The sequence below is a fragment of the Mesorhizobium sp. P2_D6 genome (assembly GCF_056404315.1).
This window is the reverse complement of the sequence record NZ_JBFUEG010000010.1, coordinates 167658-223525: the sequence shown is the minus strand read 5'-3', so window position 1 is coordinate 223525 and position 55868 is coordinate 167658. Positions and strand designations below refer to the sequence as shown.

Annotated in this window: 54 protein-coding genes and 1 tRNA gene (2 of these 55 cut by a window edge); 27 read left to right on the top strand and 28 right to left on the bottom strand. The window is 64.0% G+C overall.

Features of this window, described 5'->3' with window-relative positions:
• On the top strand, positions 1 to 540 hold the final stretch of the coding sequence (locus AC1D1L_RS22125; RefSeq protein ID WP_477343569.1) for a M23 family metallopeptidase. Its footprint begins 1431 nt before the window's first position; only the last 540 of its 1971 coding nucleotides appear in the window; its start codon lies beyond the left edge, outside the window; its stop codon occupies positions 538 to 540.
• Positions 541 to 587: 47 nt separating this feature from the next.
• Here AC1D1L_RS22125 and AC1D1L_RS22120 read toward each other — a convergent pair whose 3' ends face one another.
• Positions 588 to 2147, bottom strand: a complete 1560-nt coding sequence (locus tag AC1D1L_RS22120) for an MFS transporter (RefSeq protein ID WP_477343567.1) — start codon at positions 2145 to 2147, stop codon at positions 588 to 590.
• A 102-nt stretch (positions 2148 to 2249) separates the two neighbouring features.
• On the opposite strand from AC1D1L_RS22120, the gene AC1D1L_RS22115 reads away from it, so the two are divergent.
• Entirely contained in the window at positions 2250 to 2945 is a 696-nt protein-coding gene (locus tag AC1D1L_RS22115) for a TMEM175 family protein (RefSeq protein WP_477343565.1), read from the top strand.
• Here the strand turns inward: AC1D1L_RS22115 and AC1D1L_RS22110 are convergent.
• The 8 genes from AC1D1L_RS22110 to AC1D1L_RS22075 form a co-directional block, all read right to left on the bottom strand.
• Positions 2919 to 4445 (bottom strand): L,D-transpeptidase family protein, encoded by a 1527-nt coding sequence (locus AC1D1L_RS22110; protein WP_477343563.1) that lies wholly within the window; start codon positions 4443 to 4445, stop codon positions 2919 to 2921. The two genes, AC1D1L_RS22115 and AC1D1L_RS22110, sit on opposite strands and share 27 nt — an antisense overlap.
• Positions 4446 to 4635: 190 nt before the next feature.
• Positions 4636 to 4992 carry an MmcQ/YjbR family DNA-binding protein gene (locus AC1D1L_RS22105; RefSeq protein ID WP_112562297.1) on the bottom strand — a complete coding sequence of 119 codons (357 nt, stop codon included), beginning with the start codon at positions 4990 to 4992 and terminating at the stop codon, positions 4636 to 4638.
• A 65-nt stretch (positions 4993 to 5057) separates the two neighbouring features.
• Positions 5058 to 7664, bottom strand: a complete 2607-nt coding sequence (gene clpB / locus AC1D1L_RS22100) for an ATP-dependent chaperone ClpB (RefSeq protein ID WP_477343560.1) — start codon at positions 7662 to 7664, stop codon at positions 5058 to 5060.
• A 209-nt stretch (positions 7665 to 7873) separates the two neighbouring features.
• The gene (locus tag AC1D1L_RS22095; protein ID WP_477343558.1) at positions 7874 to 8866 is read right to left on the bottom strand and encodes a DUF4167 domain-containing protein; all 993 of its coding nucleotides are present in this window, start codon (positions 8864 to 8866) and stop codon (positions 7874 to 7876) included.
• A gap of 303 nt (positions 8867 to 9169) precedes the next feature.
• The gene (prmC, locus tag AC1D1L_RS22090) at positions 9170 to 10048 is read right to left on the bottom strand and encodes a peptide chain release factor N(5)-glutamine methyltransferase (RefSeq protein ID WP_477343557.1); all 879 of its coding nucleotides are present in this window, start codon (positions 10046 to 10048) and stop codon (positions 9170 to 9172) included.
• Positions 10041 to 11120, bottom strand: a complete 1080-nt coding sequence (gene prfA / locus AC1D1L_RS22085) for a peptide chain release factor 1 (protein WP_477343556.1) — start codon at positions 11118 to 11120, stop codon at positions 10041 to 10043. Before prfA ends, prmC begins: the two co-directional genes overlap by 8 nt.
• Positions 11121 to 11128: 8 nt before the next feature.
• A complete protein-coding gene (gene ptsP, locus AC1D1L_RS22080) occupies positions 11129 to 13399 on the bottom strand; it encodes a phosphoenolpyruvate--protein phosphotransferase (protein ID WP_477343554.1) in 2271 nt (756 codons plus the stop codon).
• Between the two features lie 83 nt (positions 13400 to 13482).
• Entirely contained in the window at positions 13483 to 14736 is a 1254-nt protein-coding gene (locus AC1D1L_RS22075; protein ID WP_023685777.1) for an aspartate kinase, read from the bottom strand.
• 246 nt (positions 14737 to 14982) lie between these two features.
• Between AC1D1L_RS22075 and AC1D1L_RS22070 the strand changes: the two genes are divergently transcribed.
• Together AC1D1L_RS22070 and AC1D1L_RS22065 are read left to right on the top strand one after the other, a co-directional pair.
• Positions 14983 to 16824, top strand: coding sequence for a CHASE3 domain-containing protein (locus tag AC1D1L_RS22070; RefSeq protein ID WP_477343552.1), 1842 nt, complete (start codon positions 14983 to 14985; stop codon positions 16822 to 16824).
• The gene (locus tag AC1D1L_RS22065) at positions 16821 to 17117 is read left to right on the top strand and encodes an antibiotic biosynthesis monooxygenase family protein (protein WP_477343550.1); all 297 of its coding nucleotides are present in this window, start codon (positions 16821 to 16823) and stop codon (positions 17115 to 17117) included. The genes AC1D1L_RS22070 and AC1D1L_RS22065 overlap by 4 nt, the downstream gene beginning before the upstream one ends.
• Here the strand turns inward: AC1D1L_RS22065 and AC1D1L_RS22060 are convergent.
• Positions 17114 to 19342: a diguanylate cyclase gene (locus AC1D1L_RS22060; protein WP_477343548.1), complete on the bottom strand. Its 2229-nt coding sequence runs from the start codon at positions 19340 to 19342 to the stop codon at positions 17114 to 17116. The genes AC1D1L_RS22065 and AC1D1L_RS22060 overlap by 4 nt on opposite strands.
• 373 nt (positions 19343 to 19715) lie before the next feature.
• On the opposite strand from AC1D1L_RS22060, the gene ubiG reads away from it, so the two are divergent.
• Positions 19716 to 20465, top strand: coding sequence for a bifunctional 2-polyprenyl-6-hydroxyphenol methylase/3-demethylubiquinol 3-O-methyltransferase UbiG (ubiG, locus tag AC1D1L_RS22055; RefSeq protein ID WP_477343546.1), 750 nt, complete (start codon positions 19716 to 19718; stop codon positions 20463 to 20465).
• A gap of 5 nt (positions 20466 to 20470) precedes the next feature.
• Here ubiG and AC1D1L_RS22050 read toward each other — a convergent pair whose 3' ends face one another.
• Positions 20471 to 21361 (bottom strand): DMT family transporter, encoded by an 891-nt coding sequence (locus tag AC1D1L_RS22050; protein WP_477343544.1) that lies wholly within the window; start codon positions 21359 to 21361, stop codon positions 20471 to 20473.
• A 117-nt stretch (positions 21362 to 21478) separates the two neighbouring features.
• On the opposite strand from AC1D1L_RS22050, the gene AC1D1L_RS22045 reads away from it, so the two are divergent.
• Positions 21479 to 21982 carry a MarR family winged helix-turn-helix transcriptional regulator gene (locus AC1D1L_RS22045; protein WP_477343543.1) on the top strand — a complete coding sequence of 168 codons (504 nt, stop codon included), beginning with the start codon at positions 21479 to 21481 and terminating at the stop codon, positions 21980 to 21982.
• A 126-nt stretch (positions 21983 to 22108) separates the two neighbouring features.
• Here AC1D1L_RS22045 and AC1D1L_RS22040 read toward each other — a convergent pair whose 3' ends face one another.
• The 4 genes from AC1D1L_RS22040 to AC1D1L_RS22025 are packed head-to-tail and all read right to left on the bottom strand — an operon-like array spanning position 22109 to position 24492.
• Entirely contained in the window at positions 22109 to 22534 is a 426-nt protein-coding gene (locus AC1D1L_RS22040; RefSeq protein WP_477343541.1) for a DUF1178 family protein, read from the bottom strand.
• Positions 22531 to 23397 (bottom strand): carbon-nitrogen hydrolase family protein, encoded by an 867-nt coding sequence (locus tag AC1D1L_RS22035; RefSeq protein WP_477343588.1) that lies wholly within the window; start codon positions 23395 to 23397, stop codon positions 22531 to 22533. The genes AC1D1L_RS22040 and AC1D1L_RS22035 overlap by 4 nt, the downstream gene beginning before the upstream one ends.
• A 2-nt stretch (positions 23398 to 23399) precedes the next feature.
• On the bottom strand, positions 23400 to 23678 hold the full coding sequence (gene grxC / locus AC1D1L_RS22030) for a glutaredoxin 3 (protein WP_112562285.1): 279 nt from the start codon (positions 23676 to 23678) through the stop codon (positions 23400 to 23402).
• 28 nt (positions 23679 to 23706) lie between these two features.
• Positions 23707 to 24492 carry a ComF family protein gene (locus AC1D1L_RS22025; protein WP_477343587.1) on the bottom strand — a complete coding sequence of 262 codons (786 nt, stop codon included), beginning with the start codon at positions 24490 to 24492 and terminating at the stop codon, positions 23707 to 23709.
• Positions 24493 to 24548: 56 nt separating this feature from the next.
• On the opposite strand from AC1D1L_RS22025, the gene AC1D1L_RS22020 reads away from it, so the two are divergent.
• Positions 24549 to 25421, top strand: a complete 873-nt coding sequence (locus tag AC1D1L_RS22020; RefSeq protein WP_477343540.1) for a class I SAM-dependent methyltransferase — start codon at positions 24549 to 24551, stop codon at positions 25419 to 25421.
• Between the two features lie 12 nt (positions 25422 to 25433).
• Here the strand turns inward: AC1D1L_RS22020 and AC1D1L_RS22015 are convergent, their stop codons facing one another.
• The 5 genes from AC1D1L_RS22015 to argJ all read right to left on the bottom strand — a co-directional run bounded on the left by AC1D1L_RS22015 (position 25434) and on the right by argJ (position 28593).
• Positions 25434 to 25616, bottom strand: a complete 183-nt coding sequence (locus AC1D1L_RS22015) for a Flp family type IVb pilin (protein ID WP_112562283.1) — start codon at positions 25614 to 25616, stop codon at positions 25434 to 25436.
• A gap of 127 nt (positions 25617 to 25743) precedes the next feature.
• Positions 25744 to 26058 carry a hypothetical protein gene (locus tag AC1D1L_RS22010; RefSeq protein WP_477343539.1) on the bottom strand — a complete coding sequence of 105 codons (315 nt, stop codon included), beginning with the start codon at positions 26056 to 26058 and terminating at the stop codon, positions 25744 to 25746.
• A 98-nt stretch (positions 26059 to 26156) separates the two neighbouring features.
• Positions 26157 to 26576, bottom strand: coding sequence for an 8-oxo-dGTP diphosphatase MutT (gene mutT / locus AC1D1L_RS22005; RefSeq protein ID WP_112562281.1), 420 nt, complete (start codon positions 26574 to 26576; stop codon positions 26157 to 26159).
• On the bottom strand, positions 26573 to 27322 hold the full coding sequence (locus AC1D1L_RS22000) for a GNAT family N-acetyltransferase (protein WP_477343586.1): 750 nt from the start codon (positions 27320 to 27322) through the stop codon (positions 26573 to 26575). The genes mutT and AC1D1L_RS22000 overlap by 4 nt, the downstream gene beginning before the upstream one ends.
• 29 nt (positions 27323 to 27351) lie before the next feature.
• Complete coding sequence (argJ, locus tag AC1D1L_RS21995) at positions 27352 to 28593, bottom strand: bifunctional glutamate N-acetyltransferase/amino-acid acetyltransferase ArgJ (protein ID WP_112562280.1); 1242 nt, start codon at positions 28591 to 28593, stop codon at positions 27352 to 27354.
• A 168-nt stretch (positions 28594 to 28761) separates the two neighbouring features.
• Between argJ and AC1D1L_RS21990 the strand changes: the two genes are divergently transcribed.
• The 3 genes from AC1D1L_RS21990 to AC1D1L_RS21980 all read left to right on the top strand — a co-directional run bounded on the left by AC1D1L_RS21990 (position 28762) and on the right by AC1D1L_RS21980 (position 30662).
• The gene (locus AC1D1L_RS21990) at positions 28762 to 28965 is read left to right on the top strand and encodes a hypothetical protein (protein ID WP_477343538.1); all 204 of its coding nucleotides are present in this window, start codon (positions 28762 to 28764) and stop codon (positions 28963 to 28965) included.
• 142 nt (positions 28966 to 29107) lie between these two features.
• On the top strand, positions 29108 to 29692 hold the full coding sequence (locus AC1D1L_RS21985; protein WP_477343537.1) for a TetR/AcrR family transcriptional regulator: 585 nt from the start codon (positions 29108 to 29110) through the stop codon (positions 29690 to 29692).
• Between the two features lie 25 nt (positions 29693 to 29717).
• Entirely contained in the window at positions 29718 to 30662 is a 945-nt protein-coding gene (locus AC1D1L_RS21980) for a glycosyltransferase (RefSeq protein WP_477343536.1), read from the top strand.
• A gap of 74 nt (positions 30663 to 30736) precedes the next feature.
• Here AC1D1L_RS21980 and AC1D1L_RS21975 read toward each other — a convergent pair whose 3' ends face one another.
• On the bottom strand, positions 30737 to 31654 hold the full coding sequence (locus AC1D1L_RS21975) for a peptidylprolyl isomerase (protein ID WP_477343535.1): 918 nt from the start codon (positions 31652 to 31654) through the stop codon (positions 30737 to 30739).
• A 243-nt stretch (positions 31655 to 31897) separates the two neighbouring features.
• Here AC1D1L_RS21975 and secA point away from each other — a divergent pair, with 243 nt between their 5' ends.
• Positions 31898 to 34630, top strand: coding sequence for a preprotein translocase subunit SecA (gene secA / locus AC1D1L_RS21970; protein ID WP_477343534.1), 2733 nt, complete (start codon positions 31898 to 31900; stop codon positions 34628 to 34630).
• Positions 34631 to 34728: 98 nt separating this feature from the next.
• On the opposite strand, the gene AC1D1L_RS21965 is transcribed toward secA, so the two are convergent.
• On the bottom strand, positions 34729 to 37350 hold the full coding sequence (locus AC1D1L_RS21965) for an ATP-binding protein (RefSeq protein WP_477343533.1): 2622 nt from the start codon (positions 37348 to 37350) through the stop codon (positions 34729 to 34731).
• 207 nt (positions 37351 to 37557) lie between these two features.
• Here AC1D1L_RS21965 and AC1D1L_RS21960 point away from each other — a divergent pair, with 207 nt between their 5' ends.
• From AC1D1L_RS21960 to AC1D1L_RS21935, 6 genes are all read left to right on the top strand, one after another.
• Positions 37558 to 37830 (top strand): DUF4242 domain-containing protein, encoded by a 273-nt coding sequence (locus tag AC1D1L_RS21960; protein ID WP_352557606.1) that lies wholly within the window; start codon positions 37558 to 37560, stop codon positions 37828 to 37830.
• Positions 37808 to 38113 carry a hypothetical protein gene (locus AC1D1L_RS21955; RefSeq protein ID WP_477343532.1) on the top strand — a complete coding sequence of 102 codons (306 nt, stop codon included), beginning with the start codon at positions 37808 to 37810 and terminating at the stop codon, positions 38111 to 38113. Before AC1D1L_RS21960 ends, AC1D1L_RS21955 begins: the two co-directional genes overlap by 23 nt.
• A 167-nt stretch (positions 38114 to 38280) precedes the next feature.
• On the top strand, positions 38281 to 38784 hold the full coding sequence (locus AC1D1L_RS21950) for a hypothetical protein (RefSeq protein WP_477343531.1): 504 nt from the start codon (positions 38281 to 38283) through the stop codon (positions 38782 to 38784).
• Between the two features lie 269 nt (positions 38785 to 39053).
• A complete protein-coding gene (locus tag AC1D1L_RS21945; RefSeq protein ID WP_477343584.1) occupies positions 39054 to 40457 on the top strand; it encodes a lipopolysaccharide biosynthesis protein in 1404 nt (467 codons plus the stop codon).
• Positions 40457 to 41737 carry a GNAT family N-acetyltransferase gene (locus AC1D1L_RS21940; RefSeq protein WP_477343530.1) on the top strand — a complete coding sequence of 427 codons (1281 nt, stop codon included), beginning with the start codon at positions 40457 to 40459 and terminating at the stop codon, positions 41735 to 41737. The genes AC1D1L_RS21945 and AC1D1L_RS21940 overlap by 1 nt, the downstream gene beginning before the upstream one ends.
• A 107-nt stretch (positions 41738 to 41844) precedes the next feature.
• Positions 41845 to 43002, top strand: a complete 1158-nt coding sequence (locus tag AC1D1L_RS21935; protein ID WP_477343529.1) for a YncE family protein — start codon at positions 41845 to 41847, stop codon at positions 43000 to 43002.
• Positions 43003 to 43118: 116 nt separating this feature from the next.
• Here the strand turns inward: AC1D1L_RS21935 and AC1D1L_RS21930 are convergent, their stop codons facing one another.
• Positions 43119 to 44951 carry an adenylate/guanylate cyclase domain-containing protein gene (locus AC1D1L_RS21930; protein ID WP_477343528.1) on the bottom strand — a complete coding sequence of 611 codons (1833 nt, stop codon included), beginning with the start codon at positions 44949 to 44951 and terminating at the stop codon, positions 43119 to 43121.
• A 440-nt stretch (positions 44952 to 45391) separates the two neighbouring features.
• Positions 45392 to 45476 (bottom strand) — tRNA-Leu (locus AC1D1L_RS21925).
• Between the two features lie 275 nt (positions 45477 to 45751).
• Here AC1D1L_RS21925 and AC1D1L_RS21920 point away from each other — a divergent pair.
• Together AC1D1L_RS21920 and AC1D1L_RS21915 are read left to right on the top strand one after the other, a co-directional pair.
• On the top strand, positions 45752 to 46336 hold the full coding sequence (locus AC1D1L_RS21920) for a YqaA family protein (RefSeq protein WP_203279172.1): 585 nt from the start codon (positions 45752 to 45754) through the stop codon (positions 46334 to 46336).
• Positions 46337 to 46401: 65 nt separating this feature from the next.
• Positions 46402 to 46920, top strand: coding sequence for a disulfide bond formation protein B (locus AC1D1L_RS21915; protein WP_436261508.1), 519 nt, complete (start codon positions 46402 to 46404; stop codon positions 46918 to 46920).
• Positions 46921 to 47072: 152 nt separating this feature from the next.
• Here AC1D1L_RS21915 and AC1D1L_RS21910 read toward each other — a convergent pair whose 3' ends face one another.
• Both AC1D1L_RS21910 and AC1D1L_RS21905 read right to left on the bottom strand, forming a co-directional pair.
• Positions 47073 to 47630: an HNH endonuclease gene (locus AC1D1L_RS21910; protein ID WP_008874122.1), complete on the bottom strand. Its 558-nt coding sequence runs from the start codon at positions 47628 to 47630 to the stop codon at positions 47073 to 47075.
• A gap of 128 nt (positions 47631 to 47758) precedes the next feature.
• Positions 47759 to 48400, bottom strand: a complete 642-nt coding sequence (locus tag AC1D1L_RS21905; protein WP_477343527.1) for a DNA-3-methyladenine glycosylase family protein — start codon at positions 48398 to 48400, stop codon at positions 47759 to 47761.
• Positions 48401 to 48475: 75 nt separating this feature from the next.
• Between AC1D1L_RS21905 and gluQRS the strand changes: the two genes are divergently transcribed.
• Positions 48476 to 49351, top strand: coding sequence for a tRNA glutamyl-Q(34) synthetase GluQRS (gluQRS, locus tag AC1D1L_RS21900; RefSeq protein ID WP_477343526.1), 876 nt, complete (start codon positions 48476 to 48478; stop codon positions 49349 to 49351).
• Here gluQRS and AC1D1L_RS21895 read toward each other — a convergent pair whose 3' ends face one another.
• Entirely contained in the window at positions 49352 to 49729 is a 378-nt protein-coding gene (locus tag AC1D1L_RS21895) for a hypothetical protein (RefSeq protein WP_477305615.1), read from the bottom strand.
• Positions 49730 to 49864: 135 nt separating this feature from the next.
• Here AC1D1L_RS21895 and AC1D1L_RS21890 point away from each other — a divergent pair, with 135 nt between their 5' ends.
• Positions 49865 to 50761 carry a DMT family transporter gene (locus AC1D1L_RS21890; protein ID WP_477343525.1) on the top strand — a complete coding sequence of 299 codons (897 nt, stop codon included), beginning with the start codon at positions 49865 to 49867 and terminating at the stop codon, positions 50759 to 50761.
• 127 nt (positions 50762 to 50888) lie between these two features.
• Here the strand turns inward: AC1D1L_RS21890 and AC1D1L_RS21885 are convergent, their stop codons facing one another.
• Positions 50889 to 51737, bottom strand: a complete 849-nt coding sequence (locus AC1D1L_RS21885) for a YihY/virulence factor BrkB family protein (protein ID WP_477343523.1) — start codon at positions 51735 to 51737, stop codon at positions 50889 to 50891.
• Between the two features lie 60 nt (positions 51738 to 51797).
• On the opposite strand from AC1D1L_RS21885, the gene AC1D1L_RS21880 reads away from it, so the two are divergent.
• From AC1D1L_RS21880 to AC1D1L_RS21855, 6 genes are all read left to right on the top strand, one after another.
• Positions 51798 to 52664 carry an SDR family oxidoreductase gene (locus tag AC1D1L_RS21880; RefSeq protein ID WP_477343522.1) on the top strand — a complete coding sequence of 289 codons (867 nt, stop codon included), beginning with the start codon at positions 51798 to 51800 and terminating at the stop codon, positions 52662 to 52664.
• Positions 52665 to 52687: 23 nt separating this feature from the next.
• Positions 52688 to 52879 (top strand): twin transmembrane helix small protein, encoded by a 192-nt coding sequence (locus AC1D1L_RS21875; protein ID WP_112562259.1) that lies wholly within the window; start codon positions 52688 to 52690, stop codon positions 52877 to 52879.
• A gap of 19 nt (positions 52880 to 52898) precedes the next feature.
• A complete protein-coding gene (locus AC1D1L_RS21870; RefSeq protein ID WP_477343521.1) occupies positions 52899 to 53480 on the top strand; it encodes a cob(I)yrinic acid a,c-diamide adenosyltransferase in 582 nt (193 codons plus the stop codon).
• 31 nt (positions 53481 to 53511) lie between these two features.
• Entirely contained in the window at positions 53512 to 54312 is an 801-nt protein-coding gene (locus AC1D1L_RS21865) for a rhomboid family intramembrane serine protease (RefSeq protein ID WP_477343520.1), read from the top strand.
• Positions 54313 to 54528: 216 nt separating this feature from the next.
• Positions 54529 to 55278, top strand: coding sequence for an electron transfer flavoprotein subunit beta/FixA family protein (locus AC1D1L_RS21860; protein WP_454586180.1), 750 nt, complete (start codon positions 54529 to 54531; stop codon positions 55276 to 55278).
• 23 nt (positions 55279 to 55301) lie between these two features.
• Positions 55302 to 55868: the 5' portion of an electron transfer flavoprotein subunit alpha/FixB family protein gene (locus AC1D1L_RS21855; protein WP_477343519.1), read on the top strand. 363 nt of this gene lie beyond the right edge of the window; only the first 567 of its 930 coding nucleotides appear in the window; its start codon is at positions 55302 to 55304; its stop codon lies beyond the right edge, outside the window.

The window sequence follows — 55868 nt, the reverse complement described above, 5'->3', positions numbered from 1 at the left end:
GATGGTTCGAGCGCCGAGCAGTTCCTGCTGCGCAATCCCCTGCCCGCCGGAAAATTCCGCTCCGGCTTCGGGGCCCGCCGGCATCCGATCCTCGGCTATGTCCGCATGCATACCGGCGTCGACTGGGCAGCGCCGATCGGAACGCCGATCATCGCCGCCGGCAACGGCGTCGTCGAGAAGGCCGGCTGGGCCGGCGGCTACGGCAAGCAGATCATCATCCGCCATGCCAATGGCTACGAAACGTCCTACAATCACCAGAGCGCCTTTGCCAAAGGCATCGAGCCGGGCGTACATGTCCGCCAGGGCCAGACCATCGGCTTCCTCGGCCAGACCGGCCTCTCCACCGGTCCGCATCTTCACTACGAGCTGATCGTCAACGGCACCAAGGTCGACCCGATGCGCGTGCGCCTGCCGGTCGGCAAGGTTCTGAAAGGCGACGACCTCGTCGCCTTCAAGCGCGAACGCGAACGCATCGACGACCTGCTCAAGCAGGAAGACAGCAATTCGCTGAAGGTCGCCAGCGCCAAGATCGAAGGCTGAGCCTTCGTGCTGCGAATGAGTTAGTCGCCGAATCAGATTGCCCCGAATCAGGTCGACTGATTCTCTTCGGCTCGTGACCAGGGCAGCTTTTGCCCCGAAACGGTCGCCCAGGCGATAATGGCAGCAAGCAGGCAAAGCAGCGCCGTCACCGTCGACACGGCCGCAAACGCCGCATCGCTGGCGGCGAGCCGTGTTGCATCAAGTTCGGGCGCCAAGCCGGCCAATGCCGGTTCGCCGAACCCCGGAATGCCAGGTCTGACGCTGGTGTCGAGCGTCGTCGAATAGACCCAGGCCGCGAGCGACCCCATCGCCGCCACCGCGATCAGTCCGCCAATGCGCGAGACAGCATTGTTGATGCCCGACGCAGCACCGGTATCCTTGTCCTCGACCGCTGTCATGATCGCCGTTGACAGCGGCGACACCACCAGCGCCATGCCAAGCCCCATCACAGCCATCAGTGGAAACGTGCCGGTCCAAAAATTGTGCATGCCGGCATGGGTGAGCAAAGCAAGCCCGGCAAAGGCAAAGGCCACGACCAGGCAGCCGCTGGCGATCGGAAAGCGCGGACCGATCCGATCGGACCATTGGCCAACTGGACCCGACAGCAGCGCGATCGACGCCGACAGCGGCAGGAAGATAAAGCCGACCTCTTTGGTGCTCAGCCCCCACCCGGCAATCAAGAGCATCGGCAGGTAGAACAAATTGGCCGACAGCGCGAAATAGAGGAAGAACGTGGCAACGTTGGCGCCGGCAAAGGCGCCGATCCGAAACAGCTTGAGATCGATCATCGGCTCGCGCTGCCGAAGCTCGAAGACGATGAAGACGACGAGCAGCAGCGCGCCGGCGGCGATGCTCGGCCCCGACATCAGTCCACCGCCTTCGGCGCTCATCGCGGTCAGTCCGTAGGCAAGCGCCCCGAAGGCAAGCGTGGCAAGAGCGGCGCCGCCGAGATCGAGGCTTCGCTTCTCCGTCGGCGCGTCGGCGGGAATCTTGGCCAGCAGCAGATAGATCGAGATCAGCCCAAGCGGCAGGTTGACGGCAAAGATCGCTCGCCAGATGCCGCCACCAAAGGCCGCCAGGACAAAGCCGCCCAGCACCGGACCGAGTGCCGTCGTCAGCGCCGAAGCAGCGGCCCAGATGCCGATCGCCCGGCCGCGCTCGTTCTTCGGATAGGACTTGGCGATGATGGCGAGGCTGCCCGGCACCATGATCGCCGCGCCGATGCCCTGAACCGCGCGAAAGGCGATGAGCACCAGCGCATTCGGCGCTATCGCGCAAGCGAGCGAGGCGACAATGAACAGGGCGATGCCGGCGACGAATGCCCGCCGCAAGCCGAATCGATCGCCCGCTGCGCCCCCGGCGAGGATCAGCGCCGATAGCGTCAGCGCATAGGCATTGGAAATCCACTGCGCCTCGGCCAGGCTGGCGCCGAGGTCGACACGCATGGCCGGCATGGCGATGGCCAGGATCGAACCGTCGATGAAGCCGAGCGCGGATGCCAGGATCGCCGCGACCAGCACGAATTTGCGCTGCGCTGGCGGACAAAACGAACCATTGGAAAGAGAGCTGGTCAGGGGAACGGCTGCGGCTTCGCTGGGAGACTTCATGAGCGCCTGCTTAGACCTCCGATGCCCTGGCAACAACCAGCCAGAGCTTCGCAGTCCTTGAAACCAGATCGACCTGACCGCATGGGCAGGAACCACGCCTCAATGGATGCAACCGGCACATGGCGTGTTAAGTTTCTTGCAACGCGCAAAGCAGGGGGAAGCCGCATGAAACGACCACTCGAACCATCGGTAGAGGCGCGCGGGCGCGTTGTCGGCATCACCGATGGCGTCTTTGCCATCGCGCTTACCCTGATTGTGCTTGAGATTCGCGTGCCGACGCACGAAATGGTCCACTCCGAGGGCGAGCTGCTTTCGGCGATCGCAGCACTGGCGCCGCGCTTCCTGACCTATGCGCTGAGCTTCCTGACGCTGACCATCTTCTGGTTCGGCCAGCAGGCGCAGCACGGGCTGATCGCCAGGTCAGATCGGCGGCTGGCGACGCTGAACCTGTGTTTTCTCGCCTTCATCGCCTTGCTGCCGTTCTCGACCGACCTGCTGGCTGACTTCCTCGAGTTCCGAACCGCGGTGATCGTCTACTGGCTGAACCTGTTGATGCTGGGCGTGACGCTGTTCGCAAGCTGGTGGTATGCCGACGGGAACGGCATGATCGCCGAGGATGTGGACGCTGAAGCGCGGCGCACGGTCTACAATCGTATCGTCAAGGCACAGGCGCTGTGGGCGGCCGGCGCGGCGCTGTGCCTGATTACGCCGCTGCTCAGCATCGGTTTCATCCTGCTGGTACAGCTCATCTATGCCGCCGCGCCGCGCGCCTCACTGCTGCGTAAACTCGTCGGTTGAGGTCCCGCCGACATCCGCGATTGTTGGTCCGCCGACGAATTCCACCGTGACGCCCGGCGAGACGAGCTTGGCCAGTTCTCGCGCATCCCAGTTGGTTAAGCGCACGCAGCCATGGCTTTCGGTCTTGCCGATCTTGGAGGGATCGGGCGTGCCGTGAATGCCGTAGGTCGGCTTGTCCAGCGCAATCCACACAGAGCCGACCGGCCCGTTCGGCCCCGGCGGAATGGTGAGGATCTTGTCGTTCTGGCCCTGCTTGAAATTGATGCTGGGGTTGTAGGTGTAGTTCGGATCGAGCGCGACCCGCGACACGGTATGTGTGCCGGTCGGCGAAGGCGTGTCGGCCGAGCCGATGGTGGCGGGATAGGCGGCAACCAGCTTGCCGGCGGCGTCATAAGCGAACACCTGCTTTTTGTCCTTGTCGGCGACGATGCGGGCAACCGGAGTGGAGACCAGCCTGCCGAAATTGGCGACTTTGATGATGGTGCCGGGACGGTTGAAGTCGGCCTCGGGATTGAGTCCCTTCAGATAATTCTCGTCCATGTGGAAGCGCTCAGCCAAGGCCTCGGTGACAGAGGTGTAGGCCATGCGATCGAGCTGCGCTTTCTGGCTGTAGTCTTCCGGTATCGAGGCGACATAGGGGCCGGCCGCGTCCTCGGGGGTGATCGTGTAATTGGCGAAAGCGTCGCCGCCGGTTTGCGCCAGCGCTGCCTGGATGCCGACCGCGTCGGTCGAGCGCAGATTGCTGCCGGTGATCTGGTTGTAGGCGGCCAGCGCCTTGTCGACATTGGAGCCAAACCGTCCATCGATGACGCCGGGCGAGGCGCCGGCGCGGTCGAGCAGCACCTGCAAGGCAGCCACATCCTGGCGCGCACCGAGTGAAAGCGAGGGATCAACGACAGTCTTGCCGCCCTCGGTCTTGGGTGGCAGAGCGGCCTGGTCGCCGGGTGCCGCCGGGTCGATCGAAGCCTCGTTCAGCGGCTGGCGCTTGACGGGCCGCGGCTCGGCAGACTTCGGTGCTTCCGGATAAATGTCGCCATCATTGGCGTCATCCTGTGGCGCCGCCGGATAGGCGTCCACCGAATTGTCACTGTCAGGATCGTAGTCGTCGGCCGGTGGGATGATGACCCTGCCCTGCTCTTCCAATTGCCTGCGGCGGAAACGCGCCATGTCCTCGGGATCATCGAGATAATAACGGTCGTCATCCTCGGCCGGTGCGCGTCCGAGTTCGCGCGCCCGCATCTGGCGGCGCAGCGCACGGCGGTCGAGCCTGGTCTGCGGCGGCTGGATGGCGATGACCTTGCCGGTGTCGGCATCGACGATGACGCGGTTGCCCCTGGCGTCGTAATAGATGTCGAGATTGCCGTCCTGGGCAAGCAGGATGCCGCCGCTATCGGCAGCGCGAACAACCGGTAGTGCGTTATCCACCGTCGGCGATGCCATGGCGCTCGACGCAAGCAGCCCGGCGGCGAGCACCGAAAAGGCAAAGATCGTGCGGAACATGGTGGTCAAACTCTCCGGTCCGTAATTGCCGCCGCCCCGGCAGTATCCCTTCAGAACGCTCTCGCCACCGTTTAGATGCGCAAGCAACGCCCTGACCGTCAAAAGCCTGCAGGCAAACCCCTTCGCCAGCAAACCAGAACATAAGCTTTCCAACATGAACCGGGCATGAAGATGGCGGATTTCAAGGTCGCTACAGGCCCAATTCCTTGCGCGTCTGTTTCGTCAGCTTGAGGACAACGAGGCGATGGCTTTCGCCGAGATAGTCCTTCAGCGCATCATCATCCATGCTCTGGCTTGTCTGACGCTGGATCCATTTCATGCCGCGCGAAGCGAGGTACGGCGCCGGCCGGCAGCCGGGCTGGTCCTTCAGAATGTCATAGGCCATTTCGGAACATTTGAAGGTGACGAAAAGCTGGCCGCCATCATTCCAGCCGCCAATGGCAAAGACCTTGCCGCCGACTTTCCAGACATGCGCGCCACCCCATTGCACGACATGAGTCGTTTGCGGCAGCGAGGCGCAGAGGCTGTTGTAGTCGTCCAGCGTCATATGCGCCCCCCCGGCGAATTCACAAGAAAACGCCGCGCGTCCGTTCGGGACGCGCGGCGTATTGATCAGGCTGCGGCTTCAGTCGCCACCACAGTGGGCTTCGAGCGGAAATTCAGCCTGTCGGACCCAGCGGTGACTTTGACGGTCGAACCGTCGAGGATCTCGCCGAGCAGAATCTTCTCCGCCAGCGGATCCTGCAGGTCCTTCTGCATCACCCGCTTCAGCGGCCGCGCGCCATAGGCCGGATCGTAGCCCTTGGCCGCCAGCCAGTCGATCGATTCCTGGTCGAGCGACAGCGTGATCTTGCGGTCGACAAGCAGGCTTTCCAGCCGCTTGAGCTGGATCTCGACAATGCGGCCCATATCCTGCCGGCGCAGCCGGTGGAACAGGATCACCTCGTCGACGCGGTTGAGGAACTCCGGCCGGAACGAGGCTCTCACCACGCTCATCACCTCGTCACGCACGGCATCGACATCCTGGTCTTCGTCGAGATTGACCAGATATTCGGCGCCGAGGTTCGACGTCATGATGATCAGCGTGTTGCGGAAGTCGACCGTACGGCCTTGGCCATCGGTCAGCCGCCCGTCGTCGAGCACTTGCAGCAGCACGTTGAAGACATCGGGATGCGCCTTCTCGATCTCGTCAAACAGCACGACCTGATAGGGCCGGCGCCGCACCGCTTCGGTCAGCGCGCCGCCTTCCTCATAGCCGACATAGCCAGGAGGTGCGCCGATCAGCCGGGCGACCGAGTGCTTCTCCATGAACTCCGACATATCGATGCGCACCATCGCGCTCTCATCGTCAAACAGGAAGCTCGCCAGCGCCTTGGTCAGCTCCGTCTTGCCGACGCCGGTCGGCCCGAGGAACATGAACGAGCCGATCGGCCGGTTCGGATCTTGCAGGCCAGCACGGGCGCGCCGTACAGCTTTCGACACCGCCTGCACCGCCTCGCCCTGGCCGACGACACGCTTGCCGATCTCGTCTTCCATGCGCAGCAGCTTGTCGCGTTCGCCCTGCAGCATCTTGTCGACCGGAATACCGGTCCAGCGCGACACGATATGGGCAACGTGATCGGGTGTGACCACCTCTTCGACCATGCCGGCCTTGCCGTCCTGGGCTTCGGCTTCCCGGAGCTTCTTTTCCAGCTCCGGGATCTTGCCATAGGCAAGCTCGCCGGCGCGCTGGAATTCACCCTTGCGCTGGGCAATGGCAAGCTCGTTGCGGGCTTCGTCGAGCTGTTTCTTCAGGTCGGCGGCAAGCCCGAGCTTCTGCTTTTCCGACTGCCATCTGGCGGTGATCTCGGTCGATTCCTCCTCGAGGCCGGCAAGCTCCTTTTCAAGCCGGGCGAGCCGATCCTTCGACGCCTCGTCCTTCTCGACCTTCAGCGCCTCGCGCTCGATCTTGAGCTGCATGATGCGGCGGTCGATCTCGTCCAGCGCCTCCGGCTTGGAATCCACCTGCATGCGGAGCCGCGACGCGGCCTCGTCGACGAGGTCGATCGCCTTGTCCGGCAGGAAGCGGTCGGCAATGTAGCGGTTGGACAAGGTTGCCGCCGCGACCAGCGCCGAATCCGAGATGCGCACCTTGTGGTGCTGTTCGTATTTCTCCTTCAGGCCCCGCAAGATCGAGACGGTGTCTTCGACCGACGGCTCGTCGACGAAAACCGGCTGGAAGCGGCGGGCAAGGGCCGCGTCCTTCTCGACGTGCTTGCGGTACTCGTCGAGCGTGGTCGCGCCGACGCAATGCAGTTCGCCGCGCGCCAGAGCCGGCTTCAACAGGTTCGAGGCATCCATGGCGCCATCGGCCTTGCCGGCGCCGACCAGCGTGTGCATCTCGTCGATGAACAGGATGATGCCGCCAGCGGCAGCGGTGACTTCATTGAGCACGGCCTTCAGCCGCTCTTCGAATTCGCCGCGATATTTGGCGCCGGCAATCAGCGCGCCCATGTCGAGCGCCATCAATTGCTTGTCCTTCAGCGATTCCGGCACGTCGCCATTGACGATGCGCAGCGCCAGGCCTTCGGCGATAGCCGTCTTGCCGACGCCGGGTTCGCCGATCAGCACAGGGTTGTTCTTGGTGCGCCGCGACAGCACCTGGATGGTGCGGCGGATCTCGTCGTCCCGGCCGATCACAGGGTCCAGCCTGCCGGCGCGGGCATCGGCGGTCAGGTCGCGCGCGTATTTTTTCAGCGCATCATAGGCCTGTTCGGCGCTCGCCGAATCGGCGGTGCGGCCCTTGCGGACATCGTTGATCACCTGGTTCAGCGCCTGTGCTGTGACGCCGGCCTTGGCCAGGATATCGGCCGTCTTGGCCGACTTCTCCATCGCCAGCGCCTGCAGCAGCCGCTCGACGGTGACAAAGCTGTCGCCGGCCTTCTTGGCCAATTCCTCGGCCGTCGAAAACACCTTGGCCAACGGCTGCGCCAGGTAGAGCTGGCCATTGCCGCCTTCCACCTTGGGCATGGCTTCGAGTGCGGTCTCGACGCCGAGCTTGACGTCGCGGACATTGCCGCCGGCGCGCTCGATCAGCGAGGCGGCCAGACCCTCATCGTCATCGACGAGGACTTTCAGCATGTGTTCGGGAGTGAATTGCTGGTGGTTGCGCGAGAGCGCCATGGTCTGGGCGGATTGGATGAATCCGCGGACGCGCTCGGAGTATTTCTCGAGGTTCATATCTGTCTCCTTCCATCACCGGCCCGCTTTGCGGCACCGGATCAGATTGCGGTGACGGACCCGCTCATCGGAGCCGGATCCAGTTCCCGCCAGATATGGGGCGCAAACCATTGCCGCTCAAGACGTCCGGCACAGGATATTGCATACCTAAGCAAACGAAAACGGCGGAGATTTCTCTCCGCCGTTTCAAGGATTGCCGTCTTGTCCGGTCAGTTGTTGGCGTCGACGACGAACGGGTCGACGGCAGGGCTTTCAGCCGGCGCCGCATCCACCACCTCGGTGGTAGCAGCGGCGTCGCTGGCGCTGTTCGGCTGCTCGGCACCAACCAAGTCACCAGCAGGCTGGTCGTCACCGACAAGATCGGTACTGGTGCGCGGGCGGCGCGGACGCCGCGGGCGGCGGGCAGCGCCGTTCTCGGCAGCGGCCTCATTGAGTTCGGCACGGGCGGCAAGAGCCGCCGGCGACAAGTTTTCGTACAGCGGCGCCGGCTCGGAGAAACCGGTCTCGGCTTCGGGTTCAACCGCGGAAACGGCCTCCGCCTGCACCGGGGTTTCGGTGAAGCGCTGCTGGTCGCCGCGCTGGCCATTCTGCTCGCCGCGTTGGGCATAGTCGCCACGCTGGTCGTTCTGGCCATAACCGCCATTGGGGCGGCGGTCACGGTTGCGGCCGTTGTTGTCGCGCCCGTTATTGTTGCGGCCATTATTGTCACGGCCATTGTTGTTCTCGCGGCTGTTTTCCTGGCCATATGCCAGTTCGGCCGGCGTGCCTTCGATCGTCGGCTGCGGACCGTTTCCGTGGTTGGCCTGCGGAGCTTGCGTCTCGCCGCCATTGCCGTTGCCGGCATTGTCGAAATCGTCGCGATCTTCGTCGTCGTCGAAATCGTCGCGGTTTTGCTGGGCATTCTGGATCGGCAACTGCGCCTGAGCGGCGGCAATGATGCGGTTGTAGTGCTCGGCGTGCTGAAGGTAGTTCTCCGCCATCACCCGGTCGCCGGAGCTGTGCGCGTCACGGGCCAGAGTGGCGTATTTCTCGGCGATCTGCTGAGCCGATCCACGGATCTTCACGTCCGGGCCGTTGCTCTCATAGTTGCGCGTCAGGGGGTTTGGGCCCTTGCGGTTGTTATTGTTGTTATTGTTGTTGCCGCCGCCGCCGCCATTGTTGTTGCGACCGCGCATGCGCCTGTTCTGCTGTTGTGGCCTCATTAGACTCTCTTCATTTTGAAATTTTCGAAAAACTTTCACGAACGGAGGCGCTCATGCAGCCAGCCGTTTCGTCTCTTCACCGGCGTTCGCCCGCATCAATTGCGTTGGCGCCACGTGTCATCCTGTTCCGGTTACATCACTTGCCGGACGATTCCCGCTCGAAGCTTGGGCGTCGTTTGCGCAAGAAGGCAGCTATTTCCAAGGAAAACCGAATCGCTAAGAGCACTGCCTGCTTCGTCTCATCCGGTTAAAGCGGACCCTAGCCGCATTCCCCGGCATTGCCAAGCGCTTTTTTGCACTGCGTCAAGGCTTTCCCTGTTCAAACATAAGAACCCTGTCGTTTCCGCCAAGATCGACAAATGCCCCGGCCAGCCTGTAGCCGGCCGTCGCGAATATGTCTTTGACCTCATTGCGCTGCGTGTGGCCGATCTCGACCGCAATCTTGCCTTGTGCTTCCAAAAACCTTGCCGCCTCGGCGGCGATGATCCTGTAGGGGCCAAGACCGTCCACACCGCCATCGAGGGCTCTGCGCGGATCGAAATCGCGGACCTCGTCCTGCAGATTTCCAATGTCTTCAGAAGGTATATAGGGAGGGTTTGCGGCAATTACATGGTAGCGGCCGCAAACTTTTGCGAACCAGTCGGAGTGCAGCGCCTCAAACCGGCCGGTCAGCCCGAGCCGCTCGGCATTGCGGGTCGCGGTCGTGAGCGCATCTTGTGAAATATCCACGCCGGTGGCGGTCGCGGCGGGAACGGCGCTGAGCAAGGCCAGCGCAATGGCGCCGGTGCCGGTGCCGAGATCGAGGATGCGGCATTCCCCCAGCCTTTCGGCCGTTTCGCTGGCAAAGGGCAGGATCGCCTCGACCAGTGTTTCGGTGTCCGGCCGCGGCTCCAGCGTTTCCGGGGACAGCGCAAGACGCAGGCCGTAGAATTCGCGATAGCCGAGGATGCGGTGCACCGGTTCGCCGGCAAGGCGCCGCCGCAAGGCGGCATCGATCGCGGCAACGGCATCGGCATCAAGCGCCCGTTGCGGCTCGGCGATGGCCTCTGTACGGGTCGTACCGCAAAAATGTTCGACGATCAGCCTGGCGTCCAGTGCCGGATCGGCGACGCCGGCCGCGGCAAGCCGCTCCCGCGCTGCCCGCAGCAGCGGCCCGAGCGTGCCGGGCAGATGATCAGCCATCGAGGCCGATATCGGCGAGCAGCTTCGACTGGTGGTCGGCGATCAGCGCGTTGATGACCTCGTCCAGCTCGCCCATCATCACCCGGTCGAGCTTGTAGAGCGTCAGGTTGATGCGGTGATCGGTAAGGCGCCCCTGCGGGAAATTGTAGGTGCGGATGCGCTCCGAGCGGTCGCCCGACCCGACCTGTGATTTGCGCGCCTCGGAACGCTCCTCGTCCGCCTTGCTGCGCTCCATGTCATAGAGCCGTGCGCGCAGGATCTGCATGGCTTTGGCCCGGTTCTGGTGCTGCGACTTTTCCGCCTGCACCACCATAATGCCGGTTGGCAAATGGGTGATGCGCACCGCAGAATCGGTGGTGTTGACGTGCTGGCCGCCCGAACCCGAGGCGCGCATCGTGTCGATGCGGATGTCTTCGGCGCGAATGTCGATATCGACCTCTTCGGCTTCCGGCAGTACGGCCACCGTCGCCGCCGAGGTATGAATGCGCCCGCTGGCCTCGGTCGCCGGCACGCGCTGCACACGGTGCACGCCGGATTCGAATTTCAGATGGGCAAAGACCCCCTTGCCGGAAATGGTGGCGATGATTTCCTTGAAGCCGCCGGCGTCGCCGTCGCTGGCCGAAACCGTCTCGAAGCGCCAGCCGCGCTCGGCGGCATAGCGCTCATACATGCGAAACAGGTCGCCGGCGAAAAGCGCTGCCTCATCGCCGCCGGTGCCGGCGCGGATTTCGAGGATGGCGTTCTTGTCGTCGGCGGCATCCCTGGGCAGCAGCAGAATCTGGATGTCCTTCTGCAGTTCCTCGATACGCTCCTCGACCCCGGGCAGATCGGCCTCGGCCAGCGCCCGCATCTCGGCATCGGTGCTTTTATCGGCAAGCATCGCCTTGAGGTCGGCCTGCTCATGCTCGACTGAGCGCAATTCCCTGACCTTGGCCACCATGTCCTGCAGCTCGGAATATTCCGAGGCCATCTTCACATAGACATCGGCCGCCGGGCCGGCCGACATCTGCGCTTCGAGCATCTCGAAACGCTTGACGACCTGATCCATACGCTCGCGGGGAAGATTTACCATGGTTGATGCTATAGCGGGATGGAGCGGTCGTCGGCAAAGGCCTGCAGCAGCGCCCGCATCGGCAGCCCATGCGCCGGCGCCATCAGATTGTCGGCAAAGAAGGCCTGCAATTCCTCCAGCGGCAGTTCGGTCAGCATCGCCTTGACCGGGCCGATCGAGGCCGGCGACATCGAGATCGAGCGGTAGCCAAGGCCGATCAGCGCCATGGCGGATATGGGTTTTCCCGCCAGTTCGCCGCACAGCGTCACCGGCGTGTGGTTGCGTTCGCCGGCGTCGGCAATCTGCTTCAGCACCCTGAGGAACGGCGCCGACAGCGTGTCGAAGCGGTTGGACAGCTGCGTGTTGCCGCGATCGACCGCCATGACGAACTGGAACAGATCGTTGGAGCCGACCGAGACGAAGTCGACCGCCTTCATCAATTCGTCGAGCTGGAAGAGCAGCGACGGCACTTCCAGCATGGCGCCGAGCTTGAGACTGGTCGGCAGATGATGGGCAAAGCGCGAGAGATGCCTGACCTCGCGGTCGATGATTTCGCGCGCCTGGGCGATTTCGCCGAGTTCCGTCACCATCGGCAGCATCAGCTTCAGTTCGCGGCCGCCGCAGGCCTTCAGCAGAGCGCGGATCTGGGTCCTGAGCAGGCCCGGCCGGTCGAGCGTCAGGCGGATCGCCCGCCAGCCCAGCGCCGGGTTTTCTTCCTGGATGGCGCCCTTGAAGTAGGGCAGCACCTTGTCGCCGCCAATGTCGATGGTGCGGAAGGTGACTGGTTTGCCGCGCGCCGCGTCGAGCACGTCGCGGTAGAGTTTCTCCTGCGCTTCGGCGCGGGGGAAGGTCGAGGCGACCATGAACTGCAATTCGGTGCGGAACAGGCCGATGCCGGCCGCACCCGCTTCGGCCAGCTGCGGCAGGTCGACGGCGAGACCTGCATTCATCAACAGATCGACTTGCACGCCGTCCTTGGTCACAGACGGCTTCTTGCGCAGTTCGCGGTAGACCTCCTGCCGGCGCGCCCGGAAGCGGACCTTTTCGGCATAGGCGGCTTCGAGGTCCGGCTGCGGCCGCAGATGAATGGCGCCTTCCTCGCCGTCGACGATGATGGCATCGCCGTTTTCCGCCATGGAAACGGCGCCCTTCATCTGGCCGGCGACCGGGATGCCCATGGCGCGCGCGACGATGACGACGTGGCTGGTGGCGGCGCCGTCCTCCAGCACCACGCCGCGCAACTTGTCCCTGGGATAGTCGAGCAGCTCTGCCGCGCCCATCGAACGCGCGACCAGGATGGCGTCCTTCGGCAGCGAGGCTGCGACATCGTCCGGCCCGCGCCCCATCAGCTGGCGCAGCAGCCGGTTGGCGAGATCGTCGAAATCGCTCATCCGCTCGCGCAGATAGGGATCGGTCATGTGCAGCATGCGGGCGCGCATGTCGCTCTGCACCTTCTCGACAGCAGCTTCCGCCGTCAGGCCGTTGCGGATCGCCTCTTCCAGCCGGCGCACCCAACCGCTGTCATTGGCGAACATGCGGTAGGCCTCGAGCACCTCACGGTGCTCGCCCTCGAAGGCGACCTCGCGCCGCTCCAGCATGTCGTCGATGGACAGCCTGAGCGAGCCGAGCGAGGACTGCAGCCGGCGGACCTCCTCCTCGCTGTCCTCGTTGAACAGATTGGTGACGACGATGCGCGGCTCGTGCAGCACGACATGGCCAAGCCCGACGCCTTCGTTGAACGACAGGCCGGTGAAGCTGACGGGACGGCGCAGGTCGAGTTCGAGGCCGGGCCGCGTCAGCCGGGCAAGATCGCCGGTGGCGATCATCTCGGCGATCACCATGGCGGTGGTTTCCAACGCCTCGACCTCGTCGTCGCGGTAGTGGCGCATGGTCTTGTTCTGCACCACGAGCACGCCCAGCGTGCGCCCTGCCCTGAGCACCGGCACGCCGAGGAAGGAATTGTAGATCTCTTCGCCCGTCTCCGGCAGGTAGGCGAAGGCCGGGTGTTCCTGCGCATTGGAAAGGTTGAGCGGCCGCGCACTGGCGGCAATAGTGCCGACCAGGCCTTGACCCAGCCGGAGCTGCGCCAGATGAACGGCGTTCGGGTTCAGACCCTCGGTGGCATAGAGTTCGAGCACCGAATCGGCGCGCAGCACATAGAGCGAGCAGACTTCGGCGACCATGTTGGAGGCGATGTCGCGCACGATCCGGTCAAGCCGCTCCTGTGGCTCCAGCGGCTCCTGCATGAGCTCGCGGAGCCGTTTGAGCAGAACGCGCGGGCCACTGGCCGTATCACGCATCGCGGCTTCTTCTCCAATGGGCATTTTGCCCGCCGCAGTTTCCACTGCGACCGGCGCACACGCAACAACTCAAATCGTTCTCGCTACTGCTTATCCAGACCGTAGACGGAATGCAAAGTGCGAACCGCGAGTTCCGTGTAGGGACCGTCGATCAGTATCGAAATCTTGATCTCGGAGGTGGTGATGGCCCGGATGTTGATGGCCTTGTCGGCCAGCGCTTTGAAGGCGGTGGCGGCCACGCCCGCATGGCTGCGCATGCCGATGCCGATGACCGAAACCTTCGACATGCCGGCCTCGGACTGCACCACATCGTAGCCGATCGAAGCCTTCAGGCGCTCGAGCACTGCCAGCGCCTTGTCGACGTCACCGGACGGCACGGTGAACGTCATGTCGGTGAACTTGCCGTCCTCGGAGATGTTCTGGACGATCATATCGACATTGATGTTGGCCTCGGCCAGCGGGCCGAAAATGCCGGCGGCAACGCCCGGGCGGTCGCCGACCCGGCGCAGCGAAATCTGCGCTTCGTCCTTGGCGTAGGCAATTCCGGTGACGACCTGCTGTTCCACGATCTCTTCCTCGTCGCAAATGAGCGTTCCCGGAGGATTGAGCAAATCCCCCATTCCGGGCGCATCGGGATCGTCGAAGGACGACCGCACGAAAGTACGCACCCTGTGCACCATGGCAAGCTCGACCGAACGCACCTGCAGCACCTTGGCGCCGAGCGAGGCCATTTCGAGCATTTCCTCGAACGAAATCTTGTTAAGCCGCCGCGCCTTGGGTTCGATGCGCGGATCGGTGGTGTAGACGCCGTCGACATCGGTGTAGATGTCGCAGCGATCGGCCTTGACCGCGGCGGCAATGGCCACCGCACTCGTATCGGAGCCGCCGCGGCCGAGCGTGGCGATGCGGTTGTCCGGACCGATGCCCTGGAAACCGGCGACGACTGCCACCTGACCCTCGCCGAAACGCTTGATCAAAAACGCGCCATCGATGTCCAAGATGCGCGCCGCGCCATGCGCGTTGTCGGTCTTGATCGGGATCTGCCAGCCCTGCCAGGAGCGGGCGTGCACGCCCATATTCTGCAGCGTGATCGCCAGAAGGCCGGCGGTGACCTGTTCGCCCGAGGCGACGACGGCGTCATATTCGCGCGCATCATGCATCGGCGAGGCTTCGCGCGTCCAGCCGACGAGCTCGTTGGTCTTGCCGGCCATCGCCGAGACCACCACGGCTACTTCATGGCCGGCATCGACCTCGCGTTTGACGTGACGCGCCACGTTGCGGATGCGGGCGATGTCGGCGACGGAGGTTCCGCCGAATTTCATCACGATGCGCGCCATGGAAGCGAAATGCCTTTGACTGAAGCCGGCCCGGGCCGAAAGGGGAAGAAAGCGCCCGACAGAAGCCGACCGCTGAATGCGCGGCCTCCTTAGCCAAATGATCACCGTTTCGCAAGGCTGGCCACGGATTGCCGGCTTCAGGACGACGGCATATTGCGTTCCGCCCCGCCGCCGCTTACCAAATGCTGCCCGCGGGGAACTCCTTTTGGTCCAGCTTATCAAATGATTGCTCGTCTTCGACGTGCCATGCGATGGCAATCGCTGCCGCTTTTCATCGGCTTCGGCGTGCTGGCGTTGATCGTCGGTACGCGCGCGGTGCTGGTCGAGGGCCAGAGGGCCAATCGCGAGGCGGCGCGCGAGGCAATCGAGTACCAGGAATCGCTGTCCGGCCTGCTTTCGCTGGCGCAGGACGCCGAAACCAGCCAGCGCGGCTATCTCCTGACCGGGGATAAATCCTACCTCCAGCCCTATCGGCAGGCGGTCGAGGCCATTCCGGGCCAGCTTGCCCGCGTCGATAGCATGACGGCGCCGGACGACGAACTCGTCCAGCAGATCAATCGCATCAAGGACGCGCTTTCGCTGAAGCAGGCTGAACTGACGCAGACGATCGCGCTTTACGATCACGGCGACGCGGCGAAAGCGCTGGAACTGGTTCGCAGCGGCCAGGGCAAGGTCGCCATGGACCAGATCAGGGCCAGCATGGACACGATTCGGCGCTTCAGCGGCGCGGCAATCGCTGCCCGCGACGAGCATACCGACCGGGTCGAAAGCTGGCTGCGTATCGGCTCATTCGCAGCTCTGCTGGCGATTTTCCTGCTCGGCGCCTACACGATCCGCCTGTCGCGCCGCCGTTTTCGCGAGGTCGCTGTCGCCCAGGAAGAGCTGATGCGCAAGAACATCGAGCTCGGAAACGAGATCCGGACGCGCGAAACGGCCGAATCGCAGATCCGCCAGATGCAGAAGATGGAAGCGGTCGGCCAGCTGACCGGCGGCATCGCCCACGATTTCAACAACATGCTGGCGGTGATCATCAGTGCCATGAACCTCGCCCAGCGCAAACTCGCGCGCGGCGAGCACGACATCGCGAAATTCATCGAGGCGGCGGTCGACGCGGCGACCCGGGCCGCCAATCTGACTGCCAGGCTGCTCGCCTTCTCGCGTCAGCAGCCGCTGGCGCCGCAGATCGTCGACACCAACCGTCTGGTCACCGGCATGTCGGACCTGCTTCGACGGGCGCTCGGCGAAACCATCCGCATCGAAACCGTTCTGGCTGGCGGCCTGTGGAGGATACATGCCGATCCGAGCCAGATCGAGAACGCCATCCTCAATTTGGCGGTCAATGCGCGCGACGCCATGGGCGAGGACGGCAAGCTGACCATCGAGACCGCCAACAGCCATCTCGACGACGGCTACGCCGCCACCCATGCCGATGTCAAAGCCGGTCAGTATGTGATGATTGCGGTCAGCGACACCGGCGCCGGCATGCCGGCAGACGTCATGGAGCGGGCTTTCGAGCCGTTTTTCACCACCAAGCCGGTCGACAAGGGCACCGGCCTTGGGCTCAGCCAAGTGTTCGGCTTCGTCAAACAGTCCGGCGGTCACGTCAAGATCTACTCGGAACCCGGCCAAGGCACCACGATCAGGATCTATCTGCCGCGCTTCTTCGGCGCGGACGATGCCGCCGTGCCTTCGGAGCGAGCCCTAAATCCCGCCGTGCCGGTCACCGAAACGATTCTTGTCGTCGAGGACGATCCACGCGTGCGGGCTTCCACCACGGATGCCATGCGCGAACTCGGCTACACTGTGATACACGCCGCAAGCGGCCAGGAAGCGCTGCAAAAGCTGGCCGACAATCCTGGTGTGGCGCTCATGTTCACCGACATCGTGATGCCGGTGATGAACGGCCGTAAGCTCGCCGAGGAGGCGCTTGCGCGCCTGCCGCGGCTGAAGGTGATCTTCACCACCGGCTTCACCAGAAATGCCGTGGTCCACAACGGCGTGCTCGACCATGACGTGCATTTCCTGGCCAAGCCCTTCACCATCGAGCAACTGGCGGCAAAACTGCGCGACGTGCTGGACGCGAAATGACCGAGACCCTGGAAATCGTCAATTTTCGGCTCAAACCCGGGACCGAAGCGGGCTTTGCCGCCAGCAGCAGCCTGGTCAGCGACTGGCTGGCGCGCCAACCGGGTTTCGTAAGCCGCTGCCTGGCCCGGCGGGATGATGGCGGTTGGGTCGACGTGGTGCGCTGGCGGAGCCGCGAGCAGGCTCTCGCCGCCGCCGGGCGGATCATGGCCGAGATCGGCGATTGCGAGGCGATGCGCGCCATCGATGCCGCCAGCGTCGACACGCGACATGCCGAGGTCGCCCTGTCGGGTTAACCAACGCTCTGGCTGTCCGTGGAAAGGTCCCAGTCGGGATCGGCCTTGCCCAGTCCGGCAACGACGCGGTCGCGTCCGTCCGCTTTTGCCTGATAGAGCGAACGATCCGCGGCGTTGACGATCTCTACCCACGACGCACCGAGCTCCGGGAAGGCGGACACGCCGAATGAGGCCGTAATGGTGCCGAGCGTGCGGCCGCGATGCGCCAGATGCAGCTGCTTGATCGCCTTGCGCAGTGCCTCGGCGCGCTCGGCGGCATCGGCGAGCGACGTCCCCGGAAGCATCAGCGCGAATTCCTCGCCGCCATAGCGAGACACCACATCGCTATCCCTGGCGTGGTCGAGCAGCGCGGCGGCGACCTGCTTGAGCACGAGGTCGCCCGCTTCATGGCCGAACGTGTCGTTGAATTGCTTGAAATGATCGACGTCGAGCATGATTACCGCCATCGGCTGCCCGGAACGCTGCAGGCGCCTCAACTCGCGACTGCTTGTCTCCTCGAGATAACGGCGGTTGTAGAGCCCGGTGTTGGGGTCGCGGATCGATTGCTGGCGCAGCGTCTCGCGCAGACGCAGATTGGCCAGCGCCAGCGCCAGCGTGTCGACGACGCCGCGCAGCACCTGTTGCCGCTCCGAGAGCCATTGCGGCCTCTCGGCGGCATCGGGTTCGCACAGATGCAGGATGCCAAGCGTTTCGCCCTGCGCCGCCAGCGGCATGCAGACATAGCCGCGACCGCCATTTTCGGTGATGTGGTTGCAGCGCGGCGTCAGCATGCCGGGACCCGCGACATGCTCCTGGCCGCGGCGCAGCGCCCAGCAGTCTTCCGGGGCAAATTGCCCGACGCTTGACCGCACATCGCCCCAATGCGCCATCTCCTCGACAAGATTGCGCGAGGCGCTGGTCAGGTGGACGGTTCCGCTCAGGCCATCGAAAAAGTCGGGCATGGCTGAGCCGACGACGGAAAATGCCTCATGGAAGGTAACGCAGGCCTGCAGCAATTCTCCAAGCTTGACCAGGCGGGTCGTGGCTTGCGACGTCTGCTTCAATTCGTGGTTGAGCGTCGCCAACTCCTCGGCGCGATCGTTCACCGCCCGCTCGGCGCTGCGCAATTCGCTGATGTCGCTGAGCGTCAGCACGATGCCGCCATCGGCGCGATTGAGCGGGTTGCAGCTCGCGACCACTGGCAGCTGCGATCCGTCCGGCTTCACCAGCCGCACCTCGCTCTGGTGTCGGCGACCCGTGGCCAGCGCCAGTTCGACCGGGGATGCTCCCGGCGTCAGCCTGTCTCCCGACAGTCCCCGCATCTCCAGCACCGAGCGCCAGTCCTGCCCCTCGATCTTGCTGGCGTGCCGCCCCGCAATGTCGGCGGCCGCCGGATTGACCGACACGATCCGCCCCTCGCCGTCGAGGACGGCGATGCCCTCGGCGACCGTGCGCACGATATCCTCGATGTAAGCCTTCTGGTCGACGAGCTGCAGGCGCGAGGATTCGAGCTGCGACGCCATGCTGTCGAAGCCTTGCGCCAACTGGCCGAACTCGTCCCTGGACGTGCCGCCGATACGAGAGCCGGCGTCGCCACGTGCCAGCGCTTCGATGCCGCGGTTGAGGCCGGAAAGGCCGGCGCCGAAACGGCTGAGCAACAGGAAAGCGGAGAGCGCGGCAACCAGCATGGCTGCGACAGTGGAAAGGCCGACAAGCCACAGCATGTCGTTGGTCCGGTGTTGGACGGCGCGCAGCAGCGGCGTGTATTCGTACAGCACGGCGCCGACGACCTTACCGGGGGTGTCCTCGATCGGAACAACGACCAGGTTGATCGGCTCGGACACGTCGCCGCTGTCTTCGACGAAGTCGCGCGGCTCGCCATCGTCGAGCGTGCGGGCGACTTCGTTGCCGCGATCGTGCTCGAACACGGTTCCGACATTCTGTTCCTCACCGGGGACGTCGGCCAGGATGACCTTGCCGCGATCGACGACGACGAGATCGCGTTTCGAACGGCCGTGCTGCGAGGTCACGAACTCGCGTAGCGCCTCGGGCCTCTCGAACACCGGCCGCGCATCGGAAGCTTTGAAGGCTATGGCTTCCGCCAGTTGCCGCCCGGCGCTTGTCGCCTCGGCCAGCGCGTGGGATCTGGTCAGCGACATCTGGGAGAATATCGCTATGCCGCCCACCAGGCCAATCAGGGCCGCAGCGCTCAGTAGTGTCGCAATGATCTGGGTCTTGATTCGCACCAAGTGATCTCGATGACCGGACGAGCAATGTACATGCCAAATCCCGATCGCGCGCTGGAAAACCGCTAGGCTCGTAAATTTGATGTTAAGAGGCGAGCAACCTCGCTGCACCAGTGGGCGATCAGGTGGCCAAGCGCTGACAGGTCGCGGCCGACAACACCGGCCGACGCGGCGTCATCGCCGGCCGGTTCTGGCAGGAGCCGCAAAAACCCGTCTTGACTTTCTTGCCCCGGCACCCGACTTCCTAGCGCTCTACAGCGCCGCGCGTCCTTTCGGACGCGCAACGGACGCTGTAGCACTTTGATTTTGCGTATGATCCTTTCCGAAAAAATCGAAGCCGATTTTCGGGGTCATGCTCTAGGAGACCCGCCCCATGCCAGAGCCCCGCCGATCGACGATCGACGCCGGAGAAGTCGAACGCTTCTCAGCCCTTGCCGCCGAATGGTGGAACCCGAACGGCAAATTCCGCCCGCTGCACAAGTTCAACCCGGTCCGGCTGGCCTATATCAGGGACCAGGTGGCGGCGCGTTTCGGCCGTGACCCGCGCGCGGCGCGGCCGTTCGAAGGCCTGCGCTTCCTGGATATAGGCTGCGGCGGCGGGCTGCTGTGCGAGCCGATGGCCAGGCTTGGCGCCGAAGTGGTCGGTGCCGACGCATCGGCAACCAACATTGAGGTGGCGAAGCTGCACGCGGCCGAAGGCGGCGTGACGGTCGATTACCGCGCAACGACCGCGGAAGACCTTGCCGATTCCGGTGAGAAATTCGACGTCATCCTCAACATGGAAGTGGTCGAGCATGTCGCCGACATCGACCTGTTCATCGGCAAGTGCGCAGAGATGGTGAAGCCCGGCGGCATTATGTTCGTGGCCACCATCAACCGAACGCTGAAGGCGCTCGGTCTGGCCATCATCGGCGCCGAATACGTGCTGCGCTGGCTGCCGCGCGGCACCCACCAGTTCGGCAAGCTGGTGCGGCCCGAAGAGCTGGAAAAGGCACTGGGCAACGCCGCCATGACCGTCATCGACCGCACCGGCGTCATCTACCACCCGCTCGCCGACCGCTGGCAGCGCTCCAGGGACATGGACGTCAACTACATGGTGCTGGCCGAGAAGGGGTCGGTCTGACCTCCTTACGCCTTCTGGTTCTGCGCCTTGGTGGTGATGATCACGCCGATGGTGATGATGACCGCACCGGCCCAGGTCAGCAGTTGATAGTGCTCACCGAGGAAGATCGTGCCGGCGAACAGGCCGACGGCCGCCGCGACATAGCCGATCTGGCTGAGATAGACCGGACCGCCCACCGCCTGCAGCCGGAAGAAGAAGGCAAACATCGCCGAAGCTGACGCAACCTGCGCCACAACGACCAGCGGCACAGCGCCGAGCGGGGCGAATGCGCCGACGCCGAACAGCGCGAGAATCCCGACCAACAGCAGCGTTGCCGAGGCCAGATGGCTGCCGACGGCAAGCTCGATCGGACCGGTGCCTTCGGGCCAGTCGACGGTGCGATAGATGTTGCCGGCGGCAAGGCTGACCGGGATTATGAGCCCGACCAGCACCCAGAAGAAGTCGGCCGGCTGGCCGGCCTCGCCGCGCGTCACTGCCACCATAACTGCGCCGATGAAGCCGACGGCAATGCCTGCGACGCCGAGCATGTTGGGCCGCCTGACGCCGAGCAGGATCGAGAACACTAGCGTGATGACCGGCGACAGCGTGAACATGATGCCGGTGTAGCCGGCGCCGAGATGCGGCATGGCCGAGAACATCAAGAGATTTGGCCCGGCATAGGACACGGCCGCGGTGATGAAGAAATAGCGCAGCCTGTGCGGGGTGAGCCGCATGCGCTGGCCGCTGGCGAGCAGCGCGCACAACAGGACACCGCCTGCGCCGAACGAGATGACGAAGGCCCAGACCATGGCCGGAACGTCGGCAGCCGTCGCCAGCTTGCCGAACGGCAGGGTCAGGCCGAGCAGGCCGCCGGTGACCACCAGCAAGCCGGGTGCCGATCCCCAGAGAAATTTCATCGAATGGTCCCGTCCACTCACTTGCGAAATTGGCACTTGCGGCACTCCGCCGATCCTGTATCTTGATGTAACATAACGCAAAGATTCTTAACGTCAAGATATTTAAAGATGAGACAAATGGATCGCGCGGCAAAGGCGATCGAGCAGTGGACCCGAGAACGGCCGGACCTAGACGTCTCGCCGATGGCGGTGCTTGGGCGATTGAACGAAGCCTCGTCGCTGATTGCCCGCGAACGCCTCGCGCCGCTGTTTGCCCGCTTCGGTCTGCAAGCCGGCGAATTCGACGTGCTGGCGACGTTGCGCCGGTCCGGCCAGCCCTATGCGCTGACGCCGACCGCGCTCTACGAGGCGACGATGGTGACATCGGGGGCCATGACCAACCGGCTCGACCGGCTGGAAAAGGCAGGATTGATCCTGCGCTGCCCCCACCCCAACGACCGGCGCGGCATTGTCGTGCAATTGACCGAACAGGGGCTCGCCTTGATCGACGAGGCCCTCACCGCTCACGTCGCCAACGAACACGAAATCCTGGCAGGCCTGACGCAAACCGAGCGAGAAACGCTGGCTCTGTTGCTTGGCAAATTGATTGGAAGCCTCGTTGACGTCAAAGGCGACACATAGGCCGTTTCGGATTGCGCCCGCCAAAGGCGCTCGCTTTGATGGCGAGCCAATTGAAAATGTCCTGGAATACACTTGAAAAAGGTCGCCGTTCAGCTTTCCTGAGCCGGCGCGACATCGTCATGGAAATCAGTTCCGGTCGTCCGGAAAGCTCGGGATCGGCATGAACTCGACGCCGTCCTCGGCCAGGCTCTTGGCTTCGTCCAGCGTCGCTTCGCCATAGATGCCGCGCGCATCGGTTTCCCCGAAATGGATCTTGCGCGCCTCCTCGGCGAATTTGTCGCCGACATAATCGGCATTCTCGCGCACCTTCTCGGCCATCGCCTTCAACTGCGCCAACGCCTGCTTCTGGGCTTCGCCCATGGCCAGCGCGATTGTTTCCTGCTTGCGTGCGGTGGATACGGCCGGCGCCATCAGAGCCTTTTGAACCTGGTGCGAACCGCAGTTCGGGCAATCGACGAAGCAACGCTTCTTCTGCGTGTCGAAATCGTCATTGCTGCGAAACCAGCCCTCGAACTCGTGCTCATGCTCGCAGATCAGGGCAAAGCGGATCACGAAGCCGCGCCCCTGAGCCGGGGCGCCTCGGCCGTGCCGGCATTGACGGCAAAGTCGCGCGCGTTCTTGAGGTTGGGGATTTTTTTGCGCGCGGCCGACGACTGCGCGGTGTCGATCTCGGCGACGATCACGCCAGGCTCGGCATGCGCCGCCTCAGCGATAATGCGACCCCACGGATCGACGATTAGCGAATGGCCGAACGTCTCACGGCCGTCCTCATGCAATCCGCCCTGGGCAGCGGCAACGACATAAGCGCCGTTCTCGATGGCGCGGGCCCGCAGCAGCACGTGCCAGTGGGCCTCGCCGGTCTGGCGGGTGAAGGCGGCGGGAACAGACAAAAGATCGGCTCCGGCCAGCGCCTCGGCGCGGAACAACTGCGGAAAGCGCAGATCGTAGCAGACGGCAAAGCCCAGCCTCGCGCCATCGATCTCGGTGACGACGGCCTCGGTGCCCGGCTCATAGGCAGCGGACTCGCGCCAGCTCTCGCCATTATCGAGGTCGACATCGAACATGTGGATCTTGTCGTAGGTGGCAAGCGTGGCGCCGTCCGGTCCAAACAGCAACGCACGGTTGGCGAGCTTGCCGTCGGCACGCAGGATGGCGGTCGAGCCGATATGCAGGAAGACGCCGAGTTCGCTGGCGAGCTTACGCGCCGTCGCCACGATGATGTCCTTGTCTTCCGAAGTGAAGGAGGCAGCCCTGGCTTCCTTGTCGCGGATCAGCGCGCCGGTCATTTCCGGGGTCTGGATGTAGGTAGCACCCAGGCTTGCCGCCTCACGCGCCAGCCGCTCCAGATCGACCGCGTTGCGCTCGGGGCTTTCGCCCGAACGCATCTGGATCGCCGCCGCCTTGAAAACACCCATCGTCATGCCCTCTGTGTCGTCGAGCCGTCGGCAAGCAACCTGTCCAGCTGTCCCCGCGCCTCCAGTTCGTGGAGTTCGTCGGAGCCGCCGACATGCGTGTCGCCAATGAAAATCTGCGGAAAGGTGGCTCGCCCGTGCGCCCGCGAAATCATTTCCTGGCGCAGTTCCGGCGAGAAGGATGCGTCATGCTCGGTGTAGGCGACACCCTTGCGGTCGAGCAGCCGCTTGGCCGCCGCGCAATAGCCGCACATCATGCGGGTATAGATCGTCACATCGAGCATCAGTCTGCAATCCTGTCTTTCCTTGATCTTATATAGTCGCGGACTCGTCTGCCCGAAAGTCCCCCGGCAGGACACGCGCGAAGGTCAGCACGTCGACCGCTCCGGCGCCACCCTTTTTCAATGCCTTGGCGACCGAGCGCACGGTGGCGCCCGTGGTGTAGACATCGTCGACCAGAAGCACGCGGCGGCCGGCGATCTCGATTTCTGCTTCCGTGGGCACACGGAAGGCGGCGCGCACATTGTCCTCGCGCTCCTGCCGCTCCAGCCCGACCTGCTGGCGCGTGAGCTTGACGCGCCGGATCGCCGAGGGCGAGAAAGACACCCCGCTGAGCTGCGAAACAGCCCTTGCCAGTTCCGCCGACTGGTTGAACTGTCGCTTGAAAAAGCGCCGCCAGTGCAGCGGCACCGGCACGACGACATCGGCATCCGCGATCAGTTCGGCGCCGGCGCGCAGCATCCAGCGCGCCATCCATGGCGCAAGATCAGTGCGGTCCTGGTATTTCAGCCCTTGCACCATCTGGCGGGCAACCCCCGAATAGGCCACGGCCGCCCGCGCCCGCTCGAAAGGCGGCGGATCGGCGATCGCTTCGGCCGACAGGAACCCCTCACCCATGTCGTGGGTGAATGGCGTGCCCATCACAGCGCACCATGGCCGCTCCAAGAGCCTGAGCTTGGGCCAGCAGGCGCCGCATAAAACACCGGGCTGAGAGACATGCCTGCGGCAGCCGGCGCAGACCGGCGGGAACAGCACCCGTGTCGGCCAGTCCAACATCGTTTGAGCGAGGCTCTTGATCTCCATCACCGGATCGGCCACGTGGTTTGTCGTCCGCGCCACGATATCACAAGGCGGACAGACAGGGATTGTTTGCCTTGCAGCCCATCATCGATACAGAGCTCTGGCTGGCACACAAGCGCAGGGCGTTGGCCCACCCCGTGGCCGGCGCCGATTTTCTGATGCGGCGGGCAGCGGAAGATCTCGCTGACCGGCTCGGCGCGGTCGAACGCCGGTTCGGCAAGGCCGCCGTGCTGTTTTGCCAGACGCCGGCCGCGGCGGATGTGGTTGCTGCAAGCGGCAAGGCAGCAGAAATTGTGCGCGTCGAAGCGGACGCAGCGTTTCTGGACGGCCGGCCAGGGCTGGTAGCACCGCTGGAGACCGTGCCGTTCCAGCCCGAAAGCCTCGACCTCGCCGTCTCGCTTCTGTCTTTGCAGGCGATGAATGACATTCCCGGCATGCTGGTGCAGATCCGCCGTGCTTTGCGGCCCGACGGGCTTTTCCTCGGCGCCTTCGCCGGCGCCGGCACACTTTCCGAACTTCGCGAAAGCCTGCTCGCTGCCGAGACCGAGCTTTATGGCGGCGCTAGCCCGCGTGTCATCCCCTTCACCGATGTCCGCGACGCCGGCGCACTGCTGCAGCGCGCTGGCCTTGCGCTGCCGGTGGCCGACGTCGAAACGGTGACCGTGCGCTACGACACGCTGTTCGACCTCACCGCCGATCTCAGGGCGATGGGCGAAACCAACGCGCTGACCGATCGCAGCCGGCGGCCGGGTGCGCGAACGCTGTTTGCCCGTGCAGCCGAAATCTATGCCGAACGCTTTTCAGACGCCGATGGCCGGATCAGGGCAAGTTTCTCTGTTGTCTGGATGTCGGGCTGGGCACCCGATGCCTCGCAGCAAAAGCCTTTGAAACCGGGCTCCGCGAAGGTCTCGCTGAAGACCATACTGGAAGATCCCGGCGGGCGGTGACGCCGCTCCGGATCAGTGCTCGGCGAAGGCGTTGGCTAGCTTGCTATTGGTGTCGCTGAATAGAAACTGGATCGCATTGCTGACCTTGCCGATGCCGCCGACGATGGCAAGCGACAGCACGGCGACAATCAGGCCATATTCAATGGCCGTAGCGCCTGTTTCATCTTCCAAAAATCGTTGCAACAATGTCTTCATGATCGTCGATCCCTCTTGTCACGACCATACCGCCGACCTGTTAAGAAAGGTTAACGGCACAAGCTTAACGGGCGATGAAACGGGGCCTGCGTTAAGGAAATCAATAAGCTTTTGTTGACCTTCTTCGTCAGCAGTCGCCGCTACGCTGGCCGTCGGTGCGGATGATGCAGACCGAACTGGGTGAGGGCTGCAGCACGCTTCTGCGCAGCGTATAGGTGGCGCGCGCGCCGACCGAGCCGGTGTTCATCGTGTCCAGGCCGCTTGTAAGGGCATCGCGGCTGGACGATCGCGTCTGTTTGTCGAGGACGGGGACCGCAATCAGGGCCAGTGCCACCGCAGCCGAGCCGAACAGCAACGTGATGCGCAATATGCTCATACCGGCATTGGCGGCGCGAAAGCTGCGATCCGGCCGGATCGAGTCCCATTCCCTGTCGAGGCTCATGCAATCGCTCCCGGCGAATCCGCTTTGCCGCAATTTTTCACGACGAGATAAATCTTCCATTAACGCTGGCTGAATCAGGCCGGCGAAATGGCTTCTGCTCACAACAGGTCGATGAGGAACTGGATCAGCGGTGCGTCGGCAGGCGGCATCGGATAGTCCCGCATTTGCTTCGGCCGCACCCATTTCAGCACCTGCCCCTCTTTCGGCTGCGCGATGCCGCGAAAGCGACGGCAGACGAAGAGCGGCATCAAGAGATGGAAATCATCGTAGGAATGGCTGGCAAAGGTCAGCGGCGCCAGGCACGGTATGTCGGTCTCGATGCCGATCTCTTCCTGCAGTTCGCGGATCAGGCATTGTTCCGGCGTCTCGCCGGGCTCGACCTTGCCGCCCGGAAACTCCCACAGGCCGGCAAGCTGCTTGCCTTCTGGCCGCTGCGCCAGAAGCACGCGGCCATCGGTATCGACCAGCGCGCAGGCGGCGACCAGGAGCAGGCGTTTACCTTTAGCAACCTCGCTCATGCGCCGGGCGGACGGCGATAGTGGTAGCGATAGACTTCCTCAAAGCCGAGCGAGCGATAGAGCGCAAGCGCCGGCGCATTGCCGGCCTCGACCTGCAGCCAGGCTTCCCGCGCCCCGCGCAGCCTGGCCCATTTCAGCGCCGACAGGATCAGGTTGCGGCCGTGACCCTTGTTGCGCGCCGATTTGTCGGTGGCGATCTCGAACAAGCCGGCGAGATCGCCGTCATGGACGCAGATCAGCACCGCCAGCGGGTCGGCCACTTCCTCAAGCGCAAACAGCCCGACCTCGGGTTGAATCGCGCCGATGATTTCCGAAAGCCCCGGCCGCAGCGATGGATCCGAGCCGCTGACCTTGAGCGACGCACCAAGAAAGCGGCTGATATCCTTCAGCGGAATCTGGTCCATGGCCGGCGCCAGCTGGGCGTCCGCCAGCGGCAGCCGCATCACCAGCGATTCGTCGAATGTGCTCCAGCCCTCATTGTCGAGATGCCTGGCCAGGTCCGGCCCTGACAGCGGCGAGATGCGGAAGGTCAGCGGCCTGCCATAGGCATCGAAGCGCCGGCTGGCGCGGCCGATGCGCTCGGCAATGTGCTGGGTATCGCCGGGATCGAGCGGATTGACCGAGTTCAGCCGCTTGGCCGGATGGCCGGCCGTCAGCCGCACCACCCAGGTGCCGTCATAGTGGACAGCCGCCGCCGGCCAGGCGCGAAAACCCGCCGCCTCGTAGCGGCGCACGATGGCGAGCATGCTTGCCGGATGCCTGGAAGCCAATTCCATCAGCTCCGGTAGTCGCCATTGATGGCGACATATTCCTTGGTGAGGTCGCAGGTCCACACCGTCGCCTTGCCGCGGCCGATGCCGATATCGGCGCGGATGCGGATGTCGTCGCGCTTCATATAGGCCGAGGTCGCCTCCTCGGAGTAGCCCGGGTCGCGTTCGCCCTCATGCGCCAGCCGGTTGTCGCCAAACCAGATCGACAGAAGGTCGCGATCGGCCGGTTCGCCGGCCTTGCCGACGGCCATGACGACGCGGCCCCAATTGGCGTCCTCGCCGGCAACCGCCGTCTTGACCAGCGGCGAATTGGCGATCGACAGCGCGATGCGCTTGGCCGAGCGCGCGGATTTCGCGCCAGTAACGGTGACTTCAACCTGCTTGCGGGCGCCCTCGCCGTCGCGCACCACTTGCAGCGCCAGAGATTTCAGCACCTTGCCGAGTGCGCGGCGGAAGGCGCCGAGGCGCGCATCCTTGGGATCGCTGATGGCGGGCGCGCCGCGCTTGGCGGCGGCACCGGTGGCGAACAACAGCAGCGTGTCGCTGGTCGAGGTGTCACTGTCGACGGTGACCGCATTGAAGGTCTTGGCCGTGCCGCGCGACAACAAATCCTGCAGCACGGGGGCGGCGATCGGTGCGTCGGTGGCGATGAAGGACAGCATCGTCGCCATGTCGGGCGCGATCATGCCGGCGCCCTTGGAAATGCCGTTGATGATGACGTCGGCGTCGCCGAGCTTGACCGTCGCGGTCGCCACCTTCGGATAGGTGTCGGTGGTCATGATGGCCTTGGCCGCTTCGGTCCAAAGGTCCGGCTTGCCGTCCTTGACCAGTCCGGCCAGCAGATGGCTGAATTTGCTGGTGTCGAGCGGCTCGCCGATGACGCCGGTGGAGGCGAGGAACACTTCGCCTGGCGTACAGCCTGCAGCCTTGGCCGCCGCCTCGCCGGTCAGTTGCGTCGAGGCGCGGCCCTTCTTGCCGGTGAAGGCGTTGGCGTTGCCGGAATTGACGACCAGCACCCGCGCCTTGCCGGCGCCAAGGTTCTGCCGGCAGAAATCGACCGGTGCCGAGGGGCATTTCGATTTCGTGAACACACCGGCGACAGCGGTGCCGGCATCGAAGACCATGGCCAGCAAATCGGTGCGGTTCTTGTACTTGATCCCGGCCTCGGCGGTGGCGATGCGCACGCCCTCAATGGCAGGCATTTTGGGATATTTCTTCGGCGCGAGCGGCGAAATCGTTGCGGACATTGGAGACCTCGGGCGACGGGAAAACGCTGGGGAAGGCCGGTTTGCCCGATACCACGGCCCGGCGCAAGGGCGTTTTCTTTGCCGTCGGCACCGGCAAGCCACCTTGGATTAAGCTTGCATTTCAAATCCGTTGGCGCCACCGGGGCCTCCGGCGTTATGATATCGGCCATGGGCAGGCTGATTATCTTGGCGGTGGCGTTTATGGGGCTTTTGCTCCTGAGCGCCGATGCGCAGCAGGAACGGCGCGTGGCGCTGGTCATCGGCAACGGCACCTATGCCGAGGCCGGCACACTCACCAATCCGGTCAACGATGCGCTCGACATTGCCGGCCAATGGCGGATCGCCTCGGAAACCTCGCAAGCGATGAACTGATCGCTGCCGAGGGCGAGCCCTGCCCCCAAAGCCTATCTGCTGCACCGCGCTTGCCGACTTCCACAATATCGCTTGAAACGGGCCGTTTCGTTTGACTGCCGGCTCACCTATATTGCCGGCGAAAGTGTTGGCGAGGACAGACATGGGCGAGGATCCGGCGCGCAGATCGATCGGGGCGCGGCGAAACCCCGACAGCGCCGAGGCTATCCTGGAGGCTGCGGAGGCGGTGCTGGTCGAGGCTGGCTATGCCGGCTTTTCCATTGAAGCTGTGGCGCGGCGGGCGCGCGCCGGCAAACCCACGATCTATCGTTGGTGGCCAAGCAAGGCAGCCCTGCTGCTCGAGGTCTACAAACGGCAAAAGCGCGTCGACGTCCCCGATACCGGCAATCTTGAAGACGACCTCGTTGGTTTCCTTCAAAACCTCTTCTCGCACTGGCGCGACACATCCTCGGGCAGCGTATTTCGGTCCTTGGTGGCCGAAGCGCAGTCCGATGAAGCTGCGGCCGTGGCCCTGAACGGCTATGCCGATGGACGTCGGTCCCATACTGCCCGGATCATCGAGCGCGCCAAGATGCGAGGCGAGGTTGTGGCTGATGTTGATGCGGCGCTGGTCGCCGACCTCATGGCTTCCTACGCCTGGAAACACCTTTTGACCAACCGTCTCGACGAAGATGAGGTTACAATCCGCGCCACCGTCCGCTATGTGATATCTGGCATCTCTCGCTAATCGCCGACAATCGCCGGGGGGCGACTTGACCGAAAACGCCTTGCCGGTTCTGCCCGTCAGCCTGATCATCGTTTCCGACTATCTGACGCCGGATGGCGACGACGAACTGCGCCGGGCCGTGCGTGCCTACGCGCAGGACGCACGTGGCGTGCCCGCCGAAATCATCATCATGCTGCCGCATGGCCATGCATCGGCGATCGAAGCGGAACTGTCCGGAAAGCCCGCCTTTTTCTGCCCGTCGGTTATCGTCGCCACTCATGACAGCGATGAGTCCTCGCAACTGAAGGACGCAGCACTCGCCTATTGCCGCCATGACCTCGTCGCCGTGGTCGAGGCCGATTGCCTGACGCGGCCCGGATGGCTGGCGATCCTTTACGAAGCTGTCTTGAAAAACCCGAAGATCGATGCGATTTCCGGCCGCACCACTTACGGCAAGGACACCATGATGATGCGGGTGATGTCGCTGCTCGACCGCGGCTTCATTGAGCGCCGCAACCGCAACGGCCAGATCATCCATGTCAGCAACAATGGAGCTCTGTACCGGCGGCCGGTTCTCGAACGCTATCGCTTCGAAGCCGACCACGGACCTTTCGTCTCCTCGCATCTGCGGCAGCACGCGATGCTGAGGGATGGCGTGGCCATGGAGGTGGCCACCGAGGCGGTCTCGATCCACGCCTATGAGGGCCTGGGCTTCATCTGGGATGTCAGGCGCAACAAGGGCTACCAATACGCGCGCATGGATCTGCTGACGAAGGGCCGACGTTCGAGGCTGGGCCTCGCCTGGCGGGCCGTGAAAACGTCCTTCAAGGAAAACCGCCAGACGGCGCAGGCCGTCGGCACGGCGTTTTGCCGCTGGACGGACTGGCCGCTGTTCTGGGCGATGATGCTTCTGCTGCGCATCCCCGAATTCACCGGTGCCCTTGCCGCAGGCGATCCGGCGACGTTCAAGGCCTCCACCCACTATCGCTGACTTTCCGCCAGCCAAGGCTCGAAACGAAAAGGGCGCCAAACGGCGCCCTTTTGCATGCTTTTGGAGGCGCCGCCTTACTTGCCGGCTTCCATCGTGTCGACGGCCTTCTTCAAATTGGCGTCCGGGATTTCGACCTTGGCGGCGCCGCGCAGCTGCTTGACCAGCGCAAAATACTTGTCGCGGATGACCGCCTGCTTGGCCTGGTCCTTGACGTCGTCGAACGCCGGCGGCTGTTTGGTGCGCTTGTCCTCGAGCTTAATGACGTGCCAGCCGAACTGCGACTGCACTGGCTCCTTGGTGTATTTGCCGACGTCGAGGGCGAATGCCGCCTTGTCGAACTCAGGCACCATCTGGCCCGGGCCGAACCAGCCGAGATCGCCGCCATTGGTCTTGCCCGAGGGATCGCTGGTGTGCTCGTTGGCGAGCTTCTGGAAATCGGCTCCCCCGTCGAGCTGCTTGATGATCGCCTCGGCTTCTTCCTTCGTCTTCACGAGGATGTGACGGGCATGAACCTCATTGACCGGCGGCGTGCTGGCGATTTCCTGATCGTAGCGGGCACGCACCTCGGCGTCGGTAACCTTGTCGACGACGCCCTTTTCGACCATCTCGCCATGCAGCGCGCGCTGCTGCAGGAACGCCATGCGGCGCTGGAATTCGGGATCCTTGTCGAGCCCGGTGGCGACTGCCTGGGCGGCCATGACGCGGATCTCGATGGCCGCGGAAAGGGCGGCGGCGCGGCGCTGCTCGGGCGGCAACTGCGCGAACTGCTGCGACAGCTCACCCTCGGCAAGCCCAAGGTCCGCCTCGGTCAGCTTCTCGCCATTGACGGTAGCGACGACCGCGTTGGGATCGACGGGGGCGGCGGCGGGCGCTGCAGCATCGGCCGGTGCGGGAGCGGCTTCCTGGGCCATGACAGGCGACAGCGAAAGAGCCGACAGGCCGAAGACCAGGCCAAGGCTGGCGAGCGACGCACGGCGAAACAGTAAGGACATCAAGATTAACTCCAAGGGGGATTGGTCGGGCTTGCAGATCAGCCGGATTGTGGCGGAATTTGGCGCTGCCCATAGGGCTAACGCGGCGTTGACATCAGTTGAGCCCCCTCTTATCTGTCCAACGACTTTGCGTCCAGAACCGTTTTCCGGGCGCTTTTTGCGTTTGTCTGCGTTTCACGCGGAATTGATGGGGCCGGCCGGCGCTCGTCTCAAGATTGAGAATTCTATCGAAAGGACCATTGGATGGTCAGTCTCGGCGGTCTCGCCCGTAAGGTTTTCGGCTCCTCAAATGATCGCCGCGTCAAGGCGACCCGTCCGCGTGTCGAGGCGATCAACGCCATGGAAAACGAGATGCGGGCGTTGTCTGACGCCGAACTTCAGGCGCGCACGGAAAAATTCCGCCAGGATATCGCCAACGGCGCCACGCTAGATGACCTGCTGATACCGGCCTTCGCCACCGCCCGCGAGGCGGCGCGCCGCGTGCTCGGCATGCGCCCCTTCGATGTGCAGCTGATCGGCGGCATGGTGCTGCACAATGGCGGCATCGCCGAAATGCGCACCGGCGAGGGCAAGACGCTGGTCGCCACCCTCCCCGTCTATCTCAACGCGCTGGCCGGCAAGGGCGTCCACGTCGTCACCGTCAACGACTACCTGGCCACGCGCGACTCCGAATGGATGGGCCGCGTCTACAAATTCCTCGGCCTTTCGGTCGGCGTCATCGTCCATGGTCTCTCCGATGAGGAGCGCCGCGTCGCCTACGCCGCCGATGTTACCTACGCCACCAACAACGAGCTCGGTTTCGACTATCTGCGCGACAACATGAAATATGAGCGCGCCCAGATGGTGCAGCGCGGCCACAATTACGCGATCGTCGACGAAGTCGATTCCATCCTGGTCGATGAGGCGCGCACGCCGCTGATCATTTCCGGTCCGCTCGAGGACCGTTCGGAAATGTACAACACCATCGACGCCTTCATGCTGCAGCTCGGCCCGGCAGACTACGAGATCGACGAGAAGCAGAAGACCTCGATCTTCACCGAGGAAGGCACCGAGAAGCTGGAAAACCTGCTGCGCGCGGCCGGCCTGCTCAAGGGCGAGTCGCTCTATGACGTCGAGAACGTCGCCATCGTTCACCACGTCAACAACGCGCTGAAGGCGCACCGGCTGTTCCAGAAGGACAAGGACTACATCGTCCGCAACGACGAGATCGTCATCATCGACGAATTCACCGGCCGCATGATGCCGGGACGCCGCTATTCCGAAGGCCTGCACCAGGCGCTCGAAGCCAAGGAGCATGTGGCGATCCAGCCGGAAAACCAGACGCTGGCCTCCGTCACCTTCCAGAATTATTTCCGCCTCTACAAGAAGCTGTCCGGCATGACCGGCACGGCGCTGACCGAGGCCGAGGAGTTCGGCAACATCTACGGCCTCGAAGTCACCGAAATCCCGACCAATCTGCCGGTTATCCGCATTGATGAGGACGACGAGGTCTACCGGACGGTCGAGGAGAAGTACAAGGCGATCGTCAAGGAGATCAAGGAAGCGCGCGCCAAGGGCCAGCCGACGCTGGTCGGCACCACCTCCATCGAAAAATCCGAGCAGCTGGCCGAGCGCCTGCGCAAGGAAGGGTTCAAGGATTTCGAGGTGCTGAACGCCCGCCATCACGAGCGCGAGGCGGCCATCGTCGCCCAGGCCGGCAAGCCCGGTGCCATCACCATCGCCACCAACATGGCGGGACGCGGCACCGACATCAAACTCGGCGGCAACGCCGAGATGCGCATCGAGGACGAACTGGGCGACATGCCTGCAGGCCCCGAGCGCGAGGCACGCGAAAAGGAAATCATTGCCGATGTCGAGCGCCTGAAGGACAAGGCGCTGGCCGCCGGCGGCCTCTACGTGCTCGCCACCGAGCGCCATGAATCGCGCCGCATCGACAACCAGCTTCGCGGCCGTTCCGGCCGCCAGGGCGACCCCGGCCGTTCGAAATTCTTCCTGTCGCTGCAGGACGATCTGATGCGCATCTTCGGTTCCGAGCGCATGGACGGCATGCTGCAGAAGCTCGGCCTCAAGGAAGATGAGGCCATCATCCATCCGTGGATCAACAAGGCGCTCGAAAAGGCGCAGAAGAAGGTCGAGGCGCGCAACTTCGACATCCGCAAGAACCTGCTGAAATACGACGACGTGTCCAACGACCAGCGCAAGGTCGTGTTCGAGCAGCGCATCGAATTGATGGACGGCGAAGGCCTGTCCGAGACGATCGCCGAGATGCGCGAAGGCGTCATCGAGGAGATCGTCACCAAGAACATCCCCGAAAACGCCTATGCGGAGCAGTGGAACGTCGCCGGCCTCAAGGCCGAAGTCGCCGAATTCCTCAATCTCGATCTGCCGGTCGAGGACTGGGTCAAGGAAGAAGGCATTGCCGAGGACGACATCCGCGAGCGCCTGACCGAGGCCGCCGACGCCGCCGCCAAGGAGCGCGCCGAGCGTTTCGGCCCCGACGTGATGAGCTATGTCGAACGTTCGGTGGTGCTGCAGACGCTCGACCATCTGTGGCGCGAGCACATCGTCAACCTCGACCATCTGCGTTCGGTCGTCGGCTTTCGCGGCTACGCCCAGCGCGACCCGCTGCAGGAGTACAAGGGCGAGGCGTTCGAGCTGTTCCAGGCGCTGCTCGGCAATCTGCGCCAGGCCGTCACCGCGCAATTGATGCGCGTCGAACTGGTCCGCCAGGCCGCCGAAGCGCCGCCGCCTGAGGCGCCCGACATGTTCGGCAGCCACATTGACGGCACCACCGGCGAGGACGATTTCCAGGGCGGCGAGACGGCCCTTCTGGTCCGCCAGGAGAGCAACGCCATCGTCGCTCCCGAAGACCGCGATCCGAACAACCAGGCGACCTGGGGCAAGGTCGGCCGCAACGAAGCCTGCCCCTGCGGCTCCGGCAAGAAATACAAGCACTGCCACGGCGCGTTTGCCTGATTTCTCTTCCTTCTCCCCGTTTTACGGGGAGAAGGTGGCCCGCAGGGCCGGATGAGGGGCGGCGCTGCCGTTCGCTAGTTTAGCCGGCTAAACCACCCTCACAGCAACCCGGAATCGCGCGCCGCGGCGGTCGCTTCGCCGCGCGACACCGCATCCAGCTTGCCCAGCACCGCCGAGACGTGGTGATCGACCGTCTTCGGCGAAATCGTCAACTGCTCGGCGATCCGCTTGTTGGATAAGCCGCGTTCGATCAGCTGCAGCACCTGCATCTGGCGCAAGGTGAGGCCGGCCACGTTGGCGCGTGTCGACCGGCGCGGGCCGCGGGCGATGCCGCCAATGCCGTTCTTGCGCATGATATCGCGCAGGCGCTGGGCAGCCGGCCTTGCCCCCAGGCCGTCAAAGATATCCAGTGCCAGCCGCTGCCCCTCTTCATCGCCAAGGATGAGCGCCAAAGCGCGTTCGTATGGCGCATTCAATTCGGCCCACAATGCCGAAGCCGAACGCCAGTCGCCGGTCAAAAGCAGTCGGTATGGGGTGGCCATATCGGCAGTATCGCCGGCCGGCATGTCCGGAGCGAGCAATGTTCGCCACAGCGCCAGCTCGCCGACATGGGCGCGCGAGCGCATCGGCGTTTCGGCGCGGGTGATCAACGCCAGCGCCTCCTCTTTGTCGGCCAGCCCCAGCCATGCCTGCTCCGCCATCAGCGCTGCGTATGAACTCAGCATCTGCAGGTCCGCACCACTTCCGACGAACCGCGCCATTTCGGCAAACAAGGGCTCGGCCGACGGATCGCCACGCCGCAGTCGCAGTTTCGCCAACGCCAGCAGCGCCGGAAACCGGCCCACCGTCGCTGTCCGCTCATTGTCGATGACGTCGGTTGCTGTCGCGGCGGCCTCGTCCCATTGGCCCTGGCGCAGCTGTACATCGGCCAGCATGCCCCTGAGATAGTCGCGCCATGTGCCGAGGTCGTTTTCGGTGCAATAGTGGATGCCGCTCTCAAGCACCGGCCGCGCCGCGTCGTAGCTCATCTGGGTGATCTCGAAGCAGGCGCGATTGGTGAAGGCGCGCGCGGCGTGCTCCTGGAAATTGCCCTGCAGCGCGATTTCAAGGCTTTGGTCGAGGCGCTGGCGCCCGGCAGCCGGATCCAGCCACTGCTCGACGCAGCCGACATTGTTGAGGGCATGCGAGGCGATGTCGGGCCGGTTCATGCGCCCGGCCAGCGCCGCCGCCTTCTCGCCATAGAACAGCGTGTCCTCCACCCTTTCCGACAGCATCGCCAGATGGGAAAGGTTCGAATAGGCCATGGCGAGTTCCGGACCGGCGGGAGCAGCTTCCAGCATCGCCACCGCCTCGGCCCCGAAAGCGGCCGCCGCCTCGCGGTCGTCGCCCATTTCGCTCAGTCGGGAAAGCCATCTCAGGCTATCGCCTTCCTTCAGCCTGTTGCCGTTGGCTTGATGCAGTCGTCGTGCCTGTCCCTGCGACGCGAGCGCGTCGGCGATCTTGCCGATGAGGTGGCATTCGAAGGCATGTCTTTCGTAGAGTTCCGCACGTTCCGTGGCCGGCAGGCTGTCGGCCTGCTGCAAGGCGATCTCGTAGTAGCCAGCGGCATCGCGATGGGCGCCGACGCGCGACGCCTCGCGCGCGGCGATCGGCGCAAGTTCGCGCACCGCCGCCAGATTGTGGGCCTCGACCGCATGATGCACCAGGCGGCCGGTGGAGACGTCGCCATTCTCGAGCAGCGCAGCCAGGGCACGTTGGTTGAATTGCCGCCTGTGTGATGTCGTCAGCATCATTTCGATGGCGCGCCGCGCAATGTCGTGGCGGAAGGCGTAGCCATCGCCCAGATCATCGAGCAGGCCATTGGCGACACACTCGGCCAGCTGGCCGGCGCTGGCGACGCCACACAGGCCCTGCAAGGCCCAGGCGTCGGCCCGCCGCGGAAACACCGACACCGCATCGAGCATCGCCCGGGCGCCAACCGAGAGCCGCTCGGCCCGCGCCAGCACGGCGTCGCGCACGCTTGCCGGCAACGCCGTTTCGTTTTCGGCTGACAGCAATTCGGTAACGAAGAAGGCATTGCCCGCGGTCGCCCGATAGATGGCATCGCCATCGCGGCCGGCCGCATCGGCAAGCGACAGCACCGCTGCCTCACTGAGCAGCGGCACGTCGATGCGCGCCACGCTGCCTGCCGGGATTTCGCCCAGCGCGCGCCGCACGCGCATCTGTCCTTCGCTGCGGTCGGTGCGCGCCGTGAGCAACAGCAGGATGTGGGTGTTGGCGATACGCCGGCCGAGGAAGCGCACGAAGTCGAGCGTCGCATCGTCGGCCCAGTGCAGGTCTTCGATCACAAGCAGGCTCGGTCCCTTCGCCGCAAATGCGTCGAGCGCATCGGAAAACAGCGGCAATCTCTGCCCATGCCGGGCGTCGATCGCGCGCGGCAGCGCCCATTGCGCCTCACGGGCCAGATCGTAGAGCGGCCCCAGCGGATCGGGGATCGACAGGTCCTCGCAAGCGCTGCGCAACGTCACCGCGCTCTGCCCGACACGGGCCACGAACGCCTCGACAAGCGTCGTCTTGCCGGCGCCTGCCTCCCCCGCCAGCACCGCGACGCGGCCATGGCCGCCGATTGCATCGCCAAGCAAGGTCTCCAGCTGCTGCAGCTGGGTCTGCCGTTCCAGAAGCATCATCATCGTCTCGTATGATCGGAGTTTTCCCACCATGGCGGGCCGCTCACGATAGCCCGTGAAGAGAGCGCCGCAATGTGACTTTGCACACATTGCCGTGCCTCTTTCCACAAAGAACGACGCCAACATAGGGAATCGTCCCGCCAAATATGGGGAATCGTTCCGATGCGCGGGCCGGGCCGGCATGGTCAACGTCCAGCAGCGCTCCGATCGAGCGTGAATCAATGGAAAAGGAAGCCTTCCATGCCTCGCTATCTGATTGAACGTACATTCCCGGACGGCCTCAACATACCGATGACCGACATCGGCGCCAGCGCGGTGGGCGGCGTCGTCATGCGCAATGCCGAAAAGGGCGTCACCTGGATCCAGTCCTTCGTCACGCCCGACAAGAAGCGCAGCTTCTGCATCTACGACGCGCCCTCGCCCGAAGCGATCCGCAGCACCGCCCAGAAAAATTCGCTGCCGGTCGACAAGATCACGGAGGTACGGGTTCTTGACCCTTACTTTTACCTCTGATCGCGCGCTCGGTCGCTACAATGATGAGCATCAAACTGCCCTTCGCGGCCATGGCGAACTGCCTGATGGCCTGCCGGTCGGTGGAACCGAGCCTGTCCTGGGAAAGACCGGGCAGCCAACCTCCCTGCTCGGCCGTCTATGGCGGTTCGCGACGAAGCTGCCTGCGTATCTGTCTGAAAGGCGGCGCCTGCCCCCGGAAGGCGACTATCTGAGGAGCGACATCGGGCTCTCGGAACGGGAAGTTCCGCAGGAGTATTGGCAATATTACTTTTGGGATCGTTGATTTTGCACGGGTTTTAGCGGCGGCCGTAAGCTCGGCAACCGGCGCCGCATGACCATCGCATGAACCGGGACGGACAAGCCCGTCCCACCAATCCAACGCTGCCAGCGTTTCGGCAGGCCCGACCGGGTCGCCGTCGCCTCGAGCGTCAACAAACGAATGGAAAGACCATGACCACAACTCTTTGGACGACACGCTTCGCGGCCCTGGCCGCCATCTCGATCGCGGCCGGCACCGCCGCCCAGGCACATGACGCCAATCCGCTGGCCGAAAAGGTGCGCGCCGCCAACAGCCGCTTCGAGAATGTTGCAGCCGCCACAGCCGAAGGCTACGCCCCGATCCCTTGCGCCAGCGGCATCACCGGCGGCGCCATGGGCATCCACTATGTCAACGGCGCCTATCTCAAGGACGATGCCGTCGATGTCGCCAAGCCCGAGGCGGTGATGTACGAGCCGATGGCCGACGGCAGCCTGAAGCTGATAGCGGTCGAATACATCACCTCGAAGGGCCCGGCCTCGCTCGAAGGCCAGCTGTTCAACTTCAACAGCGCCCCCAACCGCTACGGCCTTGGGCCGTTCTACGAACTGCATGTCTGGGCCTGGAAGCAGAACCCGACGGGCGCCTTCGCAGACATGAACCCGAACGTGTCGTGCGACGCAATGAAGGGAATGTAACCCTCCCCATGTGACACCTCGGGCACCGGACACCCGGTGCCTGGCCTTCTCCCTTGGCGGGGGGAGGGGCGAGCGCAACGCCGACCCGGCTCCCCAAGCTTCCCCGGCGTTCGCTCGCCTTTTCGTTCTGCGACTGGCATACGATTGACGTACCTTGCACACGCGGCTGTCCTCGGCCGCTCGGCGCACCCGCACCTGCCCACGCTTTCTTAAGGTGTTTCGGATAGATCGAAACCCAGAAAAGAGGCGGAAAACGGAGTGTGATCGGAGTGCGCTTTTCCGCGGCGACGACGGCCGGGCGGTTCTTGCCGCAGCGCTTGGCGCTGCGCATGGGGCCGCTGCTTGGCCGCATCGATGCGGTGCTGTTCACCGCCGACGAGCGCGGCGAAGCCGGGCGCATGTCGCTCATCGCTTTTGCCATCCGCATCGTCAGCGCCGTCATCGCCTTCATCAGCCAGGTGCTGATGGCGCGCTGGATGGGCTCGTTCGAATACGGCATCTTCGTCCTCGTCTGGGTGACGATGGTCATCGTCGGCAACCTTGCCTGCCTCGGCTTCCACACCTCGGTCATCCGCTTCATCCCCGAATACCGCGAACGCAACATGCTGGCCGAATTGCGCGGCATCGTGGTCGCCAGCCGCCTGTTCGTGCTGATTGCCTCAACCGCGATCGCCGGACTTGGCGCACTGGGGGTCTGGCTGTGCGCGGACTGGATCGAGAGCTACTATGTCATCCCGTTCATCCTCGGCCTGTTCTGCCTGCCGATGATTGCCATGGGCGACCTGCTGCAAGGCCAGTCGCGCGCCAATTCCTGGGCGCTGTTTGCATTGTCGCCGACCTATCTGGTGCGGCCGGTGCTGATCCTGGCGCTGATGGCGCTGATGTTGGCAATGGGTTACGCGCCTGACGCCCGCACCGCGATCTTCGCCTCGATCGCCGCCACCTACGCCACCACGCTCGGTCAGCTCATCGGCGTTACCTCGCGCATGGGCAAGAACATCCCGGCCGGGCCGATGAAGGTGCATTTTTCCGAGTGGTTCATCGTCTCGCTGCCGATCTTCCTGGTCGAAAGCTTCTTCTTCCTGCTCACCAACGCCGATGTGCTGATGGTTGGCGCCTATCTGCAACCCAACGACGTCGCCGTCTATTTCGCCACCGTCAAGACGCTGGCGCTGGTGCATTTCGTCTATTTCTCCGTCAAGGCCGGCGTCGCCCAGCGCTATGCGCAGTTCACCCATGGCGAACCGGAAAAGCTCGCCGCCTTTGCCCGCGAGACCGTGTCGTGGACCTTCTGGCCCTCGCTGTTGATGGCGCTGCTGGTGCTGCTGCTCGGCGAGCCCATGCTGGTGCTGTTCGGCCCGGAATTCACCGCCGGCTATCCGCTGCTGTTCCTGCTGGTGTTCGGCGTCGTGGCGCGCGCCGCTGTCGGCCCCTGCGAAAGCCTTTTGACGATGAGCGGCAACCAAAACATCTGCGCCGCCGTCTATGCCATGACGCTGGCCTTCAACATCGGCCTCAACATAGTGTTGATCCCGCTCTTCGGCCTGTGGGGGGCCGCAATCGCCACCAGCCTTGCCATGGTCTTCGAGGCGAGCGCGCTGTCCTTCACCGTCTGGCGCAAGCTTGGTATCGTCATGTTGATCTTCATGCCCGCAGCCAGGGGAGCCGCCTGATGGCCGCCATCCCGTTGATCGAGGAGACCAGTGGCGGTCCGGCCGGCGCCATGGTGTCGGGCCTCGCCGGCCTGGCGCGCGACGCCGACCCGGCCCATCTCGAGATCCTCGCCAACAACCGGCCGCAGCGCAAGCTGGCGATCTATCCGGCCTCGGCCGGCTTCGAGCTGGTCGAAGAACTCGACTTTCTTTGCACCCGCACGATCGAACCCAACGTCTTCTTCAACCCACGCTTCCTGGCGCCGGCCATGCCCCGGCTGGAGGATCGCGAGGTCAAGCTGGCGGTGATCCGCGACGGTGACGAATATCGCAACCGCCTGCGCCTGCTGGTGCCGTTCTCGGTCGAGCGGCCGGCCGTGCCGCTCGGCGTTCCGGTGATGCGCACCTGGTCGAGCCCGTTCGGCCCGATCGGCACGCCGCTGGTCGACCACGACGACCCGATCGGCGTCGTCGAGGATTTCTTCGGCATGCTGTCGCGGCCGCACCTGAAGCTGCCGAAGGTCTTCGTGCTGCCCGACATGCGGCTAGACGGCCCGTTGGCGAGCGTGCTTGCCACCGTTGCCGAGACGCGCGGCCTGACAATGGTTACCACCGGCAAGGCGGACCGGCCGGTGCTCGAAAGTACGCTCGACGGCGAGGCCTATCTGAAGACGTCGCTGCGCGCGCATCACCATCGCGAATTCCGCCGCCTGAAGCGGCGCCTGGGCGATCTCGGCAAACTGGAACACATCGTGGCGCGCGGCCCGGACGAAATCCGCCATGCCATCGAAAGTTTTCTGACGCTGGAAGCCGCCGGCTGGAAGGGCCGCGAGCGCACCGCCATGGCCATCGACCGCTACCGCGCCGCCTTCGCCCGCGAGGCCGTGCACCGGCTGGCCGAGCACGACATGTGCCGCATCCATTCGCTGACGCTGGACGGCCGCACCATCGCCTGCCTGGTCGTCTTCGTCGAGGCCGGCGTCGCCTACACCTGGAAGACCGCCTATGACGAGACGCTGGCGACCTACTCGCCGGGCACGCTGTTGATGATCGAGGTGACCAAGCAGCATCTCGACGACCCCAACGTCATGATGACCGATTCCTGCGCCGTGCCCGACCATCCGGTGATGAGCCGGCTGTGGAGCGAGCGCAAGCCGATGGGCTCGCTGGTGATCGGGCTGACGCCGGATGCCGACCGCCTCGCCCGCCAGGCCGCCTCGCAGTTGCACCTCTACCGCGAGACCCGCAACATGGCCCGCCTGCTGCGCAACCGCGTGAAGAGTTTGCTGGGACGGCGCTGAGCCGTGTGCCCCGCGGGAGCCTTGAGAAAAGCCACTGGATCAACGACAAAACCCAAGCTATGGGTCGCGGCGGCAATTTCGGCCGGCCTTCACGACAAGCCATCCTGATGATCAGAACCTTTTTGCGTCACGCCAGTACCCGTGCGGCCTTCCTGCTGCTTGCGCTGCTGCCCGTCCGGGCCTGGGCCGATAGCTGTCCCGAGGATTGCAGCGAGCCCGCGCCGCCCGTCAACATCTACCGCCACACCGGCGCCGGCCACCTCAGCCCGGCCACGCTGGGCGCGCTGCCGCGCGTCTATGTGCCGAACCGCTCCTCCAACAGCGTCACGGTGATCGACGCCATCACGCTGAAGGAGGTCGACAGCTTCTCCGTCGGCAGCAAACCGCAGCACGTCGTGCCCTCGTGGGACCTGAAGACGCTCTGGGTCGCCAACAATGGCACCGGCAAGAATGGCAGCCTGACGCCGATCGACCCGATGACCGGCAAGCCCGGCCCGCAGATCGCCGTAGACGATCCCTACAATTTGTATTTCATGCCGGATGGCAACGCGGCCATCGTCGTCGACGAAGCCCTGGAGCGGCTCGATTTCCGCGACCCACACACCATGGCGCTGAAATCGAGCCTGCCGACGCCGACCTGCGCCGGCATCAACCACGCCGATTTCTCGGTCGACGGTTCCTACGCGATCTTCACCTGCGAATACGGCAATGGCGGCCTGGCCAAGATCGACCTGAAGAACCAGAAGGTGCTTGGCCATCTCGACTTCTCGAAAATGGGCATGCCGCAGGACATCCGCCTCTCGCCCGACGGCAAGGTGTTTTACGTCGCCGACATGATGAATGACGGCGTCTTCCTGGTCGATGGCGACAGTTTCAAGGAAATCGGCTTCATCCCGACGGGCATCGGGGCTCACGGCTTCGTCGTCAGCCGCAACGGCAAGCGGCTCTATGTGTCGAATCGCGGCTCGCACAAAATGGAGCAGGGCAAGGCAAAGGGACCGGGCAGCGTGACCGTGATCGACTTCGCCACCCGCGCGGTTGTCGCGCAATGGCCGATCCCCGGCGGCGGCAGCCCCGACATGGGCAATGTCAGCGCCGACGGCAGACAGCTATGGCTCTCCGGCCGCTTCGACGGCGCCGCCTACATGATCGACACGACATCAGGCGCCGTCACCAAACTCCGCGTCGGCGCCGAGCCGCACGGCCTAACGGTCTGGCCGCAGCCAGGACGGTACTCGCAGGGCCATACGGGAAATATGCGTTAGGTGCGTCTACGGGAAAAATAGTGCTCTTAGCCGGACCAGAAACACACATGAAATCGAGCACCTACAAAAAGTGGAACAAGTGACGGGCAGGAGGGGCATCGTTGCAACCGCGACGATCACTCCGGCACCCCGGAGATGCCCAGCGCCTCGACGTAACGCTCGGCGAACACCTTGTCCCGCCACGGGTTGATCTGCCTCTGCAGGGCGAGCGTGTAGGTCGGGAACGCCTCCATCAGACGCCGCGCCGCCGCCTGCGCCTCGTCCAGCCGGTTGAGTTTGACCAGCGCCATGATCACCACCCGGTGCGAGGTGCCGTAGTTCGGCATCTCCTGCAGCGCGCGTGCTCCCCATGCCAGCGCTTCCTCATAGCGCTCGAGCATCAGGTAGCTCATCCCGATGCCGGAGAGCGCGATGCCCTTCTCCGGGTCGACCGGGCTCAGCCGCATTGCCCTGTGAAAGTGCTCGATCGCGACGAGCGGGCAGCTGGAATGTGCGTTCACCCAGCCGCTGCTCGTATGGCCCTGCGCCGAATTGGGGTTGAGCAGCAGGGATCGTTCTATCGTGCCCAACGCCATCTCGTAGTCCTTCGCGCTGTAGGCGAGCACCTGCGCGGCGAAGCGTAGGCTGGTGGGGTCGTCGCGCGCTTCGGCCAGTACCTCGCGCGCCATGCGCACGGCGACCCGGCCATCGTCGGGCTCATGCCAGCACTGGCTCACGGATACGCTGCGAATATAGGCGCCGAGCCCCTTTGCCAGGTTGAAGCCAGGGTCGATGCTGAGCGCCTCGTTGGTGAGCCGGCGCACGTCGGCAAAGCCTTCGCGCGTCATGCTGTAGAAGCGCGGCAGCGCGCGAAGATAGAGGTCGTAGGCGCTCATGTAGTCGGTCGGCTTCATGCGCGCCTGCTTGATCTGCTCCAGCCGGATGCTCGGCTCGACAGCGCCGACGACGCTCTCGGTCACCTTGTCCTGCAGGTCGAAGATGTCGCTCACGTCGCCCTCGAAGCGGTCGGCCCAGACATGGTGTCCGCTGATCGCATCCACCAGCTGCCCACTGATGCGCACCCGCGATCCTGCTCTGCGGATGCTGCCTTCGAGCACGTAGCGGACGCCCAGCTCGCGCCCGACCTGGCGCAGGTCCACTGCCCGGCCCTTGTAGGTGAAGGACGAGTTGCGGGCGATCACGAAGAAGGAGTTCACACGGCTCAATCCCGTGATGATGTCCTCTACCAGCCCATCGGCAAAGTATTCCTGGTCGGGGTCTCCGCTCATGTTGGTGAAAGGCAGAACCGCGATCGAGGGTTTCTCGGGCAGGGAAGGCGGCGCAGCCACCGAGGCGCTGGCGTCGGTCTCGACGCGATAGGCGCGCACAGGCCGCTCGATGTTCTTGAGGCGCAGTTCGCCGAGCGGTGTGAAGCCGAAGTCGAGCTTGCCCTGAAGGTGGTCGTAGGCCGTGCCCGAGACGATCACGGTGCCGGGATCGGCGATGCTTTCGAGTCGGGCGGCGATGTTGACGCCGTCGCCGTAAAGGTCGCCGTCCTCCTCGCAGACCACGTCGCCGAGATTGACGCCGATGCGGAAGCGAATCCGCTCTTCCTCGGGCGTCTCTGCCTCGTGCTCTGCCATGGCCTGCTGGATCGCCATCGCCGAGGTCACCGCGTTAACGACGCTCGCGAACTCGCACAGCATGCCGTCGCCGGTGAGCTTGACGATCCGACCCTGGTGCTCGGAGACCAGCGGCTCGAGGAGATCCTTGCGGTAGATCTTCAGCCGCTCGAGCGTGCCGCGCTCGTCGCGCTCCGTCAGGCGCGAATAGCCGACCACGTCGCAAGCCAGGATCGCTGCGAGATGGCGCTGCGCGGTCATCGCACCGCTAAGCATAGCGCCTGCACGCGGGCCGCCCCGCGTCCATGTCCGGTCAACTTCCAGACGCCTCACCTGCATGGTATCCATCTCTCCCAGTTTCCGCCGGTCGCCGATACAGAACGGAGAACGCAGCCTGACCTTGCCCTCACGATACTTCGCTATCCCGCTTGCGAGGCGTGGAGCGTTCCAGTCGCCGCGCCAACAGCCAACCGACGACACGCCCACGCAGCCTCGGGGACGCTGACACGCCACTCCCCGAAGGCCGGAGATATTTCCTGCCCTGTGTAACCGGTTAACGTCACCGTGGCGGTGCTTTTGTATCGGACATCACACCAGACGTTCGCGCTTAGAGGCGATGGGACTGGTCAATCGGATGACTGATGCCTTCGCCTTGTCGGCCAAGGCACAGGCTGGGCGCGACCCCTCATAGAGGGTGCCAACGAGGCATTCCAAGGTGGATTTCGGGTGGATCAAAATCCACCGTGTTCCTTTAGCCTACTGGAAATAAAGCATTTCCAGGAGAGATTTGGTGCCCCTAGCCGGAATCGAACCAGCACTCCTTGCGGAACTCGATTTTGAGTCGAGCGCGTCTACCAATTCCGCCATAGGGGCTCAGGCCTGAGGGCCTAGATGGGCGCGGACTATACGGTTGGAGGCCTGTTCGTCAACTGGCCAAATGCGCCGCCCTGCCCTGCTTGCGGCAAAAGCCCGCCTTTCGGTTTCGTGTAGCTCCTGCCATTGTGCGGCGCAGAAAATCTTTCTAGACAGGCCGCGAGTGAAAGCGCGCCCGGCCTGAGAGATCGACGTGGCGCGCTTCGATCACTGTTTGTGCATGCCGTTGACCCGAAGCCGCTGCGCAGTTTGGGCGACCTGCATCAGGAGAGCCGATGCTTCGCGGACTTTACGACTGGACCTTGTCGCTGGCGGCACGCAAATCCGCCGAATGGTGGCTGGCCTTCATCGCCTTCGTCGAAAGCTCGGTGTTTTTCATACCTGCCGACGTCTTGTACCTGCCCATGGCGTTGGCGCGGCCCGAACGCGCCTATCGCTACGCGCTGACCGCCACAGTTGCGTCGGTGCTGGGCGGCATCGCCGGCTGGCTCATCGGTTACTATGCCTACGACACGATAGCACGGCCGATGTTGGAGCACTTCGGCGGCCTCGACACGTTCGAGAGGTGGCAGTCGTCCGGCACCGGGCTGATGCTGGTGCTGCTCGTCACATCCGGCGCCGCCCACTTGCCGCCGATGAAGGTGGTCACCATTCTGGCCGGGGCGCTTCACGTCAATCTCGTCGTCTTCATCGTCTCGGCCATCCTGGCGCGCGGCGCTCGCTTCTTGCTTCTCGCCTGGCTGCTGCGCCGCTATGGCGAGGAGATCAAGGAATTCATCGAGAAGCGTTTGGGATTGATCGTCGGCGCCGGCGCCGCCGCCCTGATTTCGCTCTATATCGTGGTCAAATACGCCTTCTGACCGCCCGCGATGGGCGGTGTTTCAGGACTATGCCGGCGAACGGCGAATTCAACGGACGAAGACCCATGACAGCGACCATGAATGCCGACACCGGACGCCAGCGGACGCGCACGGCTTTGTTTCTCGCCGTCGCCATGGCCGCCACGGTCGGTTCCGCGCTTGCCTTCCAGCACATAGGCGGCTACATCCCCTGCCACCTCTGCCTGGAGCAGCGCACGCCCTATTACATCGGCGCGCCACTGATGCTCTTGGCGGTGATCGCCTCAATGCTCAGCGCGCCGGCCTGGCTGACGCGCGGCCTGCTCGCCATCGGCGGCCTGCTGATGCTCTACGGCCTTTATCTCGGCGTCTATCACTCGGGCGTCGAATGGGCCTGGTGGCAGGGTCCGGCCGATTGCACCGCCGGCGCCGGCCCGGTCGACACCGGCGGCAAGGGCGTGCTCGACGCGCTCGACAAATTTGTGCCGCCGTCCTGCGACAAGGCGGCACTTCGCATCCTCGGCCTGTCGCTGGCCGGCTGGAACGCCATCGCCAGCTTCATCCTCGCCGCCGTCGCCTTCCGCGGCGCAATGGCCCGCGATTAATTCAGCGCGACGCAGAGTTCGTCCAGAAATTCGGCAGGCTGAGTCGAATGGCGCGGCTTTCGAGAACCGGAGTGGAGCGTACTTAAGTACGTGAGCACCGGAAGCGCCGAAAGCTGCGTCAGGCGGCCAGCATGGCGGATTTGGGCCGAACTCTATGGTTCGAGTTCGACATCCCAGTAGAGATAATCCATCCAGCTTTCATGCAGATGGTTGGGCGGGAACAGGCGGCCGTTGTTGTGCAGATCGTGCACGGTCGGCTGATAGGGCTTTTGCAGCGGCCACATCTTAGCGTGCGCCGGCATCATGCCGCCCTTCCTGAGATTGCAAGGCGAGCAGGCGGCAACGACATTCTCCCATGTCGTTGCCCCGCCGCGATGGCGCGGGATGACGTGGTCGAAGGTCAGATCCTCGGGCGTACCGCAATACTGGCACTGGAAGCGGTCGCGCAGGAAGACGTTGAAGCGTGTGAAAGCCGGGTGCCGGGACGGCTTCACATAGGCCTTCAGGCTGACGACGCTGGGCAGCTTCATCGAGAAGGTCGGCGAAGACACCGCATGCTCGTATTCGGCGACGATGTTGACTCGGTCGAGGAACACCGCCTTGATGGCGTCCTGCCAGGACCAGAGCGACAAGGGGTAATAGCTGAGCGGACGGTAATCCGCATTCAGCACCAGCGCGGGAAGCCCATCCGGAGATACGGCAACCGTCACCTTGTTGACCTCCTCGTTCTAGAACCGATCGGCGCGGATACTGTAAGCCCGACATGACAGGGATGTGAAGCGGATTGTCGCTCGCCTCAAGCGGCAAAAATGCAGGATTTTCATGCTTTTTTGCGGTTTCAGGCCGGTGGCGCGGCGTCCCTGCCCCTGGTTTCACGATAATAGGACCAGAAAAGCCGCGATGCGACACCTCGCCACGGGCTCCATGATTCGGCCAGCGCGATGAGTGTTTTCTCCGGCGGACGTGGATCTATACCGAGCGCATGGCCGACCGCGCTCTGCAGCGCGACGTCGCGCGCGGGGAAAATATCGGGGTGGCCGGCGGCGAACAGAAGATAGACCTCCGCCGTCCACGGGCCGATGCCCGGCACCGCTGTCATCGCCGCGATCGCCTCCTCGGCATCGAGCGAACAGAGGTGATGCAGGTCGAGCCCGTCGGCCACGGCCTGGGCAACCGAGATCAGACCGCGCTGCTTCGGCCGCGACAGCCCGGCCTCGCGAAACATGTCCTCGCCGGAAGCGAGGATCGCCTGCGGCGTCAACGGATCGACCAGTTTGACCAGCCGGCCGAAAATGGCATCGGCGCTCGCGCGAGAGACCTGCTGCGAGACGATGATCGAGGCGAGGCTACGAAACCCCGGCTCCGACAGCCGCAACGGCACCTCGCCGGCCATGCCTCGCACCTTTTCCAGCCGCGGATCGATAGTGCAAAGCGCATCCAGCCCCCGCGCAATGTCGTCCAGTGTCGCGATGCGTTGCATGGTATCCTTGTCCGCCGATGAGCAGCAAAGTAGCAATTGGCAAAACCGCAGCACAACCGGATTGCCGCCTCTGAGATGACGCTCCTGACATTCCGCTTCGCGCCGAGCCCGAATGGCGAACTGCATCTCGGCCATGCCTATTCGGCGCTGCTCAACCAGCAACTGGCGCGCGCTGCCGGCGGCCGCCTGCTGCTGCGCATCGAGGACATCGACACGACACGCTGCACGCCGGAATTCGAGGCCGGCATTTTTAGCGACCTCGCATGGCTCGGCCTCGAATGGGAACGACCGGTGCGGCGCCAGGCCGCACATTTCGCCGACTATCAGGCCGTACTCGACCGGCTGATCCGCGAAGAACTCGTCTACCCCGCCTTCATGAGCCGTGGCGAGATCAGGGCCTTCATCGCCGACAGCGAAAAGCGCGGCCGCGACTGGCCGCGCGACCCCGACGGTGTGCCGCTCTATCCCGCCGCTGACAAGGCGCTGCCGATCCGCGAACGCAACCAGCGGATCGCCGACAATGCGCCCTTCGCCTGGCGCCTCGACGTCGAAGCGGCACGGGCACGCCTCGGCATGGATCTGTCCTGGCGCGAATTCACCAACGAGACGCTGTCGGCGACGCAGCGTGTCGAGGCCCGGCCGCAGGATTGGGGCGATGTCACCCTGGCGCGCCGCGACATCCCGACCAGCTATCACCTGGCCGTCGTCGTCGACGACGCGCTGCAAGGCGTCAGCCATGTCGTGCGCGGCCGCGACCTCTATTCCGCGACCGGCATCCAGCGCCTGCTGCAGGAACTGCTCGGCCTCGGCCAGCCGGACTATTTCCACCACCGTCTCGTGCTTGGACCGGATGGGCGCAAATTGTCGAAGAGTTTTGGCGATACCGGCCTTGCCGCACTCAGGCAGGCCGGCGCTTCGCCGGACGATGTCAGGCGGCTCGTCGGTCTCTAGCTATAACCGTGCCAGCCCCGCCTTGAGCAGCGCCAACGCGCCGATAAACGCGAAGGCGCCGCCCAGTCCCCAGGCAACCGCGAGCTTCAGATCTCTAAGGACGATGCCATGCTCGTTCGCGACCATGATCGCGACGAAAAAACCAAGCGTGAACAGCAGCGTGTTGCCGGTCGACCCAAAACCGTCCTCCTGCATGATGGCGTCGAGCGCTGAGCCGAAGAAGAAACCGAACACGGCCACGCTTGCGACCGTCATCAACAGCCAGCTTGTGTCGAGATGCAACAGCATGCGCGCTTCCCTGTCGAAGCCGAAACGCCGTGTCGCCGGATCGGTCGACAGAAGTCGATTGCCCCGACGCCGCCCTTTGAATTCGGCCACTCATTACATTCCAATAAGCTTATGGATCAATTGTTTAGCTTTGCTTGCCGGATTGAACCGCATTAGAGCAATTGCCGTAGTTGACTCTTCACCCAATCGGGCCTCCTCCCCGGACACGAAACGGCTTCCCCCAAAATGCACAGTCTCAAGCGGTTCATCCCCGCCTCCTTCGTCGTCCTGTGGGCGACCGGCTTCATCGGCGCACGCTATGCCATGCCTTGGGCGGAACCCTTCACTTTCCTGGCGGTGCGCTTTGTCATTGCCGCCTTGCTGCTCGCCGGCCTGATGCTCGTGCTGGGCTCGAAGCGAGCCACAAGGGCCGAAGCGCTTCACGCCACCGTCGCCGGCATCCTCATGCATGGCGTCTATCTCGGCGCGGTGTTCTGGGCGATCCACCGAGGCATGCCGGCCGGGCTTTCGGCGCTGATCGTCGGCCTACAGCCGCTGATCACGGCGGTGCTTGCAGGCAAGTTCCTCGGCGAGGCCATCCTGCCGCGCCACTGGGCCGGCCTCGCGGTTGGCCTCATAGGTGTCGTCATCGTGCTGTGGCCGAAGCTCGGCGCGCTCGGTGGCGGCGTCACGCCGGAAACGCTGGTCGCTTCGCTCGTCTCGGTGCTGGGCATGAGCGCCGGCACCATCTGGCAGAAGCGCTATGCGTCGGGCGGCGACCTGGTGGCGGCGACGATGTGGCAATATATCGGCGGCGGCGCGCTGATGATCCTGGCTTCGCTGGCCTTCGAGACCCACACGGTCGTCATCAATGGCGAGCTGATCTTTGCCATGGCCTGGCTGGTGCTGGTGCTGTCGATCGGCGCCATCTTCCTATTGATGGTGATGATCCGCGACGGCGAGATGTCCAAGGTCGCGTCGCTGTTCTACCTGGTTCCGGCCGTCACGGCTGTCATCGCCTGGGCGCTGTTCGGCGAACAGCTCAGCCTCGTGCAGATTGTCGGCATGGCGATCGCGACATTGGGCGTTGGGCTCGCCACGGCCCGGCCGGCCAACGGAAAAACTGGGGAATTGAGTAATTGAGGAATTGGAGAATTGGAGAATTGGAGAATTGGAGAATTGGAAAAAAGCACACGGCGCCAGATATGGCCCCTTTTTCCTCACTTCCTCAATTCGTCAATTCCTCAATTCTCCAGTCCTTCAATTCCTCTTATCCGACCCGCGCCCTCGCTTCGAGATAGCGACTGATCGCGGCGTTGAGTTCGCCGCCGAGGATGAAGATCGCCGATAACATGTACAGGAAAACCACCGCGATCATGATCGACGCCAGCCCGGCATAGGTCGTGACATAGGACGAGAAGTGATCGAGATAGGTGGCAAAGACGGTTGAGCCGACAAGCCATGCGGCAAGCGTGAACAGGATGCCCGGTACGATCGAGACGAGGCGGCGCTTGCCCGCTGGCAGCCAGAAATGCACGGCAAACAGCCCGCCGACAATGACGGTCGAGGCGATGACGAACCGCCACAGCGTGATCGTGCCCATATAGGGTTTGATCCCTTCGATATGGGCTTCGGCGAGCCGCGCGAGCAGCGGCGCGAACACCAGAAGCACGCTGATCGCCAGGAAGCCTGCCGTGGCGATCAGCACGAAGATGATGCTCTGCACCCGGCGATAGATGATGCCGCGCGTCTCGGCGACGCGGTAGGCGCGGTTGAGCGAGGTGCGCAGCGCCTCGATGCCGTTGGAGGCGAAATAGGCGGCAAGCAGCACGCCATAGGTCAAAAGATCGGTGCGCCGCACGGTCAGCACGTTGAGCACCTCGCGCGCGATCGGCTTGGCAATCTGCTCGGGCCAGGTATCGAACACCAGATGCACGGCGGTATCGGCGAACGCCTGCGCGCCCAGGAAACTCGCCAGCGTGGTGGCAAAGATCAGGAACGGAAACAGCGCCATCAGCGAAGTGATCGCCAGATGGCTGGCCATCGCCCAGCCGTCGTCGGTGTTGAAATGGCCAAGCGCGTCATAGAGCACGCGGCGCAGCACGACGATATTCCGCATCAAGAGCCGCGTTCCCTTCGATTGTCTCGACGCCGCGAATATGGGAAGGGATTGTGGCAAATGGCAACCCTTGCTCAAACCACGATCCCGCCGGCGAAAGAGTTACGCACCATCATCGTCACCGGCGCATCTTCCGGAATAGGCGCCTATTGCGCCCGGGCGCTGAAGGCGGATGGCTGGCGGGTGTTCGCGACGGCGCGCAAGCGCGAAGACATCTCCGCACTTGAGGCCGACGGCATCGAGGCCTTTTATCTCGACTACCGCGAGCCGGACTCCATAGCAGCCCTTGTGGCATCGGTGCTGGAACGAACAGGCGGACGCCTCGACGCCCTGTTCAACAATGGCGCCCATGCACAGCCCGGTGCCGTCGAAGACCTGCCGGTTGCGGCATTGCGGGAGCAGTTCGAGGCCAATTTCTTCGGCTGGCACGACCTGACCCAACGCATCGTGCCGGTAATGCGCCGCCAGGGACACGGCCGCCTCGTTCATTGTTCCTCGATCCTTGGACTGACGCCGGTGCGCTTTCGCGGCGCCTATTCGGCCTCCAAGCACGCGCTTGAGGGCCTGATGCTGTGCATGCAGCAGGAATTGCAGGGTAGCGGGGTCCACGTCTCGCTGATCGAGCCCGGGCCGGTGACGTCGAAAATTGCCAGCAACGGGCTGTTCTGGTTTTTGAAAAACATCGACCACGAGAACTCCGTCCACCACGTCGCCTATGCCGCGCAACTGGCGCGGCTCAGGGCCGGCGGCAGCTCATCGCGGCTGAAACCGGGGCCTGAGGTGGTCTACACGGCCTTGCGCCATGCACTTCTGTCGCGGCGCCCACGTCCACACTATGTGGTAACAGTGCCGGCCAGAATCGGCGTCATGCTCAAGCGCATCCTGCCGGCATCGATGCTCTACCGCGTGCTTGCCAGGCGCGCCTGAGCGAAACGAACTGGAGCCGCCAGATGGTCACCGTCTTCAAAATCCTCGCCGTTGTGGCCATGGCCGCGGTCTTGATCGTGCTGGTCCGCGGCCTCATCAACATGATGCGCGGCGGCGACGGCGTCACCTCCAACAAGCTGATGCAGGCCCGTGTGCTATTGCAGGCCGTGGCCTTGGCGCTGATCCTGCTGGTGGTGTATTTCACCCGCAAGTGACGGCCGTTCGGGAGGCGACGTGGTCAAGCTCAACAAGATCTACACCCGCACCGGCGACGACGGCACCACAGGCCTCGGCACCGGTGAACGCAGGCTGAAATCCGACCTGCGCGTCGATGCCTATGGGACCGTCGATGAAGCCAATGCCTGCATCGGCATCGCTCGCCTGCACACAGCGGCTAGCCATCCGGCCATCGACGCCATGCTGTCCCGCATCCAGAACGACCTGTTCGACCTCGGCGCCGATCTCGCCGTTCCAGATGACGGCAAGCCGCTCGGCTACGAGCCGCTGCGCATCATCGCCTCGCAGACCGACCGCGTCGAAAAAGACATCGACCTTCTGAACAAGGAGCTGCAGCCCCTGAAATCCTTCGTGCTCAATGGCGGCACGCCGGCCGCCGCCGCTCTTCATCTCGCCCGCACCGTGGCGCGGCGCGCCGAGCGGATCATGGTGGCGCTGGCGCAGGACCCGGCCGAGCACGTCAATCGCGAGGGGCTGAAATACATCAACCGCGTCTCCGACTTTCTGTTCGTGGCCGCCCGTGCGGTCAATGACAACGGAAATGCCGACGTGTTATGGGTGCCCGGCAAGAACCGCTGAGTTTTCTCGAAAGCGGACGAGGATCCGGGGCATGTTTATCCCGCTTTACGACACCAACAGGCTGCGCCACATAAGGCTGCAATATGTCACGATCGGCCTGATCGCGGCCAACGCGCTGGTCTTCCTCGTCACCACGATCGGCGGCGAAAATTTCAACAACGCGGCCGTGCTCGGCCTCGGCTTCATTCCTTCGGTTGTCCACAATACAGCAGAGCTCTCGCCTGAATTTATCGTCATTCCGGAGAGCCTGAGCTACATCACCTATGCCTTCCTGCATGCCGATATCTTCCATCTCGGCGGCAACATGCTGTTCCTGTGGGTGTTCGGCGACAATGTCGAAGACGCGCTCGGCCACATCCGCTACCTCATCTTCTACCTGCTGTGCGCCATCGCGGGAGCCGCTTTCCAGGGGCTCGTCGCCTGGGATTCGCAAGTGCCGCTGATCGGCGCCTCCGGCGCCATCGCCGGGGTCGTCGCCGCCTATCTGGTCCTCTATCCCCGCGTGAAGGTCTGGGTGCTGGTCTTTGCCCGCATTCCGCTGCGTATCCCCGCCTTCATCCCGTTGATCCTGTGGATCGGCTTCCAGGTGGTGATGTTTGCCGCCGGCGGCGAAAACCAGATTTCCTGGGCCTGCCATATCGGCGGCATCATTGCCGGCGGCGTGCTGGTGCTCATCATGCGCAGCCGCGGCGTGCCGTTGCTTGCCGGTGACGACGGCGAGCCCGAACCCGCCGATCAGCCCGCCGTTTCCACCGGGCCAGCGCCGGCCGATCCCGCGCCCGCGCAGCCGGCGACGCGCTGGGGCCGCGGCAGCGCTCCCAGCTCCGACTGAACCGATTTGAGTGGTTTGGCCGCTGCCGTAGCATATTGACGTGTTGCGCTGCCACAACTACGGAGGACGCCACCGTTAGGCGGCAGAAGACAAGAATTCCGTCCGGCCAGAATTCCGTAATGCCGGAATTCAGTCAGGAATGTCGGCTTTCGACAACTCTGCAGTGGCGCACGCTGCTATAGCGCGCCCGAATATCTCAGGAGAGGTGACAGGCAAATGAAGATCCTTGTGCCCGTGAAGCGGGTTGTGGATGCGAACGTCAAGGTTCGCGTGAAGGCTGATGGTTCGGCGGTGGAACTCGCCAACGTCAAGATGGCGATGAACCCGTTCGACGAGATCGCGGTGGAAGAGGCGATCCGGCTGAAGGAAGCTGGCAAGGCCGAAGAGATCATCGTCGTGTCGATCGGTCCGCAGCAGGCGCAGGAAACCCTGCGCACCGCGCTCGCCATGGGCGCCGACCGCGCCATTCTGGTCAAGACAGATGAGCAGACCGAGCCGCTCGGCGTCGCCAAGGTGCTGAAGGGCGTCGTCGACGCCGAACAGCCCGGCCTCGTCATCCTCGGCAAGCAGGCGATCGACGACGATTCCAACCAAACCGGCCAGATGCTGGCCGCTTTGCTCGGCTGGGCACAGGGCACCTTCGCCTCCAAGGTGGTGCTCGACGGCGACAAGGCCAAGGTGACCCGCGAAGTCGATGGCGGCCTGCAGACGGTGGAGCTGAAGATGCCGGCGATCGTCACCGCCGATCTTCGCCTCAACCAGCCGCGCTACGCCTCGCTGCCCAACATCATGAAGGCCAAGAAGAAGCCGCTCGACGAAAAGAGCCCGGCCGATTACGGCGCCGACGTCAAGCCGCGCCTCAAGGTGATCAAGACCGAGGAGCCGAGTGGCCGCAAGGCGGGCGTTAAGGTCAAGAGCGTCGCCGAACTGGTCGACAAGCTCAAGAACGAAGCCGGCGTTTTGTAAGCGATCGGGAAAGGAACAGAAAAATGACCATTCTCCTCATCGCAGAACACGACAACGCAACCCTGTCCGACCAGACCGCCAAGGCGCTGTCGGCTGCCCTGCAGATCGGTTCGGACGTGCATGTGCTGGTTGCAGGCAAGGGCGCCAAGGGTGCTGCCGATGCCGCCGCCAAGCTGAAGGGCGTCAGCAAGGTGCTGCTGGCCGAGGCCGACGAACTGGCCGAGCGCCTCGCCGAACCGACGGCGGCACTCGTCGTCTCGCTGGCCGGCGCCTACGACACCATCATCGCCCCGGCGACCTCGTCGGGCAAGAACATCGCGCCGCGCGTGGCGGCCCTGCTCGATGTCGCGCAGGTGTCGGAAATCATCGAGGTGGTTTCGCCGGATACGTTCAAGCGTCCGATCTATGCCGGCAACGCCATCCAGACGGTGCAGTCGAGCGACGCCAAGAAGGTGATCACCGTGCGCACCGCTTCCTTCCAGGCGGCGCCCGAAGATGGTTCGGCCGCAGTCGAGACCGTCAAGGCAGCGGCCAACCCAGGCCTGTCCTCTTTCGTCGAGAACAAGCTGTCGGAGACCGACCGTCCGGAG

Excerpts from the sequence above, each read along its gene's own strand:
- AC1D1L_RS22120 (WP_477343567.1), bottom strand. The coding sequence starts at position 2,147 with ATGAAGTCTCCCAGCGAAGCCGCAGCCGTTCCCCTGACCAGCTCTCTT.
- AC1D1L_RS22115 (WP_477343565.1), top strand. The coding sequence starts at position 2,250 with ATGGATGCAACCGGCACATGGCGTGTTAAGTTTCTTGCAACGCGCAAA.
- AC1D1L_RS22110 (WP_477343563.1), bottom strand. The coding sequence starts at position 4,445 with ATGTTCCGCACGATCTTTGCCTTTTCGGTGCTCGCCGCCGGGCTGCTT.
- AC1D1L_RS22105 (WP_112562297.1), bottom strand. The coding sequence starts at position 4,992 with ATGACGCTGGACGACTACAACAGCCTCTGCGCCTCGCTGCCGCAAACG.
- clpB (WP_477343560.1), bottom strand. The coding sequence starts at position 7,664 with ATGAACCTCGAGAAATACTCCGAGCGCGTCCGCGGATTCATCCAATCC.
- AC1D1L_RS22095 (WP_477343558.1), bottom strand. The coding sequence starts at position 8,866 with ATGAGGCCACAACAGCAGAACAGGCGCATGCGCGGTCGCAACAACAAT.
- prmC (WP_477343557.1), bottom strand. The coding sequence starts at position 10,048 with ATGGCTGATCATCTGCCCGGCACGCTCGGGCCGCTGCTGCGGGCAGCG.
- prfA (WP_477343556.1), bottom strand. The coding sequence starts at position 11,120 with ATGGTAAATCTTCCCCGCGAGCGTATGGATCAGGTCGTCAAGCGTTTC.
- ptsP (WP_477343554.1), bottom strand. The coding sequence starts at position 13,399 with ATGCGTGATACGGCCAGTGGCCCGCGCGTTCTGCTCAAACGGCTCCGC.
- AC1D1L_RS22075 (WP_023685777.1), bottom strand. The coding sequence starts at position 14,736 with ATGGCGCGCATCGTGATGAAATTCGGCGGAACCTCCGTCGCCGACATC.
- AC1D1L_RS22070 (WP_477343552.1), top strand. The coding sequence starts at position 14,983 with ATGCGATGGCAATCGCTGCCGCTTTTCATCGGCTTCGGCGTGCTGGCG.
- AC1D1L_RS22065 (WP_477343550.1), top strand. The coding sequence starts at position 16,821 with ATGACCGAGACCCTGGAAATCGTCAATTTTCGGCTCAAACCCGGGACC.
- ubiG (WP_477343546.1), top strand. The coding sequence starts at position 19,716 with ATGCCAGAGCCCCGCCGATCGACGATCGACGCCGGAGAAGTCGAACGC.
- AC1D1L_RS22050 (WP_477343544.1), bottom strand. The coding sequence starts at position 21,361 with ATGAAATTTCTCTGGGGATCGGCACCCGGCTTGCTGGTGGTCACCGGC.
- AC1D1L_RS22045 (WP_477343543.1), top strand. The coding sequence starts at position 21,479 with ATGGATCGCGCGGCAAAGGCGATCGAGCAGTGGACCCGAGAACGGCCG.
- AC1D1L_RS22035 (WP_477343588.1), bottom strand. The coding sequence starts at position 23,397 with ATGGGTGTTTTCAAGGCGGCGGCGATCCAGATGCGTTCGGGCGAAAGC.
- grxC (WP_112562285.1), bottom strand. The coding sequence starts at position 23,678 with ATGCTCGATGTGACGATCTATACCCGCATGATGTGCGGCTATTGCGCG.
- AC1D1L_RS22015 (WP_112562283.1), bottom strand. The coding sequence starts at position 25,616 with ATGAAGACATTGTTGCAACGATTTTTGGAAGATGAAACAGGCGCTACG.
- AC1D1L_RS22010 (WP_477343539.1), bottom strand. The coding sequence starts at position 26,058 with ATGAGCCTCGACAGGGAATGGGACTCGATCCGGCCGGATCGCAGCTTT.
- mutT (WP_112562281.1), bottom strand. The coding sequence starts at position 26,576 with ATGAGCGAGGTTGCTAAAGGTAAACGCCTGCTCCTGGTCGCCGCCTGC.
- AC1D1L_RS22000 (WP_477343586.1), bottom strand. The coding sequence starts at position 27,322 with ATGCTCGCCATCGTGCGCCGCTACGAGGCGGCGGGTTTTCGCGCCTGG.
- argJ (WP_112562280.1), bottom strand. The coding sequence starts at position 28,593 with ATGTCCGCAACGATTTCGCCGCTCGCGCCGAAGAAATATCCCAAAATG.
- AC1D1L_RS21990 (WP_477343538.1), top strand. The coding sequence starts at position 28,762 with ATGGGCAGGCTGATTATCTTGGCGGTGGCGTTTATGGGGCTTTTGCTC.
- AC1D1L_RS21985 (WP_477343537.1), top strand. The coding sequence starts at position 29,108 with ATGGGCGAGGATCCGGCGCGCAGATCGATCGGGGCGCGGCGAAACCCC.
- AC1D1L_RS21975 (WP_477343535.1), bottom strand. The coding sequence starts at position 31,654 with ATGTCCTTACTGTTTCGCCGTGCGTCGCTCGCCAGCCTTGGCCTGGTC.
- secA (WP_477343534.1), top strand. The coding sequence starts at position 31,898 with ATGGTCAGTCTCGGCGGTCTCGCCCGTAAGGTTTTCGGCTCCTCAAAT.
- AC1D1L_RS21965 (WP_477343533.1), bottom strand. The coding sequence starts at position 37,350 with ATGGTGGGAAAACTCCGATCATACGAGACGATGATGATGCTTCTGGAA.
- AC1D1L_RS21960 (WP_352557606.1), top strand. The coding sequence starts at position 37,558 with ATGCCTCGCTATCTGATTGAACGTACATTCCCGGACGGCCTCAACATA.
- AC1D1L_RS21950 (WP_477343531.1), top strand. The coding sequence starts at position 38,281 with ATGACCACAACTCTTTGGACGACACGCTTCGCGGCCCTGGCCGCCATC.
- AC1D1L_RS21940 (WP_477343530.1), top strand. The coding sequence starts at position 40,457 with ATGGCCGCCATCCCGTTGATCGAGGAGACCAGTGGCGGTCCGGCCGGC.
- AC1D1L_RS21935 (WP_477343529.1), top strand. The coding sequence starts at position 41,845 with ATGATCAGAACCTTTTTGCGTCACGCCAGTACCCGTGCGGCCTTCCTG.
- AC1D1L_RS21930 (WP_477343528.1), bottom strand. The coding sequence starts at position 44,951 with ATGGATACCATGCAGGTGAGGCGTCTGGAAGTTGACCGGACATGGACG.
- AC1D1L_RS21920 (WP_203279172.1), top strand. The coding sequence starts at position 45,752 with ATGCTTCGCGGACTTTACGACTGGACCTTGTCGCTGGCGGCACGCAAA.
- AC1D1L_RS21915 (WP_436261508.1), top strand. The coding sequence starts at position 46,402 with ATGACAGCGACCATGAATGCCGACACCGGACGCCAGCGGACGCGCACG.
- AC1D1L_RS21905 (WP_477343527.1), bottom strand. The coding sequence starts at position 48,400 with ATGCAACGCATCGCGACACTGGACGACATTGCGCGGGGGCTGGATGCG.
- gluQRS (WP_477343526.1), top strand. The coding sequence starts at position 48,476 with ATGACGCTCCTGACATTCCGCTTCGCGCCGAGCCCGAATGGCGAACTG.
- AC1D1L_RS21890 (WP_477343525.1), top strand. The coding sequence starts at position 49,865 with ATGCACAGTCTCAAGCGGTTCATCCCCGCCTCCTTCGTCGTCCTGTGG.
- AC1D1L_RS21885 (WP_477343523.1), bottom strand. The coding sequence starts at position 51,737 with ATGCGGAATATCGTCGTGCTGCGCCGCGTGCTCTATGACGCGCTTGGC.
- AC1D1L_RS21880 (WP_477343522.1), top strand. The coding sequence starts at position 51,798 with ATGGCAACCCTTGCTCAAACCACGATCCCGCCGGCGAAAGAGTTACGC.
- AC1D1L_RS21875 (WP_112562259.1), top strand. The coding sequence starts at position 52,688 with ATGGTCACCGTCTTCAAAATCCTCGCCGTTGTGGCCATGGCCGCGGTC.
- AC1D1L_RS21865 (WP_477343520.1), top strand. The coding sequence starts at position 53,512 with ATGTTTATCCCGCTTTACGACACCAACAGGCTGCGCCACATAAGGCTG.
- AC1D1L_RS21860 (WP_454586180.1), top strand. The coding sequence starts at position 54,529 with ATGAAGATCCTTGTGCCCGTGAAGCGGGTTGTGGATGCGAACGTCAAG.